Here is a 57,671-nt window from a genome sequence, read left to right on the forward strand (position 1 = left end):
CGACCGGACGGCCTTTGATGGTTCCCACCAGCAATTCGCCCTCATGTCCCTCTACTGTGGACACCGGAAAATGCGGAATATCCTGATAGGCGATGCTTACGCCATCTTCAATCAATTCTGCCAAAATGCCAAGTCCTGAACCTAAAATCAAACCGACTTCCGGTTTAATGGAACTTTTGCTTTGGATGTAAGATGCCGCTTCCAAAATCATCTGTTGGTTTAATGCTGTCATAAGATGTTCCCCCTTGAGTTGAAACGATCCGTCTGTATCCGCAAATGACATCAATGGAAACTACACGCTGAAATGATGCATTCGCTTATGTATAACGGCGTTTAAATGTGTTCAATTTATTTTATCCTAAATCGGACTATTGTTCCGCATTTTTTTGCAAATTTGTATCCAAGTACAAACTATTTTGCCCGCGGATGATGAGATTCATATATCTCTTTCATCGTTTTGCGACCATGATGCCCATACTGTTGCCCAGGCTGCTCCACATGACCGAGCATGTCCTGTACCGCACGGGTATCTGCCCCACTGGCAATCAGGTGAGCAGCAAAGGAATGACGCAGCGTATGTGGTGTGATTTCACCCGAGATTCCTGCATCCATCGCTGCTTTTTTGAGCAGCTTCCAGAAGCCTTGCCGGGTTAATCGTCTACCGGATACGTTGACAAAGAGAGCCTGCTCGTCCGTCTCATTTTTGATTAGCAGGTTACGGTACTCGTTCACATAAACACTTGCCCACTCTGCTGCAGGCGCACCGATTGGCAAAATTCGTTCTTTACCGGCACCTCCACAGCGGATAAAGCGCATGCCTGGCTGTACGTCCCGCACATCCAGTGCAATCAGTTCGGATACACGAATGCCTGTCGCATATAATAACTCCAGCATGGCCCGGTCACGCACCCCTTGCGGTGAACGGGTATCGGGGGACGCGAGCAGCAATTCGATCTCTTGGATGGTTAACACCTGCGGTGGTGTCTTGTCTGCTTTTGGAGCCTCCACATCAAACGTAGGGTCCTGTAATATGTCACCACGCCGCATCAAAAAATGAAAATAGGAGCGCAGGGATACAACGCTGCGGGCAATGGTTGCATTCGCACGTCCTGCCTGTTTCTGCTGACCTACAAACAGGATAACATGCGTCCGGCGCACCTGCTCCGCTTCCCGGATACCGTATTCTTTATCCGCAAATTCGATGAACTTGTCCACGTCCCGAAGATACGATTCCAGCGTGCTGCTCGACATCCCTTTATCCTCTTGCAAGTATAAGGCATAGGCGTGTATCGTCTGCTTCATGCACAACGCTCCTCATCTGACAGGACTGCCACACGGGCAACCTGCTTCCGTATTTGCATCCCTGGCTGTCCAGCTACTCTCCGTACCAATAGAATAAACGGAGACGCTCTGCCATTGTAGGACGTCCTTCCCCGTTACTTGGCCAAACCGTTTCCTGAAATACTTTAACCGCATTTCCTGTTGGCATCTGATATTGGTCCACAGGTGAGATCCATCCGTTGAACAAATCCAGGACATGATAGAACAGATAAACTAATGCAGCAAAAAATACGATAAATCGAATAAAACGGAGCCCTTTCCGCAGCGATATAATCATGGGTTGTACCCCTTTCTGGTTCGAATCCGACTCGTCTAGAATCAGGGTATGTTAACGAACACAGGAATATGACATTCAGGGTAAACCTCACATCACACGCTGGACCAAAAAAGCTCTCCCGTCAAAACCGCCGGTGAGAGCTTGAAGATATGCTATGTTATTCTTCATCTTTGGGCTTCTGGTCATTTTTAGCTTTGCAACGGTAACAAATCCCATGGAAATCCAGTCGGTGATCTACTACCGAAAAGTTAAATTCCCGCTCCAGTCGCTCTTCAAGCGGTCCAAGCCAGTCTTCACGTATTTCATCCATACTTCCGCATTGAACACAGATTAAGTGATGATGGTGATGCTTGGATGTATCTCCGCGTAGATCATAACGCGCTACACCGTCGCCGAAGTTGATTTTCTCTACAACATGCAGCTCACTCAGCAGTTCGAGGGTACGGTACACGGTTGCGAGACCGATTTCGGGAGCCTTTTCTTTCACGAGCATGAATACGTCTTCTGCGCTCAGATGATCTTCTTCATTCTCAAGAAGTACTCTTAAGGTGGCTTCCCGCTGGGGCGTTAATTTATATCCTTGGGACTGTAGTTGCTGCTTAATTTTATCGATCCGTGCTTCCATTTTCTCCCTCCCCCTAGGAAATCACTGCACACTGCAACTTAACCCACTTCTTTCATTATAGGGGGAGTACATAATTAAAGTCAACATTTTACACTATCACGCGCAAAGCTAAGCGGGTAGTAGCATCGGTGTGACCCAGCGCATCATCGCAGGTGTAACCCATGTTTCAAATGACGCAACCCCTAACAGCAGTGCTGCCATAACGAGAGTTAACACCATATATGAAGCAAAAGGCCTCTGACGGCCTGGTGTCCGCTGCATCAGAACACGGTTCCGAATAATATATAAGGAAAAGGTCATGGCTGACACACTGCAAATGAGCAGTACCGGAATCACGAATAAATTATGAGGCGCAACGGAAACCAGGGCAAATAACAGCCCTTTCCATGAATACTGTCCGACAAGGTAACCCACTGTAAAACCAATGAGCACCCCTTTCAGAAAATCCAGAACCAATATGCCCGGCAGACCGATGACCGATAAACCCAGAATGAAGATCAGGCCAACCCACTTTAGATGAAGCATAGCAATGTCCCAATAGGTTCCGGTCTCAGTCACCTGTCCGCTGTGCTGTACCGTCATGAAGAAGTTACCGAGGTAGCCCTCCAGATCCTGGCGTTGTTCAAGGGATAGGGCATTAACCATCAGGGCGCCAAAAATGACACCCACCAGAAACAAGACAGCCACGAATACATATAAAGAGGTTTGGCCTTTGAATGTGAAGTAGGCAGAACGCATACAGGTACGAGTCCCCTTTCCGGTTATCATGCTGCAAGGATGTCGAGTGAAATCCTCATAGTCATTCTTATGAACCGGAATGCACACGTATGACTTCTTGTCCAGAATCAGATTTCTTCTCCATGACAAAATGCCATTCCCGCACCAAATGATGCTAACTCACCTTACGAGCATACCGCAAACTGATCTACTCTGATCTTTCCTTGCTAGACACCTTTCCGTAAGTGCCCCCACCACCAGATGACAATTCGAGTTGACCATCCCGCGCTGCAACGATAAGACCTGCGAGAACCGGTCCAACGGCCTCTACAAGTTCATCCTCGCTTGTACGATGTAATACGTTCATTTCCGTACCAAAGCGGTCCAGCAGCTGGCGCAGTTTGGCTTTCCCCAAACCTGGGATGAATTCCAACGGTACCTGATAGTGATAAGCAGGTCGGTTTGCTGGAACATGCGGACTCTCTCGGTCAGCGATTGCCAGTATACGATCCAGTACACCCTGCACAAGCTTCACACTTCCACAGTGTGGACAACGTTCTGCCGACATCGCATGCTCGTCCATAATGCTCCCACAGGATGCACAGTAGGTACGATGGTATTTGCCAAGTCTCGGATCCAAACCGTAGTTGGCTGTAATGCTTCTGCCTGCCTGTCCTTTAAGTGCCATGCTGAATTCGTCAAAAGAAGGCTTCGCGAGTTGCAACTCGTTGTACTCTCGTCCAATCTTACCCAGAGAATGAGCATCCGAATTGGTCAGAAAGGGAACCTGATCCAGTTCCCGAATATAACTGGCCATGGATGAATCAGAGCTTAGTCCAAGCTCAACCGCATCGATCAGGCTAGTATCCAGCACATCAGCCATACGAGAGGCTGTGCTGCCATATATGCCTTTATGCGGGGTAAACGCATGCGCTGGCACAATAAGCCCGCCACGCGCCTTTATCTCGGCCTGCATCTCAAGCGCGGGTACATACACCCGCTGTGAGCTCAGGTTTACATTTTTCATATAACGTTTCATCCAGTCCGTGAAGGACTTCATGGTTTTCAGATCACGGAAGTAGGCCAACATATGGAACTCCCGCATCCCTGGCTCGCGCAGCTCCAATTCCGTACCCAGCAGGATGGTTGTGTCCTGATACGCAATGCCCCCTCCCTCAAGCTCGGACATCGTGCCGTTCTCAAGCAGCTGTTCGATGTCCATCTGTACAACCGGAGAGTGACAATCAATGACACCGAGTAGATGGATTCCTTTGCGATCCGAGGCTTCTCTAGCAATGTTTTCGAAGGTCAGATCACGGCTGCCACTGATTTTAACAGCTTCTCCGCGCGAAGTTCGTCCAATGTGAATATGGAGGTCTGCATAACAAGGCTCCCACCCTGCAGACGCTACCTGTTGCTCATTCATCATTAAAACCGTCCAGTTGTTCTGTAAAGATCCCATGCATACACAGCCATCATCGTTTTGGCATCACTGATCCGATTCTGATCCATCAATTGATAAGCCTCTTCAATTGTAATCTCGGATACTTCAAGAAATTCATCTTCGTCTAAAGCCATGTCCCCTGCTTCGAGCTCCTCCGCGATATACAAATGGATGATCTCATCCGCAAATCCTGGCGAAGTGTAAAATGAACGCAGATGCCGCAGTGATTTGGCTACATAACCGGTTTCTTCGCGCAATTCACGCGCTGCTGCCACTTCAGGTTCTTCTCCTGGGTCCAGTTTGCCTGCCGGAATCTCGACTTCGGTACGTCCCATGGCCTGACGATACTGATCAACGACGAGCATACGATCTCCATTCAGCGCGAGGACAGCCACCGCTCCAGGATGACGGATGATCTCACGGGTAGCAGTCTGACCGTTAGGCAGCTTGACTGTGTCGACTTGAAGGGAAATGACTTTGCCCTCGAAGATGGGCTTTGTCGATATGGTCTCTTCGTCAAGTTTTGGATTGGCAGGATGCTTATGATTGGTTGGGTTCATCTGTTCTTCAACTCCACTTCTTCGAATTTTGGTTCTCTTTATACGTATAAACCTCTGTTTTTTGGCATATGGTGAGCTTATAGCGATTTCAAACAAATATAGCGAATCAGGGGGACAACCAATGAACAGTTATTTAACACCGCAATCCGTACACGTGGTCGGACAAGCCAGACAAGTCCAGCTCATACTCAAACAATGGGTGCGTGAGTGGGGTCCAGATGCCAAATTAATCGATATGCTCGCTGGACGTAAATGATACTGTTCTTGGTCTGCAATACCCATGAAATATAACATGGTTTTGCCAAAAAGTCCGAACTCGGTTTGTACCGGATTCGGACTTTTCAGTTGAAGCACGGGGAGTTTCACCCTCAGTCTCTTTGGATTACTTTTTATTTGCAGCCGTTTCCTGAATAATAGCTACAACCACTTCAGATAGTTTCACAATATCCTCGGCACGGATGCGTTCTTTCGTCGTATGGATGTCCTCATAGCCTACAGCCAGGTTGACCGTGGGTATGTTGAACCCATTGAAGATGTTGGCATCACTGCCACCACCGGATGCAAACGTGCTAGTTTCCAGCCCCAGGCTCCGAATGGCACGCTGTGCAAGCTGAACAACCTCGTGTTCATCATGGAAGCCAAAAGCAGGATACAGGATCTCACTGCGGAACTCAGCGGTTGCACCATATTTGCGGCATGTCGTTTCCAGTGCTTCACGCATCTGGGCCACTTGAAGTTCTACCTTCTCCTGCACAATACTGCGTGCCTCAGCCTCAATCTGCACAAAATCGCAGACGACGTTCAGTGCTGATCCGCCCTGGAATTTGCCGATGTTCGCCGTAGTCTCATCATCAATTCGTCCCAGCTTCATCGCTGCAATTGCTTTGGCCGCCACTTGGATGGCACTGATGCCGTCTTCCGGATTCACGCCCGCATGTGCGGATTTCCCATAGATCTTCATCTGAATTTCCGCTCTGGCCGGAGCAGCCACACAAATTGTACCCACAGCTCCGTTGGAATCCAGGGCATAACCGAACTCGGCTTCAATATCCTTCGGATTCATTGCACGTGCACCAACCAGACCCGACTCTTCACCTACGGTAATCACAAATTGAATTTTTCCATGTGGAAGGTTGTTCTCTTGAATAGCTCGAATCGCTTCAAACAAAGCAGCAATCCCCGCCTTGTCATCTGCACCCAGAATTGTCGTGCCGTCACTGCGAATCCAGCCGTCTTCACCCAGCTCAGGTTTAATTCCCTGTCCAGGCGTTACGGTATCCATATGACATGTGAAAAAGATGGGCGTAGCTTCTTCCGCACCCTCGGCTTCCCAGGTAATCACGAGATTACCAGCGCCATGTCCGGTTTTCTCCATGGTGTCGTCCTCATACACGCTGAGGCCCAGCTGAGTAAACTGGTCTTTTAACACTTTTGATATATTCTGTTCATGGGTTGTTTCACTATCAATCTGCACCAATTCCATAAATTGATCAATAACACGCTGCTGTTTTATCATAGGACTTTCCTACCTTTCTTCGATACGGTACAATACAATTACTATGGTCTGTTTATTCATTTGTTGAAAGGAGTTCTCTCATCATGCAAAAAAAGAAATGGTTCCGCATCATTATCTATCTCATGCTGCTCGCCATGATTGGGTCCACCCTTTTCATTGCGCTCGAACCTTTATTGTTCGGATAGAAACCTGAAGCCTTTTGACTGTCTGATTTACAGACGGGGAAGGGCTTCTTTTTCTGTAATCCAGGTAATCTCATACGGGAAAATCCGGTTAAAGTATGGAACGATATCCTGCGCAACTTGTTCCACAGTGTAGGTCTTGCCTGTAATATCCTCCAACGAGGTCACACCATACTGCTCAATCCCGCAAGGAACAATACCCTGAAAGCCTGCTTGCTGAATGCCTGAGGTGATATTAAAAGCAAATCCGTGACTCGTCACGAAGCCACGCCGATGTTTACAGCGATTGAACTTTACGCCGATGGCGGCAATTTTCAAATCTCCGATCCATACACCTGTGTAAGCCTCTTTACGCCCTGCTTCAATACCCTGATCAGCCAGGTAATCAATAATCATCTGCTCTAGGCGACGTAAATAGCCATGTAAATCCAAGGCTTCATCCCGTCCAAGAACAAGTAACGGGTAACCTACCAACTGGCCAGGGCCATGATAAGTAATATCACCGCCGCGGTCAATTTGAAACAAGGAGATACCTTGTTCCCGCAGTTCGTATTCACTGAGAAGCAGGTGCTCCGGGTGATTCTGTGAACCGATCGTATACGTCGGCGGATGCTGGAGCAACAGCATCTGCTCCGCGCCTTCTCCCTCATCCAGTTGCTGCACAATCGCTTTCTGGCGGTTCCAAGCCTCTTCATAATCAAGCATCGGTATGTACATAACATCCAGCGGCTTGCTCATGATTCCCCCACACCCTTCTGTTTCAATGTTCATTGTATAATGATGAGCATTCATTAAAGAAAACGGGAAAAGTGCACGGCCATTGGCACATACACTTTCCCATTATCCATCTATTCAGGGCTTGGCATCATTAGTAACTCATTGAAATGATGCACTTGCTCTCTCTTAATACACTTTCGATTCCATCGTGTATCCTTCAAGATTCTCTTTTACACGTTGCAGGAAACGTCCGCTAATGACTCCATCTAGAATACGATGATCCAGGGAGAGACAAAGGTTCGCCATAGAACGGACAGCAATCATGTCATTAATGACCACAGGTTTCTTGACGATCGACTCAAATGTAAGAATCGCCGCCTGTGGGTAGTTAATAATAGGTTGCGACAGAATCGAACCAAATGACCCCGTATTGTTAACCGTGAAAGTTCCGCCCTGCATATGGTCTAGCTTCAACGTGCCTTCACGAGTTTTACGTGCCAGCTCATCAATTTCACGAGCCAGACCAGCGATGTTGCGCTGATCCGCATGTTTAATTACCGGTGTCAGTACAGAGTCTTCTGTACCCACTGCCATCGACAGGTTGATATCCCGTTTGACAATAATTTTGTCAACAGCCCATACCGAGTTCATGATCGGGTAGTCTTTAATCGCATTAACGACCCCCTTCATCATGAAGGACAAGTACGTCAGGTTGATGCCTTCTTTGCGCTTGAACTCATCCTTGAGTTTGTTGCGCAGCATCACCAGATTCGTCACGTCCACTTCAATCATCGTCCACGCGTGAGGGATTTCCGATACGCTTTGACGCATATTACGAGCAATGGCATTACGAACTGGAGTAACGTCGATGAAGTATTCGGATCTTCCCTGTCCGCCACCCTCTACTTCGATTTGCGGAATTTTCGGACTTTCGGTCAGATGTATGCCGGAATGTCTTACAGGAACGCCTGCGTCGGCTGCTGGAACGGTTTCTCCCGCAGATGCGCCCAAGTCTGCATTCCCCCGATTCAATCCGCTGAAAGGAGAACCTGAAGGTACTCCCGAAGAGACCTGCTGTCCTGCTACAGTAGAAGACTGTACAGACGCTGCGCCCGCGTTTCCACCCTGTGCAATCACTGCCAGTACATCCTTACGTGTAATCCGACCACCTGCTCCTGTGCCCTGAATGCTCTGCAAGTTGAGACCATGTTCAGCTGCAAGGGATTGAACCGCAGGAGAATAGCGGTTACGCATCGGCTGATTGGGATCGTGCCCTGTTGTACTCGCTGCACCAGCAGCAGGTACGTAGTTCGCACTTTGTTGTGCATGAACATGATCACCATTCTGTTGCTGCGAAGCATGCGTTACTTGCTCTGCTGCTTCTTCATCAGAAGCAGCTACCTGCATGCGGCAGATGGCTTCGCCAACCGCAATGGTCGTACCTTCTTCGACCAACAGATCACCCATAATTCCATCAACGGTTGATGGAATCTCTGCGTTGACTTTATCCGTAATCACTTCACAGATCGGTTCGTATTGTTCAATCCGGTCACCCGGTTTTTTCAACCATTTGGCAATGGTAGCCGAGACCAGCGATTCCGCCAGCTGCGGCATAATGACCTCGATCCATTTCATACTCATTGGTTATATCACTCCAAACTTTGCTTTTAAACTATCTCACTACACGAATTAATACTCGGCGAGCGTACGCATCGCTTCCTTGGCTTTATCCTTGCTCAGCATATAGAATTTCTCCAATGTTGGGCTAATCGGCATTGCCGGTACATCCGGTCCGCAGAGACGCTGAATCGGCGCATCCAGTTCGAACAGACATTCTTCACTGATGATAGCCGCAACTTCCGCTCCTACACCACCAGTTTTATTGTCTTCATGCACAATCAGCACTTTGCCAGTCAGACGAGCGGATGCAATGATGGCTTCGCGATCAAGTGGCTGCAATGTGCGCAGATCCAGTACATGGGCAGTAATGCCTTCCTCACGCTCCAGCTCTTCGGCAGCCTGCATGACAAAATGAAGTGGCTGGCTATACCCGATAACTGTAATATCTGCTCCTTCGCGAAGCACGTTGGCTTTACCAATTGGAACGATGTAATCATCTTCCGGCACATCTTCCTTGATCAGCTTGTAGCATTTTTTATTTTCAAAAAAGAGAACCGGGTCCGGGTCGCGAATGGCTGCTTTGAGCAGTCCCTTCGCATCGTATGCCGAGTAAGGAGCTATAATTTTCAGACCTGGTGTGCCAAAAAAGATCGATTCCGGACATTGGGAGTGATACAGCCCACCAAAAATACCGCCGCCAATAGGCGCACGAATAACAATCGGGCAACTCCAGTCATTGTTGGAGCGATAGCGAATTTTGGCCGCTTCACTAATAATCTGATTTGTTGCAGGCAACATAAAATCCGAATATTGCATCTCGGCAATAGGTTTCATGCCATACATCGCTGCACCAATGGCTACACCTGCAATGGCTGATTCGGACAATGGTGTGTCCATGACACGCATTTCGCCGAACTGATCCTGCAATCCTTTGGTTGTAGTGAACACGCCGCCTTTGACCCCGACATCTTCACCAAGGATAAAGACATTTTCATCCCGCTCCATCTCTTCTTTCATCGCGAGACGGATTGCATCAATATATTCCATAACCGCCATACTTACCGTCCCCCTTCTTCGCTGTCCGCATAAACGTGCGTCAGAGTGTCCTCAGGTTTCGGATATGGCGCGTTGTCTGCGTATTCAGTCGCTTCTTTCATTTCCAGCGCAAGCTGGGAAGCCAGATCCGCATCCCGGGCTTCATCCCAGATGCCGCAATCGATCAGATAGTTCTTCATGCGAAGCACGCCGTCCTTCTTCCAGTTCTCTTCAACCTCTTCCTTGGTCCGGTATGCCAGATCATTGTCGGAAGTGGAGTGTGGAGACAACCGATACATCATCGCTTCAATAAGTGTTGGTCCTTCACCAGCGATTGCGCGGCGACGAGCTTCTTTGACTGCACCGTATACTTCCAACGCATCGTTTCCATCTACACGAAGTCCGGGGAACCCGTACCCAAGTGCACGATCTGATATTTTACCACTCAGCTGCTTGTGAATTGGCACCGAGATGGCATACTGATTGTTCTCACACATAATAATCACAGGAAGTTTATGAACACCTGCGAAATTGGCACCTTCGTGGAAATCTCCCTGGTTGCTTGACCCTTCACCAAAAGTTACAAAAGAAACGAATTCTTGCTTCTTCATTTTGGCAGCCAGTGCAAACCCTACAGCGTGCGGAACCTGTGTCGTAACCGGACTGGAGCCCGTTACAATGCGCAGCTTTTTGTGACCGAAGTGACCCGGCATTTGCCGTCCCCCACTATTCGGATCTTCCGCCTTCGCAAAAGCAGACAGCATCAGCTCACGTGGAGTCATGCCAACTGCCAGTACAAAGCCATAATCGCGGTAATACGGTAAATAATAATCGTGATCCCGGTCCAGACCGAATGCAGCGCCTACTTGCGCAGCTTCCTGTCCTACACCGGATACGTGAAAGTTAATTTTGCCGGCCCGCTGTAAGAGCAAGCAACGCTCGTCAAACTTGCGTGCGAGCAGCATGTATTTGTACATATCCAATACTTCACCATCGCTAAGTCCCAGCTGTTCATGCCGATGGACCGCGTCTGCAGTACCTTTTGAACTCATATGAGGTACCTCCTTTTAATCAGAGCCTTTGCCCGTCTTACTACCCGATCTTATAACCTGGTACTAAGACTTGGCTTAACCTTATTATAATCCCATTTGCCCAAAAAAGGAAAGGACCTTTCTCATAAGCCTGTCCGGCTTACATTCCAATCGATTTTCCGTCTACTGCCAACATGGCTTCACCCATGATTTCCGATAATGTTGGGTGAGGATGGATCGTCTGTCCCACTTCCCAAGGTGTCGCATCCAGCATCTGAGCCAAAGAGGCCTCTGCGATCAGTTCCGTCACATGGGTACCGATCATATGTACTCCCAATATATCATTCGTCTTGGCATCCGCGATTACCTTCACGAATCCATCCCGACTTCCATGAACCAAAGATTTTCCAATCGCCTGGAACGGAAACTTGCCTGTCTTCACTTCACAACCACGCTCTTTGGCCTCGCGCTCCGTAAATCCGATACTCGCTGCTTCCGGACGAGTATAGACACAGCGCGGGATTCGATGTGATTCGACGGCATGTACCGTTTCACCCGCCAGATGATTCACTGCCAAAATGCCTTCATGACTCGCTGCATGCGCCAGCTGCAATCCGCCGATGACATCGCCGATTGCATAAATATGTCCCTCACCCGTTTGCAGATGTTGATTCACAGCAATAAATCCGCGTTCGAGTTTGATATCCGTATTTTCGAGTCCGATATTTTCGACATTGGCCTGACGACCAACCGACACCAGCATCTTGTCCGCTTTCAGAGTCTCTTGCTTCTCATCCCCCAGCTTGACATCAATCTGAATACCGTCTTCCTGTATGCTATATGTCTCTGTCAGAACGCTAGCGCCTGTTAGGAAGCGAACACCACGTTTCCCAAGCAATCTCTGCATTTCCTTGGCTACATCTTCATCCTCTGCTGGCAATACATGAGCAGCGGCTTCAACAACTGTAATTTCAACGCCAAAATCATTCAGCATCGAGGCCCATTCGAGGCCAATCACCCCACCACCAACAATGATCAGGGATGCTGGTAATTCGTCCATTCGCAAAGCCTCATCACTGCTCATGATGTACCGGCCATCTGGCTCAAGACCTGGCAGCACCCGTGGGCGAGATCCGGTAGCAATAATGAGGTTGGTTGGCACAACTGTATCCATCTCGCCATCTTCAAACTCGACAGCCACTGCACCGCTCTGAGGGGAGAAAATGGAAGGTCCGATCACGCGCCCTTTGGCGTGTACGACCTGAATTTTATTTTTTTTCATTAAATACTGCACACCTTGATGAAGCTGCTCCACAATTGCATCCTTGCGCGCCTGAACCTTCGGAAATACAAGTGTTGCTCCAGCTGTTTCAATCCCATACATTTCGCTTTCTTGTATCTCAGCGTACACTTCCGCACTTCGCAGCAATGCCTTGCTCGGAATACAGCCACGATGCAGACAAGTGCCCCCCAGCTTATCCTTCTCGATAATAACAACCTGTTTTCCTAACTGTGCGGCACGGATGGCAGCAACGTACCCTCCCGTTCCTCCTCCAAGAATGGCAACATCACATGTAATTGGCATCTTAAATGTTCTCCTCTATCCATATAATTTCAATACAATTTCAATATATTTGTAAGATGATGATTCGAATGATTCTCTTTTTCATAGACGTTATCTATATTCCATTGTACTCCCCTTGAGCAGTCAACTCAAAATTTGACCCTGAAACGCATGGACAGCTTCTGAAAACCAAGCTATGATGGAATCAGGTATGACCTGTAAGCGCAACCTTTATTTTACGTCAACCTCAGGCAGAAGGAGTTTAATGGTGATGAATACTAGACTGGTCTTTGCACGATTTGTGGCGATTATTGTTCTGGTCATTCCCGGGTTAATGGCAATGAAGGGTTTTCTAATGATGAAGGACGCCCTTTTCCTGTATTATGCCGAGCATGGGAACGAGCAGATCTCACCAGGATTTCAATGGCTCTCCTTTGGTGGAGGACTTGTCCTGTTCGCCGCAGGCATGAGTTTTCTGGGAGGTTGGATTCTGTTCCGTGACCGCAAGCGTAATTATGTAGGACCCCGTTTTCGTTCAAAAAGCGCACCCTCAGCCGACAAAGCTGAGACGCCCGGTACGACTTCCTGAGTCCGGGCTTTTTGTCATTTTTTCTGGCTCCGCAACATTTCAACATCCGAACCTTACATCTGCCTTTATATACGGTACTCGATCAGGTATAATGCTTATTATTCAAACACGTATTATGCATAAATTCAGTGTTAGCATCTTGAATATGCACAATGCCCACTCTTTCCATAGACAGGATGGATCAACATGGTCTCGTTTATCATTACGCTAAAAAGATTGCTTAAAGGCATTTTCCATGCCTTCAAGGACCAGAAGTTCCTGGCTCTGTTTGTATTAACTGCGGCGACACTTCTCTCGGGCACGTTATTCTATACTCGCGTTGAAGGTCTGCACTGGATTGATGCCCTCTATTTCTGTGCAGTAACTCTAACGACGGTGGGACATCCGGATTTTGTACCATCGACCGGATTCGGCAAGGCTTTTACAGTCATCTATATGTTCGCAGGTATCGGCCTCACCTTCGCCATGATTGCCAGAATTACAGCAGGTATTCTATTTCCCCGCAAATTGCAGACAGAAGAGAACCCGGAGTAGTCTCCGGGTTATTCGTATAATGCATCCCGCAGCTTGGTAGACATACGCGACTCTTTGGAAGAGGACTTCAGAATCGTTCTGCGCAACGTCAGATTACTGGCTTGCAGCCGCTCCGCTTCAGCGAACAAGTCTGCAAACAACGCCTGCGCAGCTTCGTCAAGGACTGACTGTCCTTTCAAATGTTCATATCGCTCTTGTAATTCGGATAATGCTTCACTCATCGTTAACACCTCTTTTCAATCGCTCCTGGCTTATGCATTACACTGCCGTAACCAACAGCTTAACAATCCATATAGTAACACAAAGCTGCTCAGATTAGTTCTGGCTCTTACTAAAGATTTTGTGGTACTCTGTAATGGTCGCTTTTTTTTGTTGAATCCCGTATGTGAGAGGAGTAGCAGAACTGTGCAAACAGGACGAATTACCGTAATTACAGGACCTATGTTTAGTGAAAAATCCGGTGAACTCATTCGCCGTTGTCAGAAATTAATTCAATTTGGCCGTAAAAAGGTCGTTGCTTACAAACCTGCCGAAGATGATCGGTTTGCTCAAGACGAGATCGTTAGCCGTATCGGCTATCGTCTGCCTGCCCATTCCATTCCCCGGCAATTGACCCCGGAATCCGTAGAGATGATCCTTACGCAGACCAAAGATGCTGATGTTGTTGCATTTGATGAAGTACAATTCTTCAGCAGTGCCATCATGGAACTGGTCTCCGAGCTTGCCTACTGTGGCAAACATGTCATTGTGGATGGACTGAATATGGATTACCGTGGCAAGGAATTTGGATATGTAGGCGGTTTGCTCGCTATGGCGGATGATATTGAGAAACTGTCGGCATTCTGTGCCGTATGCGGAAGCCCGGATGCGGCTTTCACCCAGCGTATCGTTAATGGAGAGCCTGTAACGCTTGGACCTGTCGTCATGATTGGCGATTCAGAAGCTTACGAGCCGCGCTGTCGCTGCTGCTTCATTCCTCCTCACAAAGTTGAATGCTGAGCTGAATCAGCTTTTCCATGATTAATCTATAGGTTCTGATCGGCGGTATCTGCTGCTACAGGTTTCCTGAGATTTCAAAAAAAGCCCCCGAGGGCTTTTTTTATTATAACTCCTTTTTACCAGCATACCCTTAATATACCTCTGCTTAACTCGGTCATTTGCTCTTTCTTTGCACACAAAAAAGCACCGCCTCACAGCGATGCTTCCCATTCGTCATCTCCCGCTAGTCCCGGGAAACAAAATATTTGTTGGTCATGTAGTAAGCGTCGCCACGCGACGTTTCTACCATTCCTTTTTTGGCATCCAAAAATACAATCTCTTTGCACTTGGTGCAGTACCATTTGGTGCGCTTATATGGAGACTCCGTAACATATGCCGTGCCACATTTACAATCAATCTTCATTAATAACTCGGTTGATTTATATGCGCTGGACAAACGTTCCATGTTATCCTGCTGCTGTGTAGGCATAATTGTCTGCTGATAATCCGATAAATGATTCTGAACTTTAAAATCTGCTACCAATCCTGCATTCAATCCAAAAAACTCCTTGCCGATTTCGGTCACGAAGCGCTTCTCATTTCTGTAGCAATCCAGCCACTCAATAATCTGCTTATTTGACAGTGGAACCGTACCCTTGATACCGCTGTTTAAGGTGTAGGTCATGATGTATAAAGTATCGTCTTGTCTACCTGAGTACATTAGAATCCTCCTTCGAATACATTTGCTAATGTACTACAAAAACGCTCATAAATCAAAGCAATGTTATTTCCTGAGCGTATCTCTTCCTTATTAAATGGGTAACATTCCTCGATGTTCCGCCACTGATTTACAAGAACTGCATACACCTGCAACATTTCCCTGGGAAGTCGCATAATACACGATGGACTTCACTTTTTTACTACAGATGGAACAATATTGCCTCCTTTCCTTCCTGGGAGTGTAATCGGATAGGTTTACTACGTTTGAGTTTGATTTGAACCTGCGCACAAAGTTCAGCCATTTCATCTCTTTCTCTCTCTTCCTTGTTTGCCTTCTAAGGGGTGAATTGCTTATGCTTGGGCAAAAATTGATCCTGCATTGGTTATGTATACGATTCCAAGTTGTGCATGCCTATCTCATAATCTATTCGACGTTTTGAGCCTTTTTCCTGTTTTTGATCTCTACGCATACAAAAAAAACCGACAGAACCTGCCCCATCCTCTTGTATGAGAAAGGAACTTCCGTCGGTTAACTTGCCTTATTTATAAAACGTTCCAAGAACCTCAAGCGCGGGTGAGCGCTCAATTCGAAACGGATAGATGTATCCCTGATTCAGCTTCACAAACTTGCGACTCCACAGATCAAGTCCAGTTGTAAATTGGTACGCCTGATATATAAATTTGGAACAATAGTTCCGTTCAATGCTGCGCAGATTCGTCTGCAATCGATAGAATTTTACCTGCTTGTAATGATCCTGTACCCACTGCGCTGCCTTCACACCAGCCTGATTCAGACGGGAGCGAAATACAATGAAACGATCCCCCTCATAAAAGCGAGTGATGTACCAATCCAAGGAATCGGCAAACACGGGCCCATAAGGGTGTACGTGATACACTTTACCGTCGAGTCCAATAATCCCCATATGCCCGGCGTAATAAGTCGATTCCGAACTTGGCGTATATAAAATATCTCCTGGCTCCAGCTTCATTTGGCCCAAAGCGGTAATAGGCAAATCCTGATGCAGCCTTCTGGACGCTGAACGTGCGCGCCGGCCTTCCACCAGTAGTCGATGCATTTTCCCAGCAACAGCGAGATAGACTTCCGACCATTTGATGCGTTTTTTCTCACGGCCTTTGAACCACCGATGAATGAATGTGGATATACGTTGAAATTTTTTTTCCATATTGTGCACTCCACTCTAATCTGTTTGACGTTTCTTGCTGTTTTTCCTCACTTCTAAGGCTCATTATAGACAGTTGATGATGTATGTTCAATTCCGGTGCCTGTTCTATGTTGTGCAGTTCGTGGAGGTTCATACCGAAAATGGAAACAAAAAAAAGCAGTTCTGGCATTAGCCAGAACTACTTCGTTTGATTCTATTCTTCCACAACACCAAGTTCTTTATTTTTTTCCTTGAACCGGCTGTTATGGGAAGACACATAGGCAACTTTCTCCGCCTCAGGGTCCATATACAGTTTTGCACTGTTCACCGCGAGGGCTGCATCCGTAAATGTACCAGCAATCAGATACAGTTTACTTCCATAATCTACAAAGTCTCCTGCAGCGAAGACGCCTGGAATATTCGTTTGCAGCTTCTCTGTTGTTTTGACATGCCATTCACCAAGATCAAGTCCCCAATCCCGGAGCGGGCCAAAGTCACTCTTCATGCCGTGGTTGACGATAATCGCATCCACATCAAGGACTTCACTCTCACCTGTCTCAACATGGGATATCGTCACTTGTTCGATGATCTCCCCACTTTGACTATGTAGGGTATCAACGGCGTATGGTGTACGAATATCCACTGAGGATTCTCTCATCCGCAGTACATTTCGCTCCAATCCGCCAAAGCGGTCACGACGATGCACAACCGTCACTTGCTCTGCCAGTGCTTCAAGCTCATTGGCCCAATCCACCGCGGAGTCACCTCCACCAGAGATCAGTACTCGTTTACCACGGAAAGGCTCCAGCTCCTGTACTGTATAGTGGAGATTGGTAACCTCATAACGGTCAGCACCTTCAAGCTCCAGCTTGGCCATTTTATATATACCATACCCGATCGCCAATATGACGGTACGTGTCCAGTGTTGTTCTCCTGTATTCGATGTCAGCAGAATCGTGCCATCAGGCTGACGCTCAAATCCTTCAATTTGCTGTTCAAACACAATCGTTGGCTCAAATGTTCTAGCCTGTTCTTCCAGCTGTTTAATCAAATTTTCACACAGAATCGGGGTCACGCCGCCAACGTCCCAGATCATTTTCTCTGGATAAAAGAGCATGCGACCACCCAGTTTATCCCGCGCCTCAATCAACTTGGTCTTCATATCACGCATCCCGCTGTAAAATGCAGAATACATGCCGGCAGGTCCCCCGCCGATAATTGTTACATCATATAATTCCAAATGCTGATCCATGTAGTTACCTCCATCAGTTCGATCCAAAGCGCTCGACTATTTGATATCGATTCTCATTATCACTCTTTTCCTAGTCTAATGGGAAACTTATCAAATTACAATGGCTAAAATTCAAACATTTCTTATACAAAACTACCATCGGTTATTTATTTGTTGATTACTTAACTTTGGGAGCTGCGAGTAGATGCTCGACAACGAAATCGATTTGCTTGTTGATGGAATAGATATCCGAGTAATAGAAGAAATCAAAATCAATCTCGATTAAACGGCCTTCTTTGATAGCGGGTATGCTATTCCAAATTGGATTATCGTTAAGGTTATCTGCCCCTTCATATACCGAACGAAACACGTAGTCTCCCATATACTCAGGAAGAACTTCCATGGACAAGGTCGAACCTGCCGCGTCGGAAACGACGTCAATTTTTTTCTGGACCGCTTCAGGTGCTTTCATTTCCAAGTACTCGTATATAGCCTGAGATCCTCGGCCGTATTGCTTACTTTCTACAATGACCATCTCTTTCAGCCCACCTTCGACGATGGAGGCCGTTTTGTCCAGTATGCCTGCATCAGCAAGTTTTTTCTTGCTCTCTTCAACTTTACTGTTAAGATTGTCGATTAAAACGTCTGCTTCCTGTTCTTTGCCGAAAATGCTAGCGATACTATGAAGTCTTTCTTCCGTTGTCAATTTCTCATATGGGACATACACAGTTGGTGCAATATCTTTTAATAGCGTGTAAGTCTCTTCTGAAGGAACAATGATCAAATCCGGGTCCAGATCAATGACAGCCTCAGGGTTTGGTTCGAACCAGGTGCCTAGTGAATTTACCCCTTCAAGCTCATTCTTATATGCAGCCCCATCAAATACGTCAGACGTTGCAATAGGCTTAATTCCAAGCGCTACAACATCTCCTTGAAGATAAAGTACAACCACCCGTTTAGGATTTGCCGGGACAACAACATCACCTTTAACCGTGGAGACCGTACGTGTTCCATTTTCATTGTTCGTTTGACTACCTGAATCTGATGATGAAGATGCGGCTGTGCTCGTAGTTGAGTTCGTATTCGTACCTTCCCCCGTAACTGTTGTTGTTGCAGAGCCAGCGGAGCATGCCGATAAAAGCATTGTGATGCTTAAAAGTGCAACCAAAATCATGCTGGAGCTTGTTTTTCTTCTTTTCATTGATGTAGACCCTCCGTCTATATATTGATAATGATTCTCATAATCAATATATCCTCGCATCCTTCTCCAGCCAATGGACGATTCGGAGAATTGTAATGGACGATCCTCTGCCAAAGTCTGGTTCCTTATTTTCTGCTGATAGAGTGTGGGGGACAGGCCCACATGTTTTTTGAAAATACGGCTGAAATAATACACATCCGTGTATCCCACTTCTGCCGCGATTTCGCGCAGGGTTGCATCGGATCGAACAAGCAAATTCCGGGCTTTGGTCAGTCTCGTTTGAATGAGATAATCAATCGGACTGTGTCCTGTCTTTCTTTTAAATTGCATAGATAAATGACGGGAGCTGTAGTTGAATTGTTCAGCCAGAAAATCCAGAGTCACCTGTTCCCTATAATGCTCCTGGATGTAGCGAAGTGTTTGCTCAATAGGGTCTGGAGGCACTGTTCTGACTTCCTGCTCTGCCAATTGAAACAACAGCTCATGAATAAATTGGTAGAACAAACTTTTTACTTGCAGCAAGTCCAGTCTGCTCGCCTGATCCCACGCTTTCTCCAGTTCTCCAAAATAGCGCAATATAGCAAGAGGATTGCTCGGCGTAAATCCATATTGCAAAGAGAACGGAGCAATCTGAGGAGGTTGTGACAACCGCCATGTTTTACGATGAGTTGGGAACGCAAGGAATGCCCTGTAGAACAGCAAGTAATATTCAAACTTTTCGCTCACCCGAATATCCAGTGATGATCCTTTACCACCATGCAGAATACAGAATCGCTGTGCTTCGTGTGTTTTCCCATCCAATTTAAGTTGAGCTGCACCCCGAATGCTGTATATAAAAGCGTTTGCCGGAAGCAAATAGGACTCCTGTATCTCCCCTGCCTCCATGACGATCCGGCGTATATCCAGAATTTTAACAGCCGCGTGATTCCAGCTTTGCATCTGTTCGTTTAATTGCATCGATTACTCTCCAATCCCAGTCTCACCAGGAACAAAGACCTTGTACAGGTCATTATTCTGCAAACCATCCTTAACCGAAGCGTTATAGTGGTTCACTATTATTCCTTCATTATAGATGATAATAATTTTCATTATCAACTGAATTTTGACCAGGATTCAATTTCACCAATCAATGATCCGAAAGATTTACTTTTGAACAGCTGTCTTCGTGAACCAAGCTGCCAATTCCTCGGTCTGATCCAACGTTGCAATAGGGTCAAAGTACCATGAACGATCCGGACTCCAGATAAACACACGATCATTCTTGACGGCATCAAGCGAACTCCATACTGGCTTGGATTTCAATTCCTCTACAGTCAGGTTGTCTGCCGTAAGAATAATGTAATCACCGGCAAATTCGGGTATGGATTCGGACGAGACTTCAACAAGCTGATCTTTCATTAATATCTCTTTTTTGTCTGCCGGAGGATTCAATCCGAGAGCACTGTACACAGCTTGACCTCCACGCCCAAAATTATCACCAAAGGCTAACGGTCCTTTATCGTAAAATTGCATAACGGATACTTCTGCATCTGCATCGATTGCTTCACTTACACGCTTCTTGGCATCCGCAATTCGTCCGTCGTAATCGGCCAACCATGACTCAGCCTCTTTTTCTTTGTTCAACGCTTTACCGAAATAAGTGATCTCTTCATGGGTATTTTTCAACTCTCCATAAGGAACAACAAGCGTAGGCGCAATTTTGCTAAAAGAATCAAACAAATCAGGATCACCTGTGACAATCAGATCTGGTTGAAGTTCCAACACCTTTTCAAGAGAAATAGTTTCGTATTCACCAATATTCTCTACTCCCTCAAGTGATTTGATAAAATAGGGGTTCTTCAAGTTCATTTCCGGTGTACCGACTGGCTTGATTCCCAAAGCAATCAGGCTTCCTAAATATAAATCCACCACAATTCGCTTGGGTTCAGCCGGGACCGTGATATCTCCCTTAACCGTCGAGATGATCCGAGGCTCGGAATTGTTCGATTGGCTATCAGCCGTTACTGTGCTGGTAACACTCGAAGTCCCTTTGCTTCCCGCTGTTTCTCCCCCAGAATTACTAGTTGCCCCTGTCGAGCAGGCACTCAGCAGTAAAGTGAGACTTAATAAAATACTAAGCAGCATTCCCGTTCTTGTCTGTCTATTCATGTACAATGACCCTCCGTGTTTATATTGATAATGATTATCATCATCGTTATAAACATACCTTCCAGCTCTTCCACTGGAAATGTCATTTCGCGCCAGGGCCGATGTCAGATCAGGCCATTTTAAGGTGCCCGATGTTTTCTCCTTAAACTGAAGCGGAGAAACACCTGTATGTTTTTTGAACATACGCCCTAGATAATATCCGTCCGGATAACCGATGCCTGCCGCAATCTCATCCAATGTAGCGTCGGTATGCAGCAGCATCTCCTTGGCCTTGAACAAACGGAACTGAATCAAATAGTCGATTGGACTATAACCCGTGGCCTGCTTGAACTTGCGGGACAGACTTCTGGGACTGCTGCCGACCTTCTCCGCCAAAACATGCAACGTTAGGGGCTCAGCATAAGAGGATTCCACAATTTTGATGACTTTGCTGACCTGATTCGTAATGGAATAACGAGTTGCAGCATGAGGAATTTGTGCTGATACTTGCTCTACAAAAGGATAAAAAAGACTTTTTGCCTGAAAATGATGTATGGGATTCTTTTGATTCCATAAAGCGTGTATCTGTTTTACTTGCTCATACAGCACAACAGGTGACTCAGGGGCAAAACCATAGGTTAGCTGAAATGGATTCATGTGCTCCATCATGTTGCCCAAATCGGTTCTTCCTCCACTTGGCAAGCTTGATTTGTACATAAGGTAAAACAGGTTTAATCCAGATTGTCCAGCTTCAATATGCAGCACGCTCCCTTTTCCACCATGAAGAACATAAAAACGACTCACTTCATGCTTCTGGTCGTTTATGGTCACATAGGCTTTACCCTGAATGTTGAATACAAACGTGCTCGCAGGAAATTTATACTTTAGCTCCTCGGTTGGCCCTAACTCCATATAACGTATATCCGCAATACTCACAGCAGCATAGTTCCAGAGTATGTAATAATTATTCCACATTTCATTAACCCAACTCCGTCTAAATAGATTGACTAAACAGTCCTTCACTCATTGATAACCATTATCAATCATTATTCGCAAGTAAGCAACACACAAGTGAAAGTGAACTTATTACCAGCGTATCTTCATTTGCTTCTCGTAACATCCGATATATGTAAGTAGATCCACGATATAACGAAGAAGGGGAAAAGACCATGAATTCAATTTCACCTGCCTCCAAAAGCAGCTTCACCCCCGGGAGCCAAGTCTCCAGTAGAGATAAGGAAATTCAGGGACTTATGCAGCAGAAGGTTAGGCTTAATGAAGAAGTACAAGCTGTAAAATCCAATGATGAACTGGACACTAAAACCAAAGCAGCACGAATCAAATCATTAACGAGCTCCATTACGCAAATCGACACGCAGATCGCCCAGATCAAAGCAGAGGAAATGGAGGAAAAGAACAAATTAAAACAGCCTGAGAAGACCAAAGAACAACAGCCCCAGCGCAATGACGAAGCTCAACCCCCATCCATGGACCATCTAATTAAGCACAGTCAGACTTACGATCAGTTAGGTAAACTGGTCGGTTTGCGAGATCGCATGAACAGCTCCATACAAACCATTGAAGGTGAAACCAAGTTTGACCGACTGGTTCTGGAGATTAATGCTGGCAATGATGCTGGCAAATCGATGATGCTTGAAAATGCTGAACGTACGGTATTCCAGAAAAAAAGAGAAATCGTGCAGGACATCAGCTCCCAAATGAGCAAAGTAGGTCAGAAGATTGGAGATTTGATGAAAGAGATACATCAGCCTGAGCCAAAAGAATCCGTTTCGTCTCCTACACCTTCATCCTCTGTGGAAAAGGAAAATCAGGAAGTCGTTGAGGGAAATAAGGCTGAAAGCAAATCGAAGAATTCCAATGGTACGCAGAATGATAAAGACCCAGGAAAAATTCAAGAGACTCAATCAAATGAATCCCCTGCCCCTTCCTTTACATCGCTCGACATTCGGGTTTGAACAGGTGACAAAGGTGATATGTAGTTTCAGACCATATTAAAAAATGGATGTTGATTCACCATATATTTTTTTATAGTAGGCATATGTCTGAGCATAATCTAAAAAAGCTCCCGACAGCTTTCGAAGCACATAACGATCATTCTGCAACAAATAATGAGCACTGGCTGCGTTCTTGAACAAAATTACGAGCTCATTGTCGGAAACAAACTGGTTCACATTTATTCCACTGCTAAGAATGAAGCGCTGCAGATCTTCATAAAGTCCAATAGTATACTTATTAGCATCATTTGTAGAAAAGAAGAAATCTAAGCTGTCACTATGATAAGAACCGTTTTTAGTAAAAGTTACATTGGCTGACCAGCCATCAAAATCAAAAGTTAGTACTTCTTCACTCTTACTTAACCATTGCTCATCTGAATATTTTTTTAAATTATCAATATGAACTATTTCTTGACCAAAATAACTCACCAAATTACCTGCTTCGAGATACTTAGAAAAGATTAGTTGTGAAATTTCAGTTTTATTCAGTAGATCCATCTCCTTTGCACTTCTTTTAAAGCATTAAAATTTATTTCATTATAACAAGAGTAGAGGTTGTAAACGCCTCCTACATGTATAAAAAACCGTTACAAAAAGGCTATTTAAGCCCGATTGTAACGGTTTTTTAGGTTTCATTATTTATGTTAAATCATAAATTTCAATCTGCTCAATACATAAGTAATCAAGAATTATTATATATCATTCCTGATCCTTTCAGGACACCTTATTCTCAATTCTAAGCTTGTCAGCGACCATCGCGATGAACTCGGAGTTCGTCGGTTTCGACTTGCTGATATTGATGGTATAACCAAACAGGTGGCTGATGCTGTCGATGTTACCACGTGTCCAAGCCACTTCGATAGCATGACGAATGGCTCGTTCGACGCGAGACGGCGTTGTTTTGAACTTTTCGGCAATCGCTGGGTACAAGGTTTTCGTGATAGCACCCAAAATTTCGATATTGTTATACACCATAGTGATGGCTTCGCGTAAATACTGATATCCTTTAATATGCGCAGGAACGCCGATTTCATGTATGATGGACGTAATGCTTGCATCCAAATTTTTGTGCTTACCCATCGGCACCACGTTGGACTTGTTCATAAACATCGATGAACCGCCACCACCGCCTGTGGAGATCGTGGTTTGCGTGCCAACCAGTTGACGTACACGATTCGCGAGTACTTCCATGTCAAATGGTTTCAGGATGTAATAAGAAGCTCCGAGTTGCACGGCACGCTGCGTGATATTCTCTTGTCCGAAAGCCGTAAGCATAATGACTTTGGGCTGTGGAGACAGATTCAGGTTGCGCAGACGCTCCAGTACACCCAGTCCATCCAGGTGAGGCATAATAATATCCAGAATAAGTACATCCGGTACATCGCGAGTCTGCTCCAGCAACTGCAGCACTTCTTCTCCATTGTAAGCAATTCCGGTTACTTCCATATCTTCCTGTTCGGATATATATTCGGCAAGCAAATTCGTAAATTCACGATTATCATCGGCCAGCAATACCTCAATTTTTTGCAAAACGGTATCCTCCTTTAATTTAAACATCGTTTCGTACATTTCCTTACAGGTTAAATTTTCGACACAGGGGAGGAAATTCCTTCTGTCGAAAATTATTTTTCTTTATTTTTTTTTCTCATTGCTATATAATAAATAATTTATTTCATTATCCGATATTATATGTTTCCATTCGACAAAAAAACCTTAAGGAGGTTAACCCGCCTTAAGGTTTTTTGCATTATCCTTTTTCATCATGACTCCTGCATCTTGTAACATCCACTCAATGAAGCAGCCATAACCTGATTTCGGATCATTAACAAACACATGGGTCACGGCACCAATCAGTTTTCCGTTTTGCACAATGGGGCTGCCACTCATGCCTTGTACAATGCCTCCGGTCTTATCCAGCAGCTTCGGATCTGTGATTCGAAGCACCAGACCTTTAGTCGCCGGTTCGGATTGGTCTGCTACGTGAACAATATCAATCGAGAAACGCTCCACCTGCTGACCCTCAACAACTGTGAGAATTTCTGCAGGACCTTCTTTTACTTCATGGGAGAAAGCAACAGGAATTCCTTTTGAATACAAACTATGTTCAGGATTTCCAGACATTTTACCAAAGATACCAAAAGCCGTATTACGTTCAATATTGCCCAAAATTTTGCTTTCTTTCAGGAAATGAGCTCGTTTTTCACCTGGATCACCGGATTCACTCTTAGAGATTGACGTTACATTAGACTGAACAATCTGACCACTACCGACAACGATGGAAGTCTGCGTGTTCATATCCGTAATGACATGTCCCAGAGCGCCATATACGCCTTGATCCGGAGCATAGAAGGTTAATGTTCCTACACCTGCGGCGGAGTCACGAATATACAATCCAAGCCTCCAGGCTTTGTCTTCCGCATCATAGGCCGGTGTCAAACGGGTTTTGACCGTTTCTTTACCGCGTTTTAAAACGACATCAATTCCTTTTTTGCTCTTGCCTGCAAGCTCAACAGCTTCAGCTACACCCGATACACCATCAAGGCGTTTACCGTCCATATGGGTAATCAGATCTCCAAGCTTGATGCCTGCTGATTCTCCAGGGGATACACGTTCATCTTGTCCAGAACGGACCAGATGGTGCCCTACAACCAGAATACCTGCAGATTTTACTTTGACGCCAATGGTTTGTCCCCCGGGTACTACACGCAAATCCGGAATCACATTTACGTTAACTGTTTTTACCGGAATTTTTCCCCACAACTTCAACGTTAATTTGGCATGTCCCGTTTGTTGGGGATGAAGATGCAAAGGTTGTTGCTTCGTTACATGGACCGCAGTTTCCTTTCCATCAAAACCGACGATATCAGGACGATCCACAACAGCACTTGAAGCAGCCGGTACAGCGAGATGAACGTCAGCCTGCCTGCCTGCAAATACCTGAAGTTCATCAGGCAATGAAGCATAACTTTGCACAGGCTGAATGGCCTGGCTGATCACACATAGAAAGAAGGCAAATAAAAGACCTAGCAATTTCTTCCTGAGGGGGGAATTCAATGGCTGTCACACTCCCTTTGCTTCTTTCGCTTGACGAAAGGTGGTCGCCAATTGCGTACCTATAAGATAACCTCGCCCCCAGGCTTTTATTACTGTCAATCATTACGCCAGCCGCTCGTTTCACCCTTTTTTGGCTTCCGCCAAATTCAGCATTTCCTGTGCATGATGCAGCGTTTTTTCTGTAATTTCCACACCGCCGAGCATACGTGCCAATTCCTTCACTCTGCCTTCGTCTGACAGCGATTCCACTTGTGTCATCGTGCGTCCGTCATACACATGCTTTTCGATGAGATACTGATGATCGGCCATACAAGCGACCTGTGGCAAGTGAGTAATAGAGAAAACTTGGCAAGTGGAGGACAGACGGTATAATTTCTCCGCAATGGATTGTGCTGCTCTTCCGCTCACACCTGTATCCACCTCGTCAAAGATCAACACCGGAATCCGGTCATGACGTGCGAAAATACTCTTCATCGCCAGCATCATTCGGGACAACTCACCACCGGAAGCAATCTTGCCGAGCGGACGTAAAGGCTCACCTGGATTCGGAGAGATCAGGAATTCCGCATTATCTGCACCCTGACGCGTAAGGCGAATGCGACGCCCATTCCATTCGATCCCTTTTGCATCTTCAAAAGGAGTAATTTGAACTCGTAACGTCGTTCTCTCCATCTGCAAATCCTTCAGTTCACTTTCCACCTGCGCTGCAAGTTCCTCTGCACATTGTTTACGAACCCGGCTGAGTTCCTCCGCAGACTCCATGACTAATTTGAGCAATTTGTCACGTTCATTACGCAGCTTCTCCAAACGTTCATCCTTGTTCTCCAACTGGTCGGTTTCATGGCTAATTTGTTCATAATAATTCAAAATAAGTTCCACACTGTCACCGTATTTCCGTCTGAGGCCAGAAATCAGATTCAGTCGCTGTTCCACTTCTTCCAATCTACCCGGGTTAAATTCGATCTTCTCCCGATAATCACGCAACTGAAACGTCGCGTCTTCCAACTGATAAAATGCTGACTGGAGCTGTTCAACAATAGGCTGCAAGCCTTTGCTATCATATCCTGATATATCTTCAATTCGTGACAGCGCGATACTTACAGCTTCTAACCCACGTTGACCGCTAAGCAGATCATACGCACCAGCAACACTGTCCATCATTTTCTCACTATGGGATAGTTTGACCCGTTCTTCTCCGAGTAATTCATCCTCACCCTGCGTTAGAGAAGCAGCTGCAATCTCTTCAAGTTGAAAACGGTACATGTCCAGCAATTGATACGCACGTTGACTGGATTCCTGAAGTGCACGCAGTTCTTTTTCCGCCGTAATAAATTTACTGTATCGTTCCTGATATTCCGTCTTGACTGGACCGATGATTGCTGCCCCGTATGTATCCAGAAGCCCCAGATGACTTTCTGCGCGCAACAAACTTTGATGTTCATGCTGTCCGTGAATATTGATTAATTTTTCTCCGACTTCACGGAGCATCGTTAAATTGACCAATTGGCCGTTAATACGAGATGTACTTTTGCCTTGGGTATTCAGTTCCCGGCGGATCACCAGATGCTCCTCCGGTTCACAATGGATGCCAAGCTTCTCTAACGTTACCCATACCGGATGGCTAGGCTCCATTTCAAACAGAGCCTCCATCTCGGCCTTCTCACATCCATAACGGATCAGATCGGCAGAGCTTCGTCCACCTGCAATCAGACCCAAGGCATCAATAATGATCGATTTACCCGCTCCTGTTTCACCAGACAAGACATGGAATCCCGGGTGGAAAACAACATCAACTTCTTCTACAACAGCCAGATTACGAATCGATAATGTAACTAACATCTGCAAAAACACCTCCGGATGACTCACTCAGAAATTATGTTTTTGAACCATTATATTCTAGGAAATATAACCCATAATCCGCTCGATTACGGTCACGCTGTTACTTTCCGTCCGACAGATGATGAGTATGGTATCATCTCCACAGATGGTGCCCATCACTTCCGTCCATTCAATATTATCGAGCAAGGCAGCAATGGAGTTAGCTGTGCCAGGCAAACACTTCATTACGACCAGATTGTTTGTATGATCGATGTGTAAGAAGTTGTCCACAAGGGCACGTTTCAGTTTCTGAATCGGATTATATCGTTGGTCTGTAGGTAGCGAATACTTATATCGTCCATCGTCCATGGGAATCTTGATTAAAAGAAGCTCCTTAATATCCCGTGATACAGTGGCTTGAGTCACCTGGAATCCGGATTTACGCAAAGCTTCAACCAGATCATCCTGGGTTTCAATTTCGTTTTGACTAATGATTTCACGTATCTTAATGTGTCGTTGTCCTTTCATACATGCCTCCAGTTAAAAGTTCAATGTATTGCAATAAAACGGAAAATTCTAATTTCCATAACGTTTGCCATCCTGCAATTCGTTCATTCGTTATATAAACAACTTTCAGGTTTCATAACTACCCTTAGTCCAGATCATCTCCATCATACACGTCTTCCTGATAGTCCATGAGCCTGATTACCTTGATATCCGATTCCTCCAAGTCCACATACAACAACCCTTCACAGCCGGGATATAACAATAAATAATACAGGAAGCGGTCTCGCAGGGATGGCCCAGTAAGTTCAAGAGGTTGCCTGCGACGGGACGTCTTCACCAGATATCTCTCATCATCACGCTCTGCTACATAATCAATGAACAGCCTGCTGTAATAAACGGATTCATCCGCTTCAAAGGCTAAAGGAATTTTCATTTTACCTCCGATGACTTCATATCCTTCCGCTTCAAGCAGATCCACTGCGGGTGAATCCTGAATTTCTAAATTCAGTTGCATACCCGACAAGTTTACTGGAATCGGACGATTAACCCAATTCCGAAAGCCAGAGAACAGCCATAAAATTAAGCAGACAGCAAGTACACCAATAACAATTGTGTCATATTGCCCATCCATCATCGCTCACCTCGAAGACATATTCGAGATTCGACAACCGATTTCCTTTTAGAATGTCACCTTTCCAGCGAAAAGAAACCCATCCTATGATGAGTTTCCTGTAAAAGTATGGGCAGCTTCCCTTGCAACTTGATCTGCAAGTGCATCAAGTGAAGCCTGAACGTTCTCTTGTTGTGTTGCCTCTGGTTCTTCCAGACGCCAGTGAGCGAGAAATTCAATATTTCCTTCTCCGCCTGTAATCGGGGAGAATGTTAAACCTTTTAGCTTTAATCCAAGCTCATTTGCGAAACGAAGCATCGTCTGCAAAACGTCCTTGTGAACCTTAGTATCACGAACAACGCCGGACTTGCCGACTTTCTCACGACCTGCTTCGAACTGAGGTTTAATTAACGCCACAATGTCTGCCGGTTGCTTTAGAAGTGCCAGCAACGGCGGCAAAATAATTCTCAGCGAAATAAAGGATACATCAATACTAGCAAAATTCGGCACAGGTCCATGTAAATCTGCGGGAGTCACATAACGGAAATTGGTTCTTTCCATTACAGTAACCCGTTCATCATTACGGAGTGACCAATCCAGCTGGTTATAACCAACATCGATGGCATATACATGAGATGCACCATGTTGCAGGGCACAATCGGTAAATCCACCAGTGGATGAACCGATATCGAGCATTACAAGTCCATTCATATCGAGATCGAAGTGACGGATCGCTTTTTCAAGCTTTAATCCGCCTCTACCGACATAGGGATGTACTGAACCCTTTACTTTAAGTTCGGCTTCCCGTGGAATCTTCATGCCCGCTTTTTCAATCCGCTCATTGTTGGCATATACCAGTCCAGCCATGATTGCAGCTTTTGCCTTCTCACGACTTTCGTAGTATCCCTGCTCAACCAGCAGAACATCAATTCGTTCTTTCGGGAGTGACATGTCTTTCTCCTATCATGTAGTAATCCTAATTAATCAATAATGTGTTTAGTTTAGTTTCTCTGATTGTTCCAGTTATGAAGGGAACCGAGTTCTGGACATACCATATGAAGATTGGGCTGCCAAACTGCGCAGCTCCGAACTCACATTCTCGACCGTGAGTCCCACTTCAGCTCTTTGATCCTCAATACTGCCATGTTCAATGAATCGATCCGGAATGCCCATCAGCTGTACATGAACATCATGCAGTCCTTGTTCTGCGTAAAACTCCAGAACTGCACTGCCCATACTGCCTGCTTGTGATGCTTCTTCAAGCACAATTAACTTCGTGCCTCGAACTGCTAGATCACGCAGCATCTGCTCATCAAGCGGCTTAAGGAAGCGGGCGTTTATTACGCCAACCGTAATACCTTCTCTTTTAACCGTCTCTGCAGCTTCTTCAGCAAGCTGTACCATTGACCCCGAAGCGATGATAGCATAACCTTCAGATGGACGAAGCTGTTCCCATGTACCGATTGGAATCGGAATGAGTTCATTATCAAGGGGCACGCCTACAACATTGTTTCGTGGATAACGATAAGCAATCGGGCCTTCATTATATTCAAGCGCCGTCTTCATCATATGGCGCAGTTCATTCTCATCCTTAGGCATCATCAGAACGATATTCGGAATATGACGCATAAACGCCACATCGTACACACCTTGATGCGTTTCACCATCTGGACCGACAAATCCGGCACGGTCAATGGCGAACATGACATTGGCATTATGACGACAAATATCATGTACAATCTGATCATAAGCACGTTGCATAAACGTCGAATAGACGGCAAATACCGGCTTCAACCCTTCCATTGCCAGTGCTGCACACATGGTTGCTGCATGCTGTTCGGCAATACCCACGTCAATCATGCGATCAGGGAATTCTTTACTGAAAGGAATAAGACCTGAACCTGTTGGCATGGCTGGTGTTACCGCAACAATTCGTTTATCCTGCTTGGCAAGATCAATCAACGTTTTACCGAACACTTCCGTATACATCGGTTTGCCTACAGCCTTAAGCACTTGACCTGATTCAATTTTGTACGGAGAAATTCCGTGCCATTTGTGTGAATCGGCCTCAGCTGGCTGATAGCCTTTACCTTTGGTTGTCAGTACATGAACCATTACAGGACCATCGACGTTATCCGCCTGTTTGAACGTTTCAATCAATTTCGGAATGTCGTGTCCATCAATGGGTCCCAAATAGGTGAAGCCCAGCTCTTCGAACAGAACTCCTGGAACCATCATGTATTTGACACTATCTTTAATCCAGCTCGCCGATTTGGCCAAACGATCCCCTATGGCAGGAATTTTTTTGAGCATTCCCTCCACATCATCCTTGGCTTTCAGATAATGGCGATCCGAACGAATTTTGCTCAAATATTTATGCATAGCCCCGACATTCGGAGCAATGGACATTTCATTATCATTGAGGATAACCATCAGCTTTTTCTGTTCATGACCGATGTGATTGAGAGCTTCAAAGGCCATACCACCTGTAAGCGCTCCATCCCCGATCATCGCGATAACCTGATTGTCTTCACCTTTAAGATCACGGGCAAGCGCCATGCCCATCGCAGCAGATAACGATGTGCTACTGTGGCCCGCTTCCCATACATCATGTTCACTCTCGTTACGTTTAACAAATCCACACAAGCCATTATGCTGACGAAGTGTATCGAAGCGATCCATCCGTCCTGTTAGAACTTTGTGCACATAAGCCTGATGCCCTACATCGAAAATCATTTTGTCCACTGGACTGTTATAGCAGTAATGCAGGGCTACCGTGAGCTCAACCACTCCTAAGTTGGGTGCGAGATGGCCCCCTGTAACGGACAGCTTCTCAATCAGAAACTGCCGGATCTCTGCCGACAAAAGAACGAGATCATCCTGAGACATCGACTTTAGATCACTGGGTTGTTTAATTTGTGGAAGCAGCACGAGAATCTCCCCGCTTTCCTAGATTGTTTGATTTGGTGTAATCCATATATACACAGTTTATTAAATGACATTAAAACATTATAACATAAAAGAACAAGAATCATAATTTACGGCACTATACTCCTGATAACGAGCATTTTCGCCAGCAAGGTTCGTATGATCTTCCTCAATATGTATTCCCAAACCCACTTGGAACAGACTTTCTTCATGAAGCCCAGAAAAAGCACATTAAATTGATTACACGATTCTGGGTGATTTGAAACAGAGACGCTCAACCAAAACTAATGATCTCGACTCATCAGATAATCTGCAATCTCCATCAGTCTCGAAGGGTCAGGTAACTCCGCTCTGCCAAGTGCATCTTTCGCAGATTGCGTAAGGGACTTCACCTCTTGAAGAGAGGCATCCATACCAATAAAATAAGGGTATGTAACCTTTTGCTGATTCACATCACTTTGCGTCTTCTTGCCCATTTTCTGCTCGTCACCCGTCAGGTCGAGAATATCGTCCTGAATCTGGAAAGCTAACCCCAGATCTCTGCCAAATACGCGCAGCGCCTCCAACTGTCCGTCTGTCGCACCACCAATACGTGCGCCCGCAATGAGAGAAAACACAATTAAATCTCCGGTCTTGTGCAGATGAATATATTGCAATTGGGCAAGATCTGTCATGCCCTGTTCGCCTTCCATATCAGCCACTTGTCCGCCAACCATGCCTCTTGCGCCAGCCAATTCCGACAATTCCTCCACAATGGATAACAATGCGTCTGCTGACACACCACTGCGACGACCTGCCTGAACAATACTATAAAAAGCGTGCGTTAAAAGTGCATCGCCAGCCAATATAGCTGTCGCTTCACCAAATACTTTGTGATTCGTTAATTTTCCCCTGCGATAGTCGTCATTATCCATGGCAGGCAGGTCATCGTGGATCAACGAATACGTATGAACCATCTCCACGGCGCAGGCTACCGGCAATGCAGCTGTACGCTGTGCACCGAAGGCTTCCGCCGCAGCAACGACCAGAAGTGGACGAAGGCGTTTGCCCCCGGCCATAAGTGAATACTGCATCGCGTCAGCCAGTGACTGAGGCACATCCCAGTGAACAGGAAGAGTCTGCTGCAACTCTCCCGTCACCTCAGCTGTGACTTCCTCAAGATACGTTTCAAACGAAGGACGATTACTCATTGACTTCACCACTTTCGTCGACGGCAGCGCCGAACGGTTTCTTGCGAAGTTCCCCATCCTCTTCTACGATCATCTCGATCTTACGTTCCACTTGTTCTAACTTCAAACCACAAAGTTGGGAAAGTTTCATTCCGCGCTGAAACAAATCGATGGCCTGTTCCAGTGGAACATCACCATGCTCAAGCTGACCTACGATGTCTTCCAATGCCGCCATTGCCTCTTCAAAATTCAATTCCGGTTCATTCGCCATGGGTATTGTCGTCCTCCTTCATTCCCCAAACCTGACAGTCCAACTGTCCGTCTGTTAATTTAATCTTTATCGAATCTCCAGGCTGTACATCCTTCATCGATTTGATCAATCGTTGCTCCTGTTCGTCATAGACAAGGCTGTATCCGCGTGACATAACTTTGAGCGGGCTAAGCGCATCCAAATGACGTACAGATGATTTCCACTGCTGCTGCTTCGCTCTCGCAATGGATCGGATTGCAACCTCCAGTTGACGCCGGGCTGATGCATTCTCCCGTCTTGCTGCATTCACCTGTTCACGAGGATTGAACCGCTGCAGCGCTGCACGCAAACGTTCCTGTTTCTCGGTTGTCCATTTCATACGTGTATCTACAGTTCGCAGAAGACGTTGTTGCAGCATATCCAGTCGCTCCGTATGCTGCATTAAGGTACGTCTGGGATGCACAAGCACAGGTGAGCGTTGCAATCTGGCCAGTCGCTCGCGATTATGAACAGCACGCTGACGTAAACTGTGCTGCAGCTGACGCTGGCGCTGAGCGATCTGATCAAGCAGCTCAGCTCGATTGGGTACTGCCAGTTCGGCAGCAGCCGTAGGTGTTGCCGCACGTAGATCAGCAGCAAAATCGGCAATCGTAAAATCCGTTTCATGCCCAACGGCTGATATCACTGGAATGGCCGAACCCACAATCGCTCTTGCCACGATCTCCTCATTGAAAGCCCACAGCTCTTCCAGTGATCCGCCGCCTCGTCCGACAATCAGCACATCGGCTTCACCCATTCGGTTCAGGTTATTGATGGCCTTCACAATGGAAGGAGCTGCACCTTTACCTTGAACGAGTACAGGATACAGAATCACTTGGGCAGAAGGATATCTGCGTTGCAATGTAATCATGATATCCCTTACCGCTGCACCTGTAGGTGAGGTTACCACACCAATCGTCTGTGGAAAACGGGGAATCTGCCTTTTCCGTGATGTAGAGAACAGTCCCTCGTCCTCCAGCTTTTTTTTCAACTGCTCATAGGCCAAGTACAGACTTCCAATACCGTCCGGTTGCATGTGTGTAGCGTAGAATTGATATTGTCCATCCCGCTCATACACCGAGACATTACCACGAGCAATAACCCTTGCACCCTCCTTCGGTACAAAGGGCAATCGTTGATTATGGGAAGCAAACATAATGGACTTAATTCGGCTGTCCTTGTCCTTCAATGTAAAATACATATGACCGCTGGAGTGATGTGTAAAATTGGAGATCTCTCCGCGCAGCCATACATCCGACAGTACCTGATCCGATTCTAGCTTCATCCGGATGTATCGGTTCAGGTCTTTGATGGAATAGATCTTTTGATCTGCCACAGATTCGACCTAGGCCAATCCGTGAGCGCGTTTGGCCGCGATCAGTGTATTTTGCATTAACATAGTGATTGTCATTGGGCCAACGCCTCCAGGAACCGGAGTAATTGGGCCAGATACCGTCTTCACGCTTTCGAAATCCACATCTCCTGCCAGTTTTCCGTTATCCAGACGGTTCATCCCCACATCAATTACAACGGCACCCGGTTTGACGAAATCGGCATCCACAAAGTTTGCACGTCCGATAGCAACCACAAGAATATCTGCCTGACGCGTAATCTCTTTCATGTTCGCTGTACGGGAATGACACATCGTTACCGTTGCGTTCTCACGTTGAAGCAGCAAGGATACCGGTTTGCCGACAATGTTGCTTCGCCCGATGACTACGGCATGTTTGCCTGACATTTCAAGACCGGTACGATTGATCAGCTCGATCACGCCCGCAGGGGTGCATGGCAACAGACTATCGTCACCAATGACGAGGTTCCCCACATTAACCGGATGGAATCCATCCACATCTTTGTCCACGGCGATCGCATCGATTACCGCTTTCTCTTCGATATGCTTCGGTAATGGGAGCTGAACCAAAATTCCGTTAATGGATTCCTGTTTGTTCAGCTTGTCCACCAGCGCGAGCAGATCCTCTTGGGAGGTGCTTGCATCCAGACGATGAACTTCGGAATAGAAACCGAGGTCGTGACATGCTTTTTCTTTATTACGCACATATACTTGGGATGCCGGATCTTCCCCGACGAGCACAACAGCCAGACCAGGTACTACCCCCTGTTCGCTAAGCTGTTTTACTTCTGTCGTCATGCTTGCGCGGATCTCTTGGGATACTTCTTTACCGTTAATAATAGATGCTGTCATTGTACTCTCTCTCTCCCTTATGTGAACATATAATTAAGTGACTCACAAAATTAAGACAGTTTTGCTTTAATCGTGCTGACTTCCTGAATCATACGCCCAAGTACGCCGTTAACGAACTTACCGGATTCATCTGTACCAAAATACTTGGACAATTCAATCGCTTCATTGACGGATACTTTTGCCGGAATATCATCACGGAACACCATTTCATACGTTGAAAGCCGTAGGATCTGGCGGTCTACACGTGACAGACGGCTAATCTGCCAGCCTTTCAAATAATCGACCAGTAATCCGTCAATCGCTTCTTTATTGTTCCATGCGCCCTGTACCATTTCGGTCACGTAGGTACGCATTACATCTGCATCATGAATAACCACTTCGGTTTCATTGTCTTCAGCGGCTTCATTAATCAACATATTCACGGCTTCAGCTGCGCCCACTTCATTCATTTCCATCTGATACAGACTTTGTACTGCAATTTCCCTTGCCAAACGTCTTTTCATGTCCTGCCTCCTGCAGCGCTCCCTGTGGAGCGTCATCATGCTTATTTTAAAATATAAAATCTTTGATGGAATCAGAGATCTTATTATATTGTTATCCCTTTTCACAAAAAAACCTGCAATCGTTTCCTCCAAAAAACGGGCAACCTAAACTACAGCTCTATTTTCGGAAGAAACATATTGCAGGGTTCAGGTGGCTCACTTAAAGGGACGCCAACGATCGCCAAGCCATTGCCCCCATTCCCTCCAGGGAATGAACGAGCCCAGCTTCGAGTCGCTTCGTCTGCCTAACGTATAACCGATGAACACCAAGAGTGCAAAGAACAACATATCCCAAAAACCGATCCATACATAAAGAAATCCAAAAAAGATGCCGCCGACAATTCCGGTAATTCGGCCTCTGTGACTATCCCAAACCTCTCTCCACAGCATCAGTGAAACTCACCTCATTCCACTCGACTCTTGTAGTTAGGCGACTGGGTAACGTTGGCAATATACACGGTGACAAAAGAAACCGGGATACCCGTAATCTCATGTACATGATCATGTATTGCCTTCTGCAGATCGGCTGTCAGCGTCGGGATTGGCGTCTCGCCATCCACTACAGCGCGAATCATAATTTCCAGTCCAGATTCAACCACACGAATACGAGCTTTGACATCACGTACTCCCCGGAAACGGGAAGTCGCTTTGAGACAGAGATTTTCAATCGTATCCATCGAAATCTGCACATCACCATACTCGGTACGTTGATCTACAGACGGCAATGAAGCACGATCACGCCGAACCGAGATGTAGAAAAATCGCAAACTCAGGATAAACAAAATCGCTGCTGCAACAACCGCCGCAATAATGACGTTTTGTTCCTGCTGGTAATTCAATTCGTAAGGCAGCACACCACTGATAAGAAGTATGACTGCTGCCGATATTGCTCCAACGCTTATGCTGTATATAAACAACAGAAGCCGATCCAGTATTTTAGCCACGAACTGCACAGCCTCCCTTGCTCACTAACATGGCTTAACCTGCCCTTTGGCAAAAGGATGATCCTCCGGTGCAAGCTTCCGCTTTTTATGAAGACCTGTCCAAGACGGGATAACCCCCGGCAGTGATGCCGGGGGAATCTGTCTTCTTTTATTTTACGCGCTGACTGTTCAGGTCAATTTCTTCAACTTTCTCGGTGCTCTTGAACTGAACGTCATGAATGTGCACATTAACTTCATTCACATTCAATCCTGTCATGTTCTCGATGGAGCGCTTCACGTTCTGTTGAATTTCAGTAGCCACCTGTGGCAGACGGTAACCATATTCAATAATAACGGAAACATCCACAGCAGCTTCACGCTGACCTACTTCAACCTTAACGCCTTTGGAAAGGTTTTTGCGACCAAGCAATTCAGCAAATCCACCAGCGAATCCGCCGCTCATGCCTGCAACACCTTTGACTTCAACTGTAGCCAGTCCAGCAATCACTTCAATAACTTCAGGTGCGATCTGGATTTCACCGATATCCGTTCGTTCAAATTCTGTCGGCAGTGTACTCATAACTGTTCAACACACCTTTCGCGAAATAAGTTTGCGGCCATCCGTCAGTGCGCTGGTACTCAGGCCAATCTGGCCTTCAGAACCCTTCCGGTCCGGCTTTACCGGAACTCCTGCAACCCTTCATCCGCGTATGTGCGGCGGCTTATCCTCTGCAGGAGACATGCGCTCTTATTATTACATACTATATCATTTGGGCTACATTATGACAAACAAGCCCAATATACCTTTTAAATCTCATTTTCCTCAAGAAATTTGATATCAAAGTCACCCCGAACGAACGTTGGATGCTCCAGCAATTTCTGATGAAAAGGAATCGTTGTGGAGATGCCTTCAATCGCAAACTCAGCCAATGCACGCTTCATCTTCGCGATGGCCTCTTCCCGGTTTGCTCCCCATACGATCAATTTAGCGATCATGGAGTCGTAATAAGGAGAGATCGTGTAGCCCGGATAAGCTGCACTATCTACACGTACACCCGGTCCTCCTGGTGCAAGGTAGAAACCAATTTTGCCTGGTGACGGCATAAAGTTACGGTCTGGATCTTCTGCGTTGATACGGCACTCAATGGACCAGCCATTGATCACAACATCTTCCTGACGGAAAGAAAGCGGATTGCCTTCAGCTACCGAGATCATTTCGCGGATCAGATCCACTCCTGTAACCATTTCCGTTACAGGGTGTTCTACCTGAATACGTGTATTCATTTCCATGAAATAGAATTCACCGTTAGGGCTGAGCAAGAACTCAAGTGTACCTGCTCCCGAGTAATTCACGGCAAGCGCTGCCCGTACTGCGGCATCTCCCATCAATGTACGCACTTCTTCAGAGATGATAGGACAAGGTGCTTCTTCCACGAGCTTTTGACGTCGACGCTGAACGGAACAATCACGCTCGCCCAGATGCACTGCATTTCCATGTTTGTCTGCAATGATCTGAATCTCCACGTGCTTCATGCCTGTCAGGAATTTCTCTAGATATACTCCGGCATTGCCGAAAGCTTTCTGTGCTTCCTGCTGGGCAGCTGTAATTTGTTTGATCAACGTCTCTTCATCTTCAGCAATACGAATCCCTTTACCTCCACCACCAGCAGTAGCTTTGATAATGACAGGATATCCAATATCTCTAGCAATCATAATGGCTTCATTCATATTTTCAACCAAACCGTCGGATCCCGGAATTACAGGTACACCTGCATCCTTCATCGTTTGTTTGGCAACAGCCTTATCACCCATTTTGGTAATGGCTTCCGGAGAAGGGCCGATGAACGTAATATTGCAGGAACCACAGATTTCTGCAAAATCAGCATTCTCTGCCAGGAATCCATAGCCTGGGTGGATCGCATCACATTCCGTCAGTGTAGCTACACTCATCAGATTTGTGAAGTTTAGATAACTGTCTTTCGAAAGTGTAGGCCCGATACAATACGCTTCATCTGCAAGACGAACATGCAGGGAGTCTTTATCCGCTTCCGAATAGACTGCTACCGTCGAAATGCCGATTTCACGACAGGCACGAATAATACGTACCGCAATTTCGCCACGGTTCGCAATCAGTATTTTTTGAAATTTCATTTCGTTATTGTCCTCCTTCGAAGCTCATGCAGTTGCCGTTATGCGGCTATAACCGTTATTCCGGTTTCACCAGGAACAGGGGTTGTCCATACTCAACCAGCTGTCCGTTCTCAACCAGCACTTCAACGATTTCTCCCTTGATGTCAGCATCAAGCTCGTTCATCAGCTTCATCGCCTCAATGATACATACCGTTGTTTTCTCAACAACTTTATCACCAGCGCTTACAAAAGGACCTGCTTCCGGCGAGGAAGCTCTGTAAAAAGTACCCACCATCGGAGATACAATTTTATGTAAATGACTTGTAGTATCGACTTGCGGAGCAGCCTCAGCTACAACTGCAGCCGGTTGCACCTGTGGTGCAGCAATCATTTGCGGTTGAATAGCAGCTGCCTGAACATATTCGGTTTTACCCGGTTTGCGAATCGACAACCGTGATCCTTCGTTTTCAATTTCCAACTCTTGAACGGAACTTTCATCTACCAGTTTGATCAGCTCTTTGATCTCACTCAATTTAAACATTTCCATTATTCACTCCTTCGGCATCATGCCAGTCTCACTAGGACGGTCATATGGCTTTATGTATTATATCATAATCATTAAAAATGGAAAGAGCCCGAGATCTAATCCAGCTCTCGGGGCTACTTTTCCATATTTCAGATTACTGTTCTGTCACATATTGCACGCTGATTTTATTTTGGGATACAGCCAGTTCTTTCATAACCAGATCCACAATGGAAACCGCCTGTTTTACATCCAATTTGTCACTGAGAACAACGACTTTATACTTGTCGGATTCCTCTTGAACGATGGCATTGGCAAACTGCTGCGACAGGGTTTCTTCAATACCATTGATTTTGGCTTCTTTTTCTTCCAGCGTACGAAGCTGCTCTGTTGCTTTGGCATTTTCTTCTGGCGTTTTGCTCAGATCGCCTGCAACGGTCATGAGTTCTTCATACTTGCGATTGTTACTTTCCTCACGCTGCCACTGGTAGTTCTGGAACTGGCTGCTCGCGGACGCCGCCGTATTCTGCTCCTCCATCTCCTTGAGGACGTCCTCATCTGTTTTCGTCGCACTGCCTTCTGTTCCGGTATTTGTCTCAGGAGTGGTTGCTGCGCCTTTGTCTGTCCCTTTCTCGCTGCCTTTACCCGCTTCACCTTGTTTCTCTCCCGATTCCGCAGCTGGTGATTTCTCGGTGTCTCCAGCTTCTTTACCGTCTACAACCGCAGGATTATCAACAGATTCAGTTGCCGCTTGCTCTCCTTCAGTTCCTGTAACTTCGCCGCCATTCACCACTTCATTCACAACCAAACCTTCTGTTGGATCAAGGATTCCAGCCGTTTCCTTCGCTTCTCCCTGCTTCATACCATCCACCTGCGTGCTGTCAGCTACAGGCGTATTAACCGGACCGGAATCTTCAGTGAACAGGTAGTAGGCGGACAAAATGACCATCAGACTCAGCATGGATACGAGCCATACCGTTTGACGTTTGTTATTCATTAGAACTTCCTCCTCGAATTGGCTTCATTCTTATGACAATCAAATCTTTTGATTCATGGTTCCGGACTAATCCTGCTTGCGCGGAACAACCGAAATTCGGTAGGCCGCAACATTCAGTCCTTTTTCCACAGCATCTGTAATCAGGTCCTTCACAACCTTGTTCTCTGCACCTCTGGCAACGACAAGTACACCCCGGATCTGCGGTTTGAGCTTTTTCGTGACAATCGGTGTCTGATCCCCTGATATTTCATACGTAATAATCTCACCATCCCGGGTATATTGCGTCATATGTCGCTTGCCCCCGCTTGCATCCGTTTCTTCCGTGAGCTGCTGCGAATCCTTCACATTACGCTGTACAACAAGCTCCTCTGTAGAATCCACGGTAACCATCACATCAACAGTTCCCACTCCAACGATATTTTCCAGCACACCCTTGATCTTGTCCTCAAATGCGATCTCTATCGCCTGAAATGGATTCTGATCCGTCGGATCCGTCTGTATGGATGCCATGGATGTAGCCGGATCAGGAGGCTCGCGACCGATATTTTCGGAATCAATCTTTTTGACATTGACGAAAGAGTTGAACAGCATAATTCCGACTCCGATCAAACCAAGAATAATCAGCCAGCGAAAGGTTTGACTACGCCGTTGCCCACCTTCTCCTCCGCCGAACCAGCTTTCCATCTTTTTGAGCCATTGCCTCATCGGATACCCTCCTTCTTACAGCGCCGAAGCACTTTTCTTTTCTTTCACCTGTACTTTGTTTGCATCAATATCCCACTTCTCTGTCAACAGCGTAATAATTTGTACCGCTCGTTCAGATCGGGAGGACGTCTGTCCTTGCTGAGAGTTTGTCTCTGCTAGCTCACCCGACACAGGTGTGGAGTCAGCTTCCTGTCCATTTTGCGGCTCGTCAGAGTTACCATTGCCCACGCTACTTTCACGATTGCTGCCACTTTCCACTTCGATCTGTACTTCCGGGACCTCAATCTGACCAATCTCGATTGGCTCCTTTACTGGAGGTGATTCAGTGGCTTCGGATTCCGGGTCAGAGCCGAATATCGGTTTTGTAGCTCCCCCCGCTTCCTGTTGAGATGTATTGGAGTTGACTTTCCCGGCTGCTGTCTCACCCGACATCTCCACCAAAACATACTGGATCACTGGAAGTTCCACCGAAGAGGCCAAATCCGTCTCCGGCTGGCTTGTATCCATGGCGAGCTTTACCTCGACAGACTGCACTCTCTCCCCGGTTGTTTCTTCAATTTGCCCTTTCATTACGTTAGCCAGTTCTTTGGCTGTCCATTGCAGGGATTGTTCCTGTTCATTGGATTGCAGCCGCTTGCCCTGAGCCAAAATCTGTTCAAGTGTTACATTTCCATCCGATGGCGAATCCATGGCGGTCATCGCTCGCTTAAGCTCGCCAACCGGATCACTTTTCAAGAGCTTCGTTATGGGAGATAACAGGGTCAGCAGGATAAGAAGGCTCAGCACAAGCTTGACATAGCGTTCCATGGATCGATTGGGCAACAGCATATCCACGAAAGTCGCCAGCAGAACGATCATGATCAATTCCCGGAGCCAGCTGCTCAGCCACCCCATCCTTCCAGCCCCTTTCTCTCGAGCATTCCCTCATCTCATCATGACGGTCAGATTGCCTGCGGTTAGCAAGATTGTGATTGCCAGAAAAAACATCAGTCCGACGGCTGCTAGTGCCGCAAATACGTAAATCATGCTTTTACCTATCGCCTGCAGACATCCTACAATCGGCGTATCCCCTAGCGGTTGCATGATCGCGCCAGTTATGTTGTAGATCAGGGCTAGCGTCAGAATTTTAAGTGCAGGAAACGCGCATAAAAACAAGATGATGATGACACCCGTTAGTCCGATTGCATTTTTCACCAGCAGTGACGCTGTGATAACTGTGTCCGTTGCATCCGCAAACGTTCTGCCGACAATGGGGACAAAGTTGCCTGCGATGTACTTCGCTGCTTTCAGACTGACACCATCTGCCACGGAGCCCGATGCCCCCTGCACCGAAATTACGCCCAGGAACATCGTGAGCAGTATTCCGAGTAGAGCCACACTAATGTTCCGTAACAGGTCTGCCAGCTGTGTAAGCTTGTACTTGTCGGACAAGGAACTGACGAGATGTAATACGGCTGAGAAAAAGAGTAATGGGAACACCAGCATATGAATCAATGTACCAACCAGATGAATCATGAAAATGATAAGCGGATGGGTCACAGAAACGGTAATGACATTTCCCATTGAAGCCAGCAGTGTAAACAACAGGGGCACCATGGCCATCATAAAGTTGATCATGCTCGCTATGGCATCCTTGGCGTATCCAATCGCAACACTGAAGCTGTTTATGGCGATGATAATAATGACCATGTAACAGATGGAGTACGCGATTTTGCTAATATTGTTTTTCTCAAAAGCGGTCTGTAACGTCTCCAAAATCATACTCAGCACACTCAGCATCACAATCGTGACCAGAAGTTTGCCGTTATATAAAATCTCATGCAGCATGAAGGTCCCAATCGCTATAAACACCGATTTCAGGCTGAACCCTTCATTGCCAGGCATTAACATATCCATAAAGGAAGGCGTTTTTCCTTCCGGGAAAAAACCACCGTATTGTTGCATGAGTTGGTCCCAATATTTTTCCACCTGATCCTTGGGAAGCTGGTCAGCCTGCTGCTGCATCCACTCTCCCGAGGGAGAACCGGCGAATACCTGTCCCATTATTCCAAACAGAAAACACAGCGTCAGCACGAAGGTAAGGCGCCACTGCGGCTTGTGATGCATCATTTTCATATGAAGTCCGCACGCCTCCCTCTACACCGGCATCAGCTTCATGACGGTTTCGATAATAATGCTGATGATCGGTATCGCGAGTACAAGGATCAGCACCTTGCCAGCAAGTTCAATCTTGGAAGCAATGCTCTCCTGGCCTGCATCCCTGACAATCTGTGCTCCGAATTCAGCAATGTACGCTATGCCTATAATTTTCAGTACAGTTTTCAGATAAATGCTCTCCATGCCTGAATTCTCGGCAAGCCGTTTCAACACTTCGATCACCGCGCCAATCTTGCCAATCAGTAGCATGAAGATCACGATGCCTGTGGCAGCAGCAATCAGAAAAGCGAACATGGGCTTCTGTTCTTTGATAACTAGAATGAGAACCGTTGCGATGAGCGCCAGACCTACAACTTGGATAATTTCCACAGGTCACCACCATCCCGGCTTCATGACCGTTTTCATTGAAAAAGAAATATCGATTTGATCTCTTGCAGCAGGCTGTCCAGCATTCGGACCACCATGAACAATACAACGACAAATCCGATCACGGTCACCCAGTGAGCCATATCTTCCTTTCCCATTTGTTTCAGCACCGTATGAATCATTGCAATGATGATTCCGATGCCCGCAATTTGAAAGATTGCGTTCACTTCTAAATTCATGACCTTGGCACCTCACTATCCCGGCTATTTCAGAAGATCAGAATGACGATTAACGCTCCGACAAGCATCCCGAGACTGCGGCACATTCGTTCATATTTCATTTGATCGGCTTGGGCACGGGATTCCTCATGCATAAGTTGCTGAATGGCTAACGAGATGTGCTTGGTCTGATCCTGACGATCGCTGGTGCCAAGGCTGAAGCTCAATTGCAGCATGACTTCCCGCTCGTCCGCCTTCATGGCTGATCTTCCCCACGCCTCTTCTATACCAGACTGAAGACTCTCACGAGCAGTATGTCCATGAGGTGGTTCCATTTGCCTGGCTGCGTGGAGAAACAGCGTCCGAACAGGCTCTTTTGTCTGGGCTCCCATTTTTCCCATGGCATCAGGTAACGGGGTCAGCCCGTAGTTAATCTCTGTCATCAACCGCTGGAGAGCCGCGATTAACTCTCGCAGTTGTCTTGGCCTCAAGGCATACTGCCTTGCCTTGTAGAATCCGGCGAGGGTACTGGCCAGCAGAATGATGACTGCACCGAGCATGTTAACCAAAGGCCTCACCTCCCACTTCTGTCTGCTGGAGACCACGCATTTTGCCATCGGCCAATCGAAAGGTCATGCCCCGGCTCGTCCGTTGCAGCTGTACATAGCGTTGGAACATCTGCTCGACAATCAGGGTTCTCAGCGCAGGTCTGGAAGAAAGCTCAGCCAGATCACGACCATGCGCAGTAGCGATGACAGATACGCCTGCGTGAAGTGCTTCCATCACCGCCTCCGCATCTTCCGGTCGGCCTATCTCGTCCACGATCAGGACATCGGGAGACATGGAGCGAAGCATCATCATCATTCCCTCTGCCTTTGGACAACCGTCCATGACATCGGTGCGAGGTCCCACATCAAATCCAGGTACGCCCTTGTAACTTCCAGCGATTTCGGACCGCTCATCAACGATGCCAACCTTTAGACGTGGACGTATGCCCTGAACAAGTTCATTGACACCCGTAAGTTTGGTTCCACTACTAATCTGTCTTGCCAGCTCCCTCAGTAATGTGGTCTTGCCTTGCTGCGGAGGTGAAAGAATTAAGGTGTGCATGACCTGTCCGCTTTTTATGTCCAGCAGATAAGGCAGGATGCGATCAGCGACTCCGTGAATCTCTCTGGCTACCCTGACATTAAATCCATTAATGTCGCGCAAGTATTCGACGCGGCCTCCACTTAACACCGTCCGGCCAGCCAGTCCGATTCGATGCCCGCCAGGAATGGTGATGAACCCTTTACGCAGTTCCTCTTCCAATGTATAAAGCGAATGATTGCTGATCAGATCCAGCAGCCTGTGTGTTACCTCTTTTAAGGGAATATAGGCTTCATCAGGCTTCGAAGTCGGACTGCCCTGGGGTGTGAGGAAGTGATAGGTGTCTCCTGCATTGATTTCCAGCGGTCTTCCTTCACGGATACGTACTTCCTCCACTTTATCTAATAAAGCGGGCGGCATTCTTCCCAGAATGGTTCGAATCGGTTCCGGAAAGATATCCTTCCAGTTCACCATCATGAATAGGCCCCTCCAACCTTGAATTCGGTTTTGTTGCGTTCCTGGTGCTTGTTCATATCTCAAGTTTATGTGTGTACATTGATTTTATGACGCTGAAATCTATCATTTTCTTCAAAATAGGGATGAGAGTTAAAAATCATAGATCAGTCAACTGTTCCAGTTCTAGGCACCCGTCTAGATCCAAGTGCATATAGTGCTTGCAGACAGGTGATATTCATTCCGGGATAAAAAAGGACAGAAACAACTATCCTCAAATATAGAAAGGAGTTGTAGGGAGTGCGAGTCGATGTGGTAGGCAATGTGAATGAAGTTCGAAGAATGGATATTGCAGGACGATGCGTGGTTGTAATCGATGTGTTGCGAACAACCAGTACGATTGTTACGGCACTGGCATACGATGCAGCAGACGTCATTGCTGTAGAAACTGTTCCTCAAGCGAAACAATTGAACGTGAAGGATGCCATTCGTGGCGGGGAGCGTTTTGATAAAAAAATCACAGGATTCGAGGTGGGCAATTCCCCCTATGAATATATGACTCCGAATATTGCGGGGAAAACCATTATTCTGACTACAACAGATGGAACACGCGCCCTGATCAAGGCATCCAAGGCTAGACATGTGTTTGCAGGCTCATTCCTTAATGTGAAAGCTGTGGCGGCTGTTCTGTGCGAGCTGCGCCGGGATATCTTATTGTTATGCGCCGGGGATCAGGATGAGTTCGCGCTGGAAGATGGTTTATGTGCAGGCAGCATTATCGAGGAGCTGTACCGACAATCCCCTTTCCCAATCATGCTGAACGATCTGGGCCTGGCGCTCCATCAGGCTGCCACTCATGCCGAGGACAAATTACCCGATCTGGTCAGAGTATCCGCTGGTGGCCGAAGGCTGGAGAGGTTAGGGAGGATGCATGACGTAACGTATTGTACCCAATTGAACTTGCTGGACTGCGTTCCGGAGATGGGTGAAGGGAACCGGATGCAACCATTCAGAGGAACGCGTAAGGAACCGCTGTTTAAATTGCTGTGAACAATCTAAAAAGGTGTACTGCGATCCCGAATGGGAATACACAGTACACCTTTGGTGTGTCTTAACAATTTCCGCTTTTTATCTGCGAACTTGCGGTCCGCCAATTACGGCCTGCTCAGCCGTATCCAAATCATATGCTGTATGCAACGCCTTAATTACGTCATGAAGCTTCTCTCCATCAATTACACAAGATACCTTGATTTCGGAAGTGCTGACCATCTTAATGCTAACGCCTTCGCCCGAGATGACTTTGAACATCTTCGCAGCAACACCCGGATGGCTAACCATGCCTGCACCAACGATCGAGACTTTAACAAGGTTTTCTTCGGAAGTAACTTCACGGTAAGGCAGGCGGCTATGAAGTGCTTCAATGACACGCAGTGCGTTCTCCCGATCAGTCAGCGCAACAGAGAACGAGAAGTCTGCTTTACCGTCCATCACACCGCTCTGAACGATAATGTCAACATCCAGCTGTTCTGATGCAAGGGCACCAAATACTTCAGCGAGAACCCCCGGTACGTCTGGTACACCCAGAATACTGATGCGAGCCACATTTTTGTCATAGGCAATTCCACTAACTACCACGCCTTGTTCCATTGTTGCTTCCTCCTTCACAACCGTTCCTTCATTATGGTTAAAGCTGGATCTTACAATCAAAGGCACACCGGAATGCTTCGCGTATTCAACTGCACGCGGATGCAATACCGCTGCTCCCAGATTGGCCAGTTCCAGCATCTCGTCATACGAAATTTCCTTAAGCTTGCGTGCAACCTTCACGATACGCGGATCGGTGGAATAGATCCCGTCTACATCCGTGTAAATCTCGCAAGCGTCAGCCTTGATGGCTGCTGCCAAGGCTACTGCCGTTGTATCAGATCCGCCGCGGCCAAGCGTCGTAATCTCGCCTTCTTCCGTCATTCCCTGGAAACCAGCAACGATTACAATGTTGCCTTCTGCCAACGCCTGATTCACCCGTTCCGGATGAATATCGTTAATCCGCGCTTTGCCGTGTACCGCCTCTGTCCGGAATCCCGCTTGCCAGCCTGTAAATGAGATGGCTTTGCGTCCCAGCGCCTGAATCGCCATGGATAACAATGAAATCGAGATCTGTTCTCCCGTAGTCAAAAGCATATCCATCTCACGTGCAGGCAGTTCACTGTTCAGCTGTTTCGCCTGATCAATCAGATCATCCGTGGTATCCCCCATGGCCGAAACCACGACTACACACTGATGTCCTTCATCCGCTTTTTCTACAACACGTCCGGCTACACGCTTCATGCGCTCTGTATCTCCGACCGAGCTGCCCCCAAATTTCATGACGTACAATGACAACGCAAATCCACTCCCTACCTTGTGCAGTATGCATAATTGATGTCCACCGTCATTATTCTCTCCGAAAAATGACTTTAACCCAGTATATTACGAAAGCGTCTGATAGGCTAATCTTTTTTCGAAAAAACCCTTTGCCATAGAAATGGCAAAGGGTTGAATTAACGCATTATTTAGCTTACACCATGTGAACGTTACGCGCGGGAAGAGTATTTACCTTCACGAGTATCGATCAACAGAACATCGCCTTCGTTGATGAACAATGGCACTTGTACATTCAAGCCTGTTTCAACTTTTGCGTTTTTAGTAGCACCTTGTGCTGTGTTACCTTTTACGCTTGGCTCTGTCTCGATAACTTTCAACTCAACGCTTGTAGGCAAGTCGATTCCGAGGATTTCACCTTGGTAGCTAACGATTTTTACGTTCATGTTTTCTTTGAGGAAGTTCAATTCCCACTCCAACTGGTCACTTGTCAGTGTGAACTGATCATATGTTTCGTTGTCCATGAACGTGTGCTCTGTACCACTAGCATACAGGTAGGATACGCCACGGTTTTCGATGATGGCACGGCCAATGGTTTCACCTGCACGGAATGTTTTCTCAACGGTGTTACCGTTGCGCAGGTTTTTCAGTTTGGAACGTACGAAGGCAGCGCCTTTACCTGGTTTAACATGTTGGAAATCAATTACAGTGAAAATGTCGTTGTCCACTTGTACGGTCAAGCCTGTTTTAAAATCGTTTACTGAAATCACAAAAAATCCCTCCTGATATGGTTGAAAAGTAGGTGATATAAGACGATGGGTTAATTTAAGTTTGAACAAGTCAAACTGTCATATTACACAGACCACTACGATGGCAAAACAACCTTCCGATCGCTGTTATCCCCAGATTTCTTTTAATCCCTATCCTAATAGGGAGAAATCCGGGGATAAAGGCGAGCACTTCGCTTCTTCAGGTTTTTTCTGCCCTCTTCGTTATTGTATAATTCCATGTTTACTTCATTCAAAAGCATAAATTAAAAATCGTCTTATATCACCGTTGGCTGTAATTTAGCCAATTACGGTGAACTTCTTGTCCGAATTCGTCAAAATGTGAATACCTGTCTCGGTAATCACCACGTCATCCTCGATACGCACGCCGCCAAGGCCGTCAATGTAGATACCCGGTTCAACGGTTACCACCATGCCCGGTTTCAATACATCGTCGCTAAGCTTGGACAAACGAGGAGCCTCATGGACTTCCATACCCAGACCGTGACCCGTGCTGTGTCCGAATTGCTCTCCGTACCCGTGCCCTGCAATGATATCACGTGCCAATGAATCTGCTTCCCGTCCGGTCATGCCCGGTTTCAGGTTCGCCAGCGTATGTAACTGGGCTTCCAGTACGATATCGTAAATTTTACGCAGTTCAGGTACAGGTGTGCCCGTTGCGATGGTACGTGTCAGATCTGAACAGTATCCATCCAAAAGCGCACCAAAGTCAAATGTAATTAACTCATTTTGTCCGATGACTTTGCCACTTGCTACACCGTGAGGCATAGCAGAACGTTCACCCGATGCCACAATGGTATCGAACGAAGAGGAAGTTGCTCCATGTTTGCGCATGAAAAACTCCATCTCCAAATCTACTTCACGTTCAGTCATACCCGGTTTTGCAAATTGCAAAACGTGACTGAATGTTGCATCTGCCAGATCCGCAGCTCTTTGCATTACAGCGATCTCATCTTCGTCCTTGAACATGCGAAGTTGCTCCACTATACCGGATACAGCTTTCAATTCAATAGACTGAAGTGCTTCAGCATAAGCAGTATGTGTGCCATAAGTGACATGATCCTGCTCAAAGCCAACCTGTTTGATATTCGCCGATGCAAGCAATTCACGTACGGATTCCAACGGTTTAGGTCCATGTTCCACAACGGTGAATCCTTTGGCTTGTTGCGGCGCCTGTGTCATGTAACGGAAATCGGTAAGCAAATACGCTTCCTGTTCCGTAATCAGCACATATCCTGCTGAACCTGTAAAGCCCGTCATGTAACGCCGGTTAATCGGATTTGTAATCAGCATAGCCGTGAGTTCATGTTCATGCATGGCCTCACGCAACTTATTTACTCGTTTGTTTTCCATCGGTAACCCTTCTTTCTCTCACATTCCCGGGTCCCCGGCTCAGGTTTGTTTGTTCAGATGACGCACAAGAGCCAGCAGCCCCAGTTCGTAGCTTACTTCGCCAAATCCGGCAATCTGTCCGATTGTTTCGGCAGCAATTACTGAATGATGTCTGAACGCTTCGCGTGCATGAATGTTGGATAGATGTACTTCTACTGTAGGAACTTTTACGGCATTGATGGCATCACGCACAGCATAGCTGTAATGGGTCAGCGCTCCGGCATTCAGCATGATTCCGTCTGCATCGCCCATCGCTGCATGAATTCGATCAATGATGTCCCCTTCGTGATTGGATTGATAAAAAGCGATGGAGACGCCCAGCTCCTCCGCCTGTCTGCGAATTTTATCCTCAATATCCTTCAGACTAAGCGTTCCATAGATGCCGGGTTCACGTACTCCGAGCATGTTCAGGTTCGGGCCATTGATTACAACAATCCGTTTCATAGCTGCTCCACCCTTTCTGCAAATAACCATCTGCTATTTTAACACAGCCATTGCCGGATTGAGAAGCTTTTTTGCGGCTATGCTCCCGCTTGCTCTGGCTCACGTTTCCGTTCATCGGTGAACTCCATGGCTACTGTGTAGCCAATAAACAGTCCCCACAGCAAAAAGAAACAAATTTCTGTAATGATTGAATCCCATGTTAAACGGTTTAAGGGCTTCACCATATCCAGTTTTGGACCTACTAGGACAAAGATAATGAGCCACCAAAAAATCCCGTAACCCATGCCTGGAAGCGGGCCTTCCCATTTTTTCAAAGTGAACGTGTAAATCAGGGAAGCGAGAACCGAAAAAACAATAAAGAACAGCCAGCCGGTCAAATGCCCTGCTGCAGTATAGATAAAATTATGTTTAAAAAACGGTTCAGCCAAAAATCCCAATGGCACAATCGTAAAATGAAGCAGATAGAACAGCCAATGCAAACCTCCCCAGATAAAACCTGCGAAAAAACCTAGCTCCACTGCAAAAGGGAACGGCTTGGTAAAATAATGTGCCTGGTCTTGTCGCTGGGTAGGACGTCTACCCCGGTCCTTCTGCTCTCCTTTGTCAGCACGCTGATTTTCCTTATGGGATGTGCGTTCACTCGTATGCTCTGTCATCGATATTCTCCTTCACGTTCAGTTTGCAAAACTGCGAATAAATCTCCATTTTCGTCCTAACTCTACCGGGTAGTATGTACAAATCAGGACAATGTTAACAACATCGCCCTTAGATCGACTCGTAAACTAGAAATTGCTCTCAAAATTCGATACAATAGGGTTATTAAACTGCCTTCGACCATGAAGGTATAGAACAGAATAGGAAGGTGAATAATTTGCCTCAACAATCCAAGCCTGTCAGCTACGGGGGGCAAGCTGTCATTGAGGGCGTAATGTTCGGCGGTAAACATGTCAACGTTACAGCTGTGCGAAGAAAAGACGGCGAAATTACGTATCTGGAAGTTCCCAAGCAAGACAAGTCCTGGGTCATGAAATTGCGGCGGATTCCACTACTGCGCGGGATTGTCAGCATTATAGATTCGAGCGTCAAAGGAAGCAAACATCTCAATTATTCTGCTGACGCATATGCTGATGATGAACTGGAACCAGAAGAAAAAGCAAAGCAAAAAGAAAAAGAAGGCTCAGGTTGGAGCCTTAGCATGATTATCGGCGTTACCGCAGTAGCTATCCTTTCGTTCCTCTTTGGTAAAATTGTGCTTACATTGTTGCCGGTTGTTATTGAGAATTTTCTGTTCAAAAATGCATTCGACAATCAGTTTTTGCATAATTTACTGGAAGGCGGAATTAAGCTGATTCTGTTGCTTGCCTATCTTTGGCTGATCTCCCAGACACCGATGATTAAACGTCTGTTCCAATACCATGGTGCAGAACATAAAGTCATTAGTGCTCATGAAGCCGGAGAAGAGCTTACACCAGAGAATGTGCAGAAGTATAGCCGTCTGCATTATCGTTGCGGAAGCAGTTTTATTATGTTGACTGTCATTATCGGCATATTTTTGTACTCGCTCTTCACATACGATAACCTTTGGGAACGTATGGGTCAGCGGTTGCTGTTGTTGCCAGTAGTACTCGGTATTTCATTCGAATTGTTGAAGATGACCAACTCGGTACGTGACATCCCTGTACTTCGTTATCTCGGATACCCGGGGCTGTGGCTGCAATTGTTGACAACCAAAGAGCCAACGAATGAACAGGTAGAAGTATCCATTGCTTCGTTTAACCGTATGCGTGAATTGGATGCCAAACTCGCAAACGTATCGGCTACGTCGGAAGTTCCTGTTGCAACACTTGATCCTGTGAAAGGGTGAATGATATGAAGAAGCAGGCAATCATATTTTGGACGTTCATCGCACTCGCTGCTATTGGAATCTTGACTAGGCTGGGAAGTGGAGGTTTATCCCAAATTATCATCCCCCTCGTCGTGTTCGGAGTTGTGTTCCTGCTCTATAAATATCCGCCCCGCCGTTGGGCACGCAAGACATCATCACCGAAGATTAAACCATCGGCTAAAACCATGGCTAAAGTTAATGCACAGTCTGGTGCCCGAAAAAGTAGCGGTTCTTCCAAAAAACGCAAGGATTATCCTTTCCAAGTGATTCAGGGTCAAAAGGGTAAAAGTGATGAAGACGTACCTAAGTATCACTAAAGCGCTGATATCGGCGAAACACACAGAAAAGCAATTCTCCAAACATGCGGAGAATTGCTTTTTCATTTTTATACAGGAGTCAGCGGTGGTGTTTCCGCTTGTTTTTTTCTCAGTTCTCGTCTCTGTTTGTCCAGCTGCTCACCATATATCTTGGTATTCCATCCGCTGAAAAATTCAGTCCCGGCGGTGACCCCAGATTGATATAATGCTGTACTGTCCTGTACGGAAAGGTGAAATTCTGTCGGTTTAATTCCAAGGGTAGGAATTTTCACAGTACGGAATCGATTAACCTGTTCGATATATCGCTCATCATGAGCAGTTAGCATCGTTTCAACCAATGCCTGAAGCATACTTAGAGGTCCTCTGATTCTAGCTGGCTCTCCTTCGGTTTTGCCAACCATTTTAAAACCGACTACAGGGATGAGATCTCCTCCACGTTCTGTACGCTCTCCATCAAACAGCCAGAGCGGAAAATTGCTCAGCAATGCTCCATCGACGATGTAAACAAACTGGTCCGCAAAACGTAATCCTTTGGACAGGATCGGGGATCTGCGAATGGCAACCGGGTCGAAGAAATAGGGGATACTGCAGCTCATACGTACAGCCTTGGCTACTTCCAGTTTGGAAGGGTCAATTCCGAATCGTTTGATATCGTCTGGAAGCACCAAAATAGTGCCGTTGGAAATGTCGGATGCAATGATTAGCAACTTACCTGGAGGCAGATCAGCAAACGTCCGAACTCCCTTTTTTTTCAGCATATCCCCTATCCAGCATTCCAGCGCTTCCCCAGAATATAGCCCTTTCTTTAAAAATAGCCTCGCTGCGGGTCCGATCCACTTGGTATCAAATATGGGGGAACGTCGCAGTAACGAAGCAAACGGCGTATTCTCGATAATGCCTTTCATCTCTTCCGCCGAATAGCCAGCCGCCAGCAAAGCAGCTACGATGGAACCCGAGGACGTGCCCGCTACGCGATTGAATTCAACACCGTGATCTTCTGCACCCTTTACGGCGCCGGCAAGCGAAATTCCCTTTACGCCGCCACCTTCAAATACTCCATTAATCAACACAATAAAACCCCCGTTCTCCAGGCAGTCCATGCTACTACTGCCACTGTATGAGAACAGGGGTTGGTCATATTACGTTAAAATGTTTTACAGTCCATAATAGGCTTTTAATTTGGCGATCAGTCCGAGCGGATTTTTCGTCAGGTACTGTGAGCTGAAGAAAATATCCCCTTTCACCGTATCATATTTCTCATTATATATAAGCTGATCAATAATCTCCTGGGATGTCTGCCACCCGATTTCCGGTGTGCCCAGCTTATAAGGAGAGTGACCAATATACAATTTCACATCGGTATTTGCCACTTCATTGGCCCACCAGTCAACCACCTTGTCATATCGTGCTGCACTTAGTGTCATGCTCCAGTACACTTGGGGTGCAACATAGTCAATCCACTCCTGCTTGATCCAAGTCCGCACATCTGCATTCATGCTGTCATAAGCGGTTACTCCGGCTTTTGTGTCAGAACCTGTCATATCAACCGATTTGTTACGCCATACGCCAAATGGGCTAATGCCATATTGAACGCCAGCTTTCATCTTGTGGATGCTCTCTCCGAGCTGCTTGACGAATTCATTGATGTTGTCCCGGCGCCATTCTGCACGGTCACTCGTATTCAATGTGTTGTAAGCTTTGAAAGCCGCATCATCATTAAACGTTACATTGGAAGGATAGAAGTAATCATCCAAATGTACGCCATCAACATCATACTGATTAACCACTTCCATGATGGAATCAATAATATGCTGTCTCGCTTCCGGAATGCCTGGATTAATATACAGTTTGCCTGATGCGTTAACAATCCAGTCCGGGTGAAGCTTGGATACATGATTGGCAGCAAGACCGGTTGTCGTTGCGGAGTTAGTAGCCCGGAACGGGTTGAACCAAGCATGGAACTCAAGACCACGCTTGTGAGCTTCCTCGATCATAAATGCAAGTGGATCATACCCGGGATCTTTCCCCTGTGTACCTGTCAGCACGCTATTCCACGGTACAAGACCTGATGGATAGATCGCATCCCCATTGGCTCGCACTTGAACAAATACGGCATTGATCCCCATATCCTTCAACGTATCAAGCTGCTGAATGAACTCCAACTTTTGTTTTTCTACATTCCCTTTGGCACTAGATGAAGGCCAGTCTCCATTTACAGTCGAAATCCAGGCTCCTCGCATCTCATCCGTATTTGGCGTAGTTCCCGTGCCTCCAGGCTCTGCTGGTGTCACTGGAGTAGGATTGGGAGCATTGCCTGTGGCCAGATTAATCGTCTGCTCAGACTGGTTCCAGGTGACCTGGATTCCCAAGTTCTCACTGACAAATCGAATCGGTACCATGACGCGGCCTTGTTTCAGTTCTACTGATGCATCAAGATCAACCACGGTACTATCCACCGTTGCCTGCTGGCGTCCACTTGTCATCGTAATGACTGAATCGGACTTCTTGATTGTAACTGTGCGGGTAGCCTGTGACCAAAGTACAGATGCACCCAGTCCTTCGCTAATAACACGCAGAGGGACCATCGTTACATTTACTTTGGGCAAAATGTAAGGTGATACATCCGACTCCAAACGCTGACCATCCAAATAAATAACAATTTCCTTTTGACTAGCTGCCTGCGCCGTCAGTCCTGATGTTTGTAAACCCAGAACAAAAATGAGCAGCAGGATCAATCCTTTACGAAGCTTCATCAGTGCAATCCTCCATAATAATTATAAATTCGCGGCAAATTCTGCTAGTTTAATAGACGCTCCTAATGATTGTTAAGTTGCGAATAAACGCCAAATTTTGGTCAAAAAAAAGCAAAAGGACGCTTCCTACCGTTTTAGCGGCAGGTGCATCCTCTGATTTTGAATGGATATTCATTGTAATTTTTCAGGTGAGTCTGGCTTTAAAACCTTAAGATTCTGTATTGCTCATGACATCCTGAATACTTTTAAGATCACGCAGTCGATTCTCATCCTGGCGGAAATATTCAACCAAAGATTCGATGCAGGTAATGGAATCCCAACTCAAATGGTGTTCTATCCCTTCAACATCCTGGTAAATATTTTCTTCCTGAACACCAATCGTCGTCAAAAATTGTTCAAGCAGATGATGGCGCTCCATCAACCGTTTGCCCATCTTTTTGCCTTTTGGCGTAAGCACCAGCCCGCGGTACTTCTCATAGATCAGGTACTCGTCTTTGTCCAGCTTTTGGATCATCTTCGTCACCGATGAAGGATGTACTTCCAAACCTTCAGCTATATCAGACACACGAGCATAGCCCTTTTCATCAATTAATTTGTATATACGCTCCAAATAATCTTCCATACTGGGCGTTGGCATCTGCTTCCCTCTCTTCTCTCTGACCGGCAATATTCTTGCCTGGTCACTATCTTATAATGATACATGTTATCAATACGCATTGGCAAGTCCTGCACAATTCATTCACTATTTACAGTCCATAAAACACTCCTCAGGGCTCGATTTCCTTCACCATTACGCAAGTATTGGCAAGGGTGACTTATCCCGAAACGAGGCAAACTAAGCAAGGTTCCGTATTGAAAGGAGTGATTTCGTGAGTACAAGTGTAGCGCATCCACCCGTTCGCAAAGCAAAAGGCACTAAACCCTTTATTCCCGATTTGGTGTATTTTGAACCCGGTGCGCTGGAATATGAGAAAGGTAAACGAATTATGGAATGGGTTACCTCTAGGGATATCCCATATCAGATGACGACATCCCATAATCGAATTACCAATCTCCCTGGTGAAACGGAACAGGAAAAGTACCGAATGGCGAAGCGTACCCTTGTCGTCGGTGTGCGTAAAACACTCAAGTTTGACCAATCGAAGCCTTCGGCCGAATATGCCATTCCCATCTCAACAGGCTGTATGGGCCACTGTCATTATTGTTATCTTCAAACGACTCTTGGGGCCAAGCCCTATGTCCGTGTCTATGTAAACACCGAAGAAATCATTCAGGCCGCCAAGGGATACATTGAGGAGCGCGCACCTGAACTTACCCGTTTTGAAGCAGCCTGTACATCTGATCCCGTAGGTCTGGAGCATATAACGGGAAATCTCGGTGACCTAATTCGTTTTATGGCGGATGAGGAACACGGGCGACTTCGCTTTGTGACCAAATACCATCATGTTGATCCTTTATTAAACATCAAGCATAACGGACACACTCGTATCCGATTTAGCGTAAATTCCGATTATGTAATCAAAAATTTTGAACCAGCCACCTCACGGTTTGAAGAGCGAATTGAAGCCGCAGGTAAAATAGCTCATGCGGGATATCCGCTCGGATTCATTATTGCCCCAATTATGTGGTACGACGGATGGGAAGAAGGATATAGCGAGCTTTTACAAAAACTTGCCGATACACTTCCCGAAGAAGCGACCAAGGATCTAACCTTTGAGATGATCCAGCACCGTTTTACCAAAACGGCAAAAGCCACCATTGAGAAGCGATACCCCAAAACCAAGCTGGAGATGGATATCGAAAAGCGGAAAATGAAATGGGGCCGCTGGGGCCAGTACAAATATGTGTATAAGGATGATCAGC

64 protein-coding genes (2 of these 64 only partly in view) are annotated in these 57,671 nt (G+C 46.4%); 10 read left to right on the forward strand and 54 right to left on the reverse strand.

Annotated features, from left to right (window positions below):
- From BLS14_RS10705 to BLS14_RS10735, 7 genes are all read right to left on the reverse strand, one after another.
- A protein-coding gene (locus tag BLS14_RS10705) for a purine-nucleoside phosphorylase (RefSeq protein ID WP_063565732.1) crosses the window boundary here: on the reverse strand, positions 1–232 show its start. It extends 593 nt beyond the left edge of the window; the window shows 232 of its 825 coding nt (coding positions 1–232); the start codon lies at positions 230–232; its stop codon lies off the left edge, out of view.
- 179 nt (positions 233–411) lie between these two features.
- Complete coding sequence (locus BLS14_RS10710) at positions 412–1,302, reverse strand: tyrosine recombinase (protein WP_063565731.1); 891 nt, start codon at positions 1,300–1,302, stop codon at positions 412–414.
- A gap of 73 nt (positions 1,303–1,375) precedes the next feature.
- Positions 1,376–1,618, reverse strand: coding sequence for a DUF4227 family protein (locus BLS14_RS10715; protein ID WP_063565730.1), 243 nt, complete (start codon positions 1,616–1,618; stop codon positions 1,376–1,378).
- A gap of 157 nt (positions 1,619–1,775) precedes the next feature.
- On the reverse strand, positions 1,776–2,243 hold the full coding sequence (locus tag BLS14_RS10720; protein ID WP_063565729.1) for a ferric iron uptake transcriptional regulator: 468 nt from the start codon (positions 2,241–2,243) through the stop codon (positions 1,776–1,778).
- Positions 2,244–2,351: 108 nt separating this feature from the next.
- Positions 2,352–2,981 carry a stage II sporulation protein M gene (gene spoIIM / locus BLS14_RS10725; RefSeq protein WP_063565728.1) on the reverse strand — a complete coding sequence of 210 codons (630 nt, stop codon included), beginning with the start codon at positions 2,979–2,981 and terminating at the stop codon, positions 2,352–2,354.
- 187 nt (positions 2,982–3,168) lie between these two features.
- Positions 3,169–4,389, reverse strand: coding sequence for an endonuclease Q family protein (locus tag BLS14_RS10730; protein WP_256336349.1), 1,221 nt, complete (start codon positions 4,387–4,389; stop codon positions 3,169–3,171).
- The gene (locus BLS14_RS10735; protein ID WP_076291901.1) at positions 4,389–4,964 is read right to left on the reverse strand and encodes an NUDIX domain-containing protein; all 576 of its coding nucleotides are present in this window, start codon (positions 4,962–4,964) and stop codon (positions 4,389–4,391) included. The genes BLS14_RS10730 and BLS14_RS10735 overlap by 1 nt, the downstream gene beginning before the upstream one ends.
- A 121-nt stretch (positions 4,965–5,085) precedes the next feature.
- On the opposite strand from BLS14_RS10735, the gene BLS14_RS10740 reads away from it, so the two are divergent.
- On the forward strand, positions 5,086–5,220 hold the full coding sequence (locus BLS14_RS10740) for a Z-ring formation inhibitor MciZ (RefSeq protein WP_090810664.1): 135 nt from the start codon (positions 5,086–5,088) through the stop codon (positions 5,218–5,220).
- A gap of 126 nt (positions 5,221–5,346) precedes the next feature.
- Here the strand turns inward: BLS14_RS10740 and BLS14_RS10745 are convergent, their stop codons facing one another.
- Positions 5,347–6,480 (reverse strand): tripeptidase T, encoded by a 1,134-nt coding sequence (locus BLS14_RS10745; protein ID WP_090951498.1) that lies wholly within the window; start codon positions 6,478–6,480, stop codon positions 5,347–5,349.
- Between the two features lie 83 nt (positions 6,481–6,563).
- Here BLS14_RS10745 and prli42 point away from each other — a divergent pair, with 83 nt between their 5' ends.
- The gene (prli42, locus tag BLS14_RS10750) at positions 6,564–6,665 is read left to right on the forward strand and encodes a stressosome-associated protein Prli42 (protein ID WP_090810668.1); all 102 of its coding nucleotides are present in this window, start codon (positions 6,564–6,566) and stop codon (positions 6,663–6,665) included.
- Positions 6,666–6,692: 27 nt separating this feature from the next.
- On the opposite strand, the gene lipB is transcribed toward prli42, so the two are convergent.
- From lipB to lpdA, 5 genes are all read right to left on the reverse strand, one after another.
- Positions 6,693–7,400: a lipoyl(octanoyl) transferase LipB gene (lipB, locus tag BLS14_RS10755; RefSeq protein WP_064636784.1), complete on the reverse strand. Its 708-nt coding sequence runs from the start codon at positions 7,398–7,400 to the stop codon at positions 6,693–6,695.
- Between the two features lie 165 nt (positions 7,401–7,565).
- On the reverse strand, positions 7,566–9,020 hold the full coding sequence (locus BLS14_RS10760) for a dihydrolipoamide acetyltransferase family protein (protein ID WP_072735292.1): 1,455 nt from the start codon (positions 9,018–9,020) through the stop codon (positions 7,566–7,568).
- 48 nt (positions 9,021–9,068) lie between these two features.
- Positions 9,069–10,055 (reverse strand): alpha-ketoacid dehydrogenase subunit beta, encoded by a 987-nt coding sequence (locus BLS14_RS10765; protein WP_024630968.1) that lies wholly within the window; start codon positions 10,053–10,055, stop codon positions 9,069–9,071.
- A gap of 2 nt (positions 10,056–10,057) precedes the next feature.
- Positions 10,058–11,086: a thiamine pyrophosphate-dependent dehydrogenase E1 component subunit alpha gene (locus tag BLS14_RS10770; RefSeq protein ID WP_063565722.1), complete on the reverse strand. Its 1,029-nt coding sequence runs from the start codon at positions 11,084–11,086 to the stop codon at positions 10,058–10,060.
- 139 nt (positions 11,087–11,225) lie between these two features.
- The gene (lpdA, locus tag BLS14_RS10775; protein WP_090951500.1) at positions 11,226–12,650 is read right to left on the reverse strand and encodes a dihydrolipoyl dehydrogenase; all 1,425 of its coding nucleotides are present in this window, start codon (positions 12,648–12,650) and stop codon (positions 11,226–11,228) included.
- 244 nt (positions 12,651–12,894) lie between these two features.
- Here lpdA and BLS14_RS10780 point away from each other — a divergent pair, with 244 nt between their 5' ends.
- Both BLS14_RS10780 and BLS14_RS10785 read left to right on the forward strand, forming a co-directional pair.
- Positions 12,895–13,218, forward strand: coding sequence for a DUF2627 domain-containing protein (locus BLS14_RS10780; RefSeq protein ID WP_063565720.1), 324 nt, complete (start codon positions 12,895–12,897; stop codon positions 13,216–13,218).
- Positions 13,219–13,404: 186 nt separating this feature from the next.
- Positions 13,405–13,752 carry a potassium channel family protein gene (locus BLS14_RS10785; RefSeq protein WP_024630972.1) on the forward strand — a complete coding sequence of 116 codons (348 nt, stop codon included), beginning with the start codon at positions 13,405–13,407 and terminating at the stop codon, positions 13,750–13,752.
- Positions 13,753–13,760: 8 nt separating this feature from the next.
- Here the strand turns inward: BLS14_RS10785 and BLS14_RS10790 are convergent, their stop codons facing one another.
- Complete coding sequence (locus BLS14_RS10790; RefSeq protein WP_063565718.1) at positions 13,761–13,973, reverse strand: hypothetical protein; 213 nt, start codon at positions 13,971–13,973, stop codon at positions 13,761–13,763.
- A gap of 184 nt (positions 13,974–14,157) precedes the next feature.
- Here BLS14_RS10790 and BLS14_RS10795 point away from each other — a divergent pair, with 184 nt between their 5' ends.
- On the forward strand, positions 14,158–14,751 hold the full coding sequence (locus BLS14_RS10795) for a thymidine kinase (protein ID WP_024630974.1): 594 nt from the start codon (positions 14,158–14,160) through the stop codon (positions 14,749–14,751).
- Between the two features lie 223 nt (positions 14,752–14,974).
- Here BLS14_RS10795 and BLS14_RS10800 read toward each other — a convergent pair whose 3' ends face one another.
- The 6 genes from BLS14_RS10800 to BLS14_RS10820 form a co-directional block, all read right to left on the reverse strand.
- Positions 14,975–15,451, reverse strand: a complete 477-nt coding sequence (locus BLS14_RS10800; protein ID WP_024630975.1) for a hypothetical protein — start codon at positions 15,449–15,451, stop codon at positions 14,975–14,977.
- 538 nt (positions 15,452–15,989) lie between these two features.
- Positions 15,990–16,634, reverse strand: a complete 645-nt coding sequence (locus tag BLS14_RS10805) for a hypothetical protein (protein WP_072735295.1) — start codon at positions 16,632–16,634, stop codon at positions 15,990–15,992.
- Positions 16,635–16,827: 193 nt separating this feature from the next.
- A complete protein-coding gene (locus tag BLS14_RS10810; protein ID WP_079694105.1) occupies positions 16,828–17,865 on the reverse strand; it encodes an NAD(P)/FAD-dependent oxidoreductase in 1,038 nt (345 codons plus the stop codon).
- Between the two features lie 157 nt (positions 17,866–18,022).
- Positions 18,023–20,002 (reverse strand): AraC family transcriptional regulator, encoded by a 1,980-nt coding sequence (locus BLS14_RS10815; protein WP_090951503.1) that lies wholly within the window; start codon positions 20,000–20,002, stop codon positions 18,023–18,025.
- A gap of 3 nt (positions 20,003–20,005) precedes the next feature.
- Positions 20,006–20,134, reverse strand: coding sequence for a hypothetical protein (locus BLS14_RS33095; protein WP_256336354.1), 129 nt, complete (start codon positions 20,132–20,134; stop codon positions 20,006–20,008).
- 54 nt (positions 20,135–20,188) lie between these two features.
- The gene (locus BLS14_RS10820) at positions 20,189–22,147 is read right to left on the reverse strand and encodes an AraC family transcriptional regulator (protein ID WP_090951506.1); all 1,959 of its coding nucleotides are present in this window, start codon (positions 22,145–22,147) and stop codon (positions 20,189–20,191) included.
- A 194-nt stretch (positions 22,148–22,341) separates the two neighbouring features.
- On the opposite strand from BLS14_RS10820, the gene BLS14_RS10825 reads away from it, so the two are divergent.
- The gene (locus BLS14_RS10825; RefSeq protein ID WP_063565713.1) at positions 22,342–23,148 is read left to right on the forward strand and encodes a FlxA-like family protein; all 807 of its coding nucleotides are present in this window, start codon (positions 22,342–22,344) and stop codon (positions 23,146–23,148) included.
- Positions 23,149–23,184: 36 nt separating this feature from the next.
- Here the strand turns inward: BLS14_RS10825 and BLS14_RS10830 are convergent, their stop codons facing one another.
- The 26 genes from BLS14_RS10830 to spoIIIAA form a co-directional block, all read right to left on the reverse strand.
- Positions 23,185–23,685, reverse strand: coding sequence for a hypothetical protein (locus BLS14_RS10830; RefSeq protein WP_063565712.1), 501 nt, complete (start codon positions 23,683–23,685; stop codon positions 23,185–23,187).
- 216 nt (positions 23,686–23,901) lie between these two features.
- Positions 23,902–24,717 carry a sporulation transcription factor Spo0A gene (spo0A, locus tag BLS14_RS10835; RefSeq protein ID WP_063565711.1) on the reverse strand — a complete coding sequence of 272 codons (816 nt, stop codon included), beginning with the start codon at positions 24,715–24,717 and terminating at the stop codon, positions 23,902–23,904.
- 192 nt (positions 24,718–24,909) lie between these two features.
- On the reverse strand, positions 24,910–26,241 hold the full coding sequence (gene spoIVB, locus BLS14_RS10840) for a SpoIVB peptidase (protein ID WP_063565710.1): 1,332 nt from the start codon (positions 26,239–26,241) through the stop codon (positions 24,910–24,912).
- A 120-nt stretch (positions 26,242–26,361) separates the two neighbouring features.
- A complete protein-coding gene (gene recN, locus BLS14_RS10845; RefSeq protein WP_064636757.1) occupies positions 26,362–28,080 on the reverse strand; it encodes a DNA repair protein RecN in 1,719 nt (572 codons plus the stop codon).
- A gap of 57 nt (positions 28,081–28,137) precedes the next feature.
- The gene (gene ahrC, locus BLS14_RS10850) at positions 28,138–28,587 is read right to left on the reverse strand and encodes a transcriptional regulator AhrC/ArgR (protein WP_063565708.1); all 450 of its coding nucleotides are present in this window, start codon (positions 28,585–28,587) and stop codon (positions 28,138–28,140) included.
- Positions 28,588–28,711: 124 nt separating this feature from the next.
- A complete protein-coding gene (locus BLS14_RS10855) occupies positions 28,712–29,197 on the reverse strand; it encodes a hypothetical protein (protein ID WP_063565707.1) in 486 nt (161 codons plus the stop codon).
- A gap of 84 nt (positions 29,198–29,281) precedes the next feature.
- Positions 29,282–30,127 carry a TlyA family RNA methyltransferase gene (locus BLS14_RS10860; RefSeq protein WP_072735302.1) on the reverse strand — a complete coding sequence of 282 codons (846 nt, stop codon included), beginning with the start codon at positions 30,125–30,127 and terminating at the stop codon, positions 29,282–29,284.
- Positions 30,128–30,199: 72 nt separating this feature from the next.
- Entirely contained in the window at positions 30,200–32,107 is a 1,908-nt protein-coding gene (gene dxs, locus BLS14_RS10865; protein ID WP_090951509.1) for a 1-deoxy-D-xylulose-5-phosphate synthase, read from the reverse strand.
- A 281-nt stretch (positions 32,108–32,388) separates the two neighbouring features.
- Positions 32,389–33,294: a polyprenyl synthetase family protein gene (locus BLS14_RS10870; RefSeq protein ID WP_063565704.1), complete on the reverse strand. Its 906-nt coding sequence runs from the start codon at positions 33,292–33,294 to the stop codon at positions 32,389–32,391.
- Complete coding sequence (xseB, locus tag BLS14_RS10875; RefSeq protein WP_063565703.1) at positions 33,287–33,544, reverse strand: exodeoxyribonuclease VII small subunit; 258 nt, start codon at positions 33,542–33,544, stop codon at positions 33,287–33,289. The genes BLS14_RS10870 and xseB overlap by 8 nt, the downstream gene beginning before the upstream one ends.
- The gene (gene xseA, locus BLS14_RS10880) at positions 33,534–34,898 is read right to left on the reverse strand and encodes an exodeoxyribonuclease VII large subunit (protein WP_072735304.1); all 1,365 of its coding nucleotides are present in this window, start codon (positions 34,896–34,898) and stop codon (positions 33,534–33,536) included. The genes xseB and xseA overlap by 11 nt, the downstream gene beginning before the upstream one ends.
- A gap of 9 nt (positions 34,899–34,907) precedes the next feature.
- Positions 34,908–35,765 (reverse strand): bifunctional methylenetetrahydrofolate dehydrogenase/methenyltetrahydrofolate cyclohydrolase FolD, encoded by an 858-nt coding sequence (gene folD, locus BLS14_RS10885; protein WP_090951512.1) that lies wholly within the window; start codon positions 35,763–35,765, stop codon positions 34,908–34,910.
- A gap of 50 nt (positions 35,766–35,815) precedes the next feature.
- On the reverse strand, positions 35,816–36,268 hold the full coding sequence (gene nusB / locus BLS14_RS10890) for a transcription antitermination factor NusB (RefSeq protein ID WP_063565701.1): 453 nt from the start codon (positions 36,266–36,268) through the stop codon (positions 35,816–35,818).
- Between the two features lie 195 nt (positions 36,269–36,463).
- Positions 36,464–36,697: a DUF2273 domain-containing protein gene (locus BLS14_RS10895; RefSeq protein WP_090951515.1), complete on the reverse strand. Its 234-nt coding sequence runs from the start codon at positions 36,695–36,697 to the stop codon at positions 36,464–36,466.
- 14 nt (positions 36,698–36,711) lie between these two features.
- Positions 36,712–37,251 (reverse strand): alkaline shock response membrane anchor protein AmaP, encoded by a 540-nt coding sequence (gene amaP / locus BLS14_RS10900; RefSeq protein WP_090951518.1) that lies wholly within the window; start codon positions 37,249–37,251, stop codon positions 36,712–36,714.
- 148 nt (positions 37,252–37,399) lie between these two features.
- Positions 37,400–37,810 (reverse strand): Asp23/Gls24 family envelope stress response protein, encoded by a 411-nt coding sequence (locus BLS14_RS10905; protein ID WP_024630996.1) that lies wholly within the window; start codon positions 37,808–37,810, stop codon positions 37,400–37,402.
- A 227-nt stretch (positions 37,811–38,037) separates the two neighbouring features.
- The gene (gene accC, locus BLS14_RS10910; protein WP_063565699.1) at positions 38,038–39,381 is read right to left on the reverse strand and encodes an acetyl-CoA carboxylase biotin carboxylase subunit; all 1,344 of its coding nucleotides are present in this window, start codon (positions 39,379–39,381) and stop codon (positions 38,038–38,040) included.
- 55 nt (positions 39,382–39,436) lie between these two features.
- Positions 39,437–39,901 (reverse strand): acetyl-CoA carboxylase biotin carboxyl carrier protein, encoded by a 465-nt coding sequence (gene accB / locus BLS14_RS10915; protein ID WP_063565765.1) that lies wholly within the window; start codon positions 39,899–39,901, stop codon positions 39,437–39,439.
- A 139-nt stretch (positions 39,902–40,040) separates the two neighbouring features.
- Positions 40,041–40,880, reverse strand: coding sequence for a SpoIIIAH-like family protein (locus tag BLS14_RS10920; protein WP_063565698.1), 840 nt, complete (start codon positions 40,878–40,880; stop codon positions 40,041–40,043).
- A gap of 66 nt (positions 40,881–40,946) precedes the next feature.
- The gene (gene spoIIIAG, locus BLS14_RS10925; protein WP_063565697.1) at positions 40,947–41,585 is read right to left on the reverse strand and encodes a stage III sporulation protein AG; all 639 of its coding nucleotides are present in this window, start codon (positions 41,583–41,585) and stop codon (positions 40,947–40,949) included.
- 15 nt (positions 41,586–41,600) lie between these two features.
- Positions 41,601–42,479, reverse strand: a complete 879-nt coding sequence (gene spoIIIAF / locus BLS14_RS10930) for a stage III sporulation protein AF (protein WP_072735306.1) — start codon at positions 42,477–42,479, stop codon at positions 41,601–41,603.
- Positions 42,480–42,509: 30 nt separating this feature from the next.
- The gene (gene spoIIIAE, locus BLS14_RS10935; RefSeq protein ID WP_063565695.1) at positions 42,510–43,700 is read right to left on the reverse strand and encodes a stage III sporulation protein AE; all 1,191 of its coding nucleotides are present in this window, start codon (positions 43,698–43,700) and stop codon (positions 42,510–42,512) included.
- Between the two features lie 21 nt (positions 43,701–43,721).
- Positions 43,722–44,111 carry a stage III sporulation protein AD gene (gene spoIIIAD / locus BLS14_RS10940; protein ID WP_017687586.1) on the reverse strand — a complete coding sequence of 130 codons (390 nt, stop codon included), beginning with the start codon at positions 44,109–44,111 and terminating at the stop codon, positions 43,722–43,724.
- A gap of 32 nt (positions 44,112–44,143) precedes the next feature.
- Positions 44,144–44,347, reverse strand: coding sequence for a stage III sporulation protein AC (gene spoIIIAC / locus BLS14_RS10945; RefSeq protein WP_017687585.1), 204 nt, complete (start codon positions 44,345–44,347; stop codon positions 44,144–44,146).
- A 29-nt stretch (positions 44,348–44,376) separates the two neighbouring features.
- Complete coding sequence (gene spoIIIAB / locus BLS14_RS10950) at positions 44,377–44,895, reverse strand: stage III sporulation protein SpoIIIAB (RefSeq protein WP_063565694.1); 519 nt, start codon at positions 44,893–44,895, stop codon at positions 44,377–44,379.
- The gene (spoIIIAA, locus tag BLS14_RS10955) at positions 44,888–45,892 is read right to left on the reverse strand and encodes a stage III sporulation protein AA (RefSeq protein ID WP_090951521.1); all 1,005 of its coding nucleotides are present in this window, start codon (positions 45,890–45,892) and stop codon (positions 44,888–44,890) included. The genes spoIIIAB and spoIIIAA overlap by 8 nt, the downstream gene beginning before the upstream one ends.
- A 276-nt stretch (positions 45,893–46,168) precedes the next feature.
- Here spoIIIAA and BLS14_RS10960 point away from each other — a divergent pair, with 276 nt between their 5' ends.
- The gene (locus BLS14_RS10960; RefSeq protein ID WP_063565692.1) at positions 46,169–46,918 is read left to right on the forward strand and encodes a 2-phosphosulfolactate phosphatase; all 750 of its coding nucleotides are present in this window, start codon (positions 46,169–46,171) and stop codon (positions 46,916–46,918) included.
- 78 nt (positions 46,919–46,996) lie between these two features.
- Here BLS14_RS10960 and BLS14_RS10965 read toward each other — a convergent pair whose 3' ends face one another.
- The 5 genes from BLS14_RS10965 to BLS14_RS10985 all read right to left on the reverse strand — a co-directional run bounded on the left by BLS14_RS10965 (position 46,997) and on the right by BLS14_RS10985 (position 51,509).
- The gene (locus BLS14_RS10965; protein ID WP_063565691.1) at positions 46,997–48,250 is read right to left on the reverse strand and encodes an aspartate kinase; all 1,254 of its coding nucleotides are present in this window, start codon (positions 48,248–48,250) and stop codon (positions 46,997–46,999) included.
- A 191-nt stretch (positions 48,251–48,441) separates the two neighbouring features.
- Positions 48,442–48,999 carry an elongation factor P gene (gene efp / locus BLS14_RS10970; RefSeq protein WP_053784402.1) on the reverse strand — a complete coding sequence of 186 codons (558 nt, stop codon included), beginning with the start codon at positions 48,997–48,999 and terminating at the stop codon, positions 48,442–48,444.
- 297 nt (positions 49,000–49,296) lie between these two features.
- Positions 49,297–50,370: a M24 family metallopeptidase gene (locus tag BLS14_RS10975; protein WP_090951524.1), complete on the reverse strand. Its 1,074-nt coding sequence runs from the start codon at positions 50,368–50,370 to the stop codon at positions 49,297–49,299.
- A 39-nt stretch (positions 50,371–50,409) separates the two neighbouring features.
- Positions 50,410–50,853 carry a type II 3-dehydroquinate dehydratase gene (aroQ, locus tag BLS14_RS10980; protein WP_063565689.1) on the reverse strand — a complete coding sequence of 148 codons (444 nt, stop codon included), beginning with the start codon at positions 50,851–50,853 and terminating at the stop codon, positions 50,410–50,412.
- A gap of 77 nt (positions 50,854–50,930) precedes the next feature.
- The gene (locus BLS14_RS10985; protein ID WP_063565688.1) at positions 50,931–51,509 is read right to left on the reverse strand and encodes a YqhR family membrane protein; all 579 of its coding nucleotides are present in this window, start codon (positions 51,507–51,509) and stop codon (positions 50,931–50,933) included.
- A gap of 215 nt (positions 51,510–51,724) precedes the next feature.
- Between BLS14_RS10985 and BLS14_RS10990 the strand changes: the two genes are divergently transcribed.
- Positions 51,725–52,717 (forward strand): DUF1385 domain-containing protein, encoded by a 993-nt coding sequence (locus BLS14_RS10990; RefSeq protein ID WP_063565687.1) that lies wholly within the window; start codon positions 51,725–51,727, stop codon positions 52,715–52,717.
- A gap of 5 nt (positions 52,718–52,722) precedes the next feature.
- Positions 52,723–53,055: a hypothetical protein gene (locus BLS14_RS10995; RefSeq protein ID WP_063565686.1), complete on the forward strand. Its 333-nt coding sequence runs from the start codon at positions 52,723–52,725 to the stop codon at positions 53,053–53,055.
- A gap of 68 nt (positions 53,056–53,123) precedes the next feature.
- On the opposite strand, the gene BLS14_RS11000 is transcribed toward BLS14_RS10995, so the two are convergent.
- From BLS14_RS11000 to mntR, 3 genes are all read right to left on the reverse strand, one after another.
- Positions 53,124–54,125 (reverse strand): patatin-like phospholipase family protein, encoded by a 1,002-nt coding sequence (locus BLS14_RS11000; RefSeq protein WP_090810697.1) that lies wholly within the window; start codon positions 54,123–54,125, stop codon positions 53,124–53,126.
- An 84-nt stretch (positions 54,126–54,209) separates the two neighbouring features.
- Positions 54,210–55,808, reverse strand: coding sequence for a family 10 glycosylhydrolase (locus tag BLS14_RS11005; protein ID WP_063565684.1), 1,599 nt, complete (start codon positions 55,806–55,808; stop codon positions 54,210–54,212).
- Between the two features lie 208 nt (positions 55,809–56,016).
- Entirely contained in the window at positions 56,017–56,445 is a 429-nt protein-coding gene (gene mntR, locus BLS14_RS11010; RefSeq protein ID WP_063565683.1) for a transcriptional regulator MntR, read from the reverse strand.
- A gap of 232 nt (positions 56,446–56,677) precedes the next feature.
- Here mntR and splB point away from each other — a divergent pair, with 232 nt between their 5' ends.
- On the forward strand, positions 56,678–57,671 hold the 5' portion of the coding sequence (splB, locus tag BLS14_RS11015; RefSeq protein WP_063565682.1) for a spore photoproduct lyase. It continues 77 nt past the right edge of the window; only the first 994 of its 1,071 coding nucleotides appear in the window; its start codon is at positions 56,678–56,680; the stop codon falls past the right edge of the window.

This window comes from Paenibacillus sp. OK060 (assembly GCF_900101205.1).
GTDB lineage: Bacteria > Bacillota > Bacilli > Paenibacillales > Paenibacillaceae > Paenibacillus > Paenibacillus marchantiae.

Bases quoted from the DNA above. Each gene is read 5' to 3' on its own strand.
- BLS14_RS10920 (WP_063565698.1), bottom strand. From the start codon at position 40,880: ATGAATAACAAACGTCAAACGGTATGGCTCGTATCCATGCTGAGTCTG.
- spoIIIAE (WP_063565695.1), bottom strand. From the start codon at position 43,700: ATGAAAATGATGCATCACAAGCCGCAGTGGCGCCTTACCTTCGTGCTG.
- BLS14_RS10995 (WP_063565686.1), top strand. From the start codon at position 52,723: ATGAAGAAGCAGGCAATCATATTTTGGACGTTCATCGCACTCGCTGCT.
- BLS14_RS10985 (WP_063565688.1), bottom strand. From the start codon at position 51,509: ATGACAGAGCATACGAGTGAACGCACATCCCATAAGGAAAATCAGCGT.
- BLS14_RS10815 (WP_090951503.1), bottom strand. From the start codon at position 20,002: ATGCAATTAAACGAACAGATGCAAAGCTGGAATCACGCGGCTGTTAAA.
- ahrC (WP_063565708.1), bottom strand. From the start codon at position 28,587: ATGAAAGGACAACGACACATTAAGATACGTGAAATCATTAGTCAAAAC.
- BLS14_RS10785 (WP_024630972.1), top strand. From the start codon at position 13,405: ATGGTCTCGTTTATCATTACGCTAAAAAGATTGCTTAAAGGCATTTTC.
- BLS14_RS10710 (WP_063565731.1), bottom strand. From the start codon at position 1,302: ATGAAGCAGACGATACACGCCTATGCCTTATACTTGCAAGAGGATAAA.
- BLS14_RS10870 (WP_063565704.1), bottom strand. From the start codon at position 33,294: ATGAGTAATCGTCCTTCGTTTGAAACGTATCTTGAGGAAGTCACAGCT.
- BLS14_RS10765 (WP_024630968.1), bottom strand. From the start codon at position 10,055: ATGGCGGTTATGGAATATATTGATGCAATCCGTCTCGCGATGAAAGAA.
- xseB (WP_063565703.1), bottom strand. From the start codon at position 33,544: ATGGCGAATGAACCGGAATTGAATTTTGAAGAGGCAATGGCGGCATTG.
- BLS14_RS33095 (WP_256336354.1), bottom strand. From the start codon at position 20,134: ATGAAAATTATTATCATCTATAATGAAGGAATAATAGTGAACCACTAT.
- aroQ (WP_063565689.1), bottom strand. From the start codon at position 50,853: ATGAAACGGATTGTTGTAATCAATGGCCCGAACCTGAACATGCTCGGA.
- lpdA (WP_090951500.1), bottom strand. From the start codon at position 12,650: ATGCCAATTACATGTGATGTTGCCATTCTTGGAGGAGGAACGGGAGGG.
- spoIIIAG (WP_063565697.1), bottom strand. From the start codon at position 41,585: ATGAGGCAATGGCTCAAAAAGATGGAAAGCTGGTTCGGCGGAGGAGAA.
- BLS14_RS10830 (WP_063565712.1), bottom strand. From the start codon at position 23,685: ATGGATCTACTGAATAAAACTGAAATTTCACAACTAATCTTTTCTAAG.
- BLS14_RS10760 (WP_072735292.1), bottom strand. From the start codon at position 9,020: ATGAGTATGAAATGGATCGAGGTCATTATGCCGCAGCTGGCGGAATCG.
- BLS14_RS11005 (WP_063565684.1), bottom strand. From the start codon at position 55,808: ATGAAGCTTCGTAAAGGATTGATCCTGCTGCTCATTTTTGTTCTGGGT.
- BLS14_RS10825 (WP_063565713.1), top strand. From the start codon at position 22,342: ATGAATTCAATTTCACCTGCCTCCAAAAGCAGCTTCACCCCCGGGAGC.
- BLS14_RS10745 (WP_090951498.1), bottom strand. From the start codon at position 6,480: ATGATAAAACAGCAGCGTGTTATTGATCAATTTATGGAATTGGTGCAG.
- spoIIIAF (WP_072735306.1), bottom strand. From the start codon at position 42,479: ATGGGGTGGCTGAGCAGCTGGCTCCGGGAATTGATCATGATCGTTCTG.
- BLS14_RS10735 (WP_076291901.1), bottom strand. From the start codon at position 4,964: ATGAACCCAACCAATCATAAGCATCCTGCCAATCCAAAACTTGACGAA.
- BLS14_RS10895 (WP_090951515.1), bottom strand. From the start codon at position 36,697: ATGCTGTGGAGAGAGGTTTGGGATAGTCACAGAGGCCGAATTACCGGA.
- BLS14_RS10820 (WP_090951506.1), bottom strand. From the start codon at position 22,147: ATGTGGAATAATTATTACATACTCTGGAACTATGCTGCTGTGAGTATT.
- BLS14_RS10730 (WP_256336349.1), bottom strand. From the start codon at position 4,389: ATGATGAATGAGCAACAGGTAGCGTCTGCAGGGTGGGAGCCTTGTTAT.
- spoIIIAA (WP_090951521.1), bottom strand. From the start codon at position 45,892: ATGATGGTGAACTGGAAGGATATCTTTCCGGAACCGATTCGAACCATT.
- BLS14_RS10740 (WP_090810664.1), top strand. From the start codon at position 5,086: ATGAACAGTTATTTAACACCGCAATCCGTACACGTGGTCGGACAAGCC.
- BLS14_RS10780 (WP_063565720.1), top strand. From the start codon at position 12,895: ATGGTGATGAATACTAGACTGGTCTTTGCACGATTTGTGGCGATTATT.
- accC (WP_063565699.1), bottom strand. From the start codon at position 39,381: ATGAAATTTCAAAAAATACTGATTGCGAACCGTGGCGAAATTGCGGTA.
- BLS14_RS10805 (WP_072735295.1), bottom strand. From the start codon at position 16,634: ATGGAAAAAAAATTTCAACGTATATCCACATTCATTCATCGGTGGTTC.
- BLS14_RS10715 (WP_063565730.1), bottom strand. From the start codon at position 1,618: ATGATTATATCGCTGCGGAAAGGGCTCCGTTTTATTCGATTTATCGTA.
- BLS14_RS10975 (WP_090951524.1), bottom strand. From the start codon at position 50,370: ATGGAAAACAAACGAGTAAATAAGTTGCGTGAGGCCATGCATGAACAT.
- BLS14_RS10855 (WP_063565707.1), bottom strand. From the start codon at position 29,197: ATGGATGGGCAATATGACACAATTGTTATTGGTGTACTTGCTGTCTGC.
- BLS14_RS10905 (WP_024630996.1), bottom strand. From the start codon at position 37,810: ATGAGTACACTGCCGACAGAATTTGAACGAACGGATATCGGTGAAATC.
- BLS14_RS10860 (WP_072735302.1), bottom strand. From the start codon at position 30,127: ATGTCACTCCCGAAAGAACGAATTGATGTTCTGCTGGTTGAGCAGGGA.
- recN (WP_064636757.1), bottom strand. From the start codon at position 28,080: ATGTTAGTTACATTATCGATTCGTAATCTGGCTGTTGTAGAAGAAGTT.
- folD (WP_090951512.1), bottom strand. From the start codon at position 35,765: ATGACAGCATCTATTATTAACGGTAAAGAAGTATCCCAAGAGATCCGC.
- BLS14_RS10790 (WP_063565718.1), bottom strand. From the start codon at position 13,973: ATGAGTGAAGCATTATCCGAATTACAAGAGCGATATGAACATTTGAAA.
- BLS14_RS10770 (WP_063565722.1), bottom strand. From the start codon at position 11,086: ATGAGTTCAAAAGGTACTGCAGACGCGGTCCATCGGCATGAACAGCTG.
- nusB (WP_063565701.1), bottom strand. From the start codon at position 36,268: ATGAAAAGACGTTTGGCAAGGGAAATTGCAGTACAAAGTCTGTATCAG.
- BLS14_RS10810 (WP_079694105.1), bottom strand. From the start codon at position 17,865: ATGGATCAGCATTTGGAATTATATGATGTAACAATTATCGGCGGGGGA.
- lipB (WP_064636784.1), bottom strand. From the start codon at position 7,400: ATGAGCAAGCCGCTGGATGTTATGTACATACCGATGCTTGATTATGAA.
- accB (WP_063565765.1), bottom strand. From the start codon at position 39,901: ATGTTTAAATTGAGTGAGATCAAAGAGCTGATCAAACTGGTAGATGAA.
- mntR (WP_063565683.1), bottom strand. From the start codon at position 56,445: ATGCCAACGCCCAGTATGGAAGATTATTTGGAGCGTATATACAAATTA.
- BLS14_RS10720 (WP_063565729.1), bottom strand. From the start codon at position 2,243: ATGGAAGCACGGATCGATAAAATTAAGCAGCAACTACAGTCCCAAGGA.
- BLS14_RS10800 (WP_024630975.1), bottom strand. From the start codon at position 15,451: ATGTACTCAGGTAGACAAGACGATACTTTATACATCATGACCTACACC.
- spoIIM (WP_063565728.1), bottom strand. From the start codon at position 2,981: ATGCGTTCTGCCTACTTCACATTCAAAGGCCAAACCTCTTTATATGTA.
- prli42 (WP_090810668.1), top strand. From the start codon at position 6,564: ATGCAAAAAAAGAAATGGTTCCGCATCATTATCTATCTCATGCTGCTC.
- spoIIIAC (WP_017687585.1), bottom strand. From the start codon at position 44,347: ATGAATTTAGAAGTGAACGCAATCTTTCAAATTGCGGGCATCGGAATC.